39 protein-coding genes are annotated in these 46,461 nt (G+C 71.2%); 12 read left to right on the top strand and 27 right to left on the bottom strand.

Annotated features, from left to right (window positions below; translation table 11 throughout):
* The first annotated feature begins 254 nt into the window (after positions 1 to 254).
* Complete coding sequence (locus AB0O34_RS21045) at positions 255 to 1,199, top strand: ATP-dependent DNA ligase (protein WP_363917685.1); 945 nt, start codon at positions 255 to 257, stop codon at positions 1,197 to 1,199.
* 115 nt (positions 1,200 to 1,314) lie between these two features.
* Here the strand turns inward: AB0O34_RS21045 and AB0O34_RS21040 are convergent, their stop codons facing one another.
* Together AB0O34_RS21040 and AB0O34_RS21035 are read right to left on the bottom strand one after the other, a co-directional pair.
* Positions 1,315 to 3,327: a family 20 glycosylhydrolase gene (locus AB0O34_RS21040; protein ID WP_363917683.1), complete on the bottom strand. Its 2,013-nt coding sequence runs from the start codon at positions 3,325 to 3,327 to the stop codon at positions 1,315 to 1,317.
* Between the two features lie 222 nt (positions 3,328 to 3,549).
* A complete protein-coding gene (locus AB0O34_RS21035; protein ID WP_363917681.1) occupies positions 3,550 to 4,038 on the bottom strand; it encodes a MarR family winged helix-turn-helix transcriptional regulator in 489 nt (162 codons plus the stop codon).
* Between the two features lie 174 nt (positions 4,039 to 4,212).
* Between AB0O34_RS21035 and AB0O34_RS21030 the strand changes: the two genes are divergently transcribed.
* Positions 4,213 to 5,259, top strand: coding sequence for a 2-oxoglutarate and iron-dependent oxygenase domain-containing protein (locus tag AB0O34_RS21030; RefSeq protein WP_363917679.1), 1,047 nt, complete (start codon positions 4,213 to 4,215; stop codon positions 5,257 to 5,259).
* Between the two features lie 49 nt (positions 5,260 to 5,308).
* On the opposite strand, the gene AB0O34_RS21025 is transcribed toward AB0O34_RS21030, so the two are convergent.
* Both AB0O34_RS21025 and AB0O34_RS21020 read right to left on the bottom strand, forming a co-directional pair.
* Complete coding sequence (locus AB0O34_RS21025; RefSeq protein WP_363917677.1) at positions 5,309 to 6,766, bottom strand: ATP-binding protein; 1,458 nt, start codon at positions 6,764 to 6,766, stop codon at positions 5,309 to 5,311.
* Positions 6,763 to 8,421, bottom strand: a complete 1,659-nt coding sequence (locus AB0O34_RS21020) for an FAD-dependent oxidoreductase (RefSeq protein WP_363917675.1) — start codon at positions 8,419 to 8,421, stop codon at positions 6,763 to 6,765. The genes AB0O34_RS21025 and AB0O34_RS21020 overlap by 4 nt, the downstream gene beginning before the upstream one ends.
* 152 nt (positions 8,422 to 8,573) lie before the next feature.
* Here AB0O34_RS21020 and AB0O34_RS21015 point away from each other — a divergent pair, with 152 nt between their 5' ends.
* Positions 8,574 to 9,107: a hypothetical protein gene (locus tag AB0O34_RS21015; protein ID WP_363917673.1), complete on the top strand. Its 534-nt coding sequence runs from the start codon at positions 8,574 to 8,576 to the stop codon at positions 9,105 to 9,107.
* 9 nt (positions 9,108 to 9,116) lie between these two features.
* Positions 9,117 to 9,710 carry a hypothetical protein gene (locus AB0O34_RS21010; protein ID WP_363917671.1) on the top strand — a complete coding sequence of 198 codons (594 nt, stop codon included), beginning with the start codon at positions 9,117 to 9,119 and terminating at the stop codon, positions 9,708 to 9,710.
* Here AB0O34_RS21010 and ptsP read toward each other — a convergent pair whose 3' ends face one another.
* The 9 genes from ptsP to AB0O34_RS20965 form a co-directional block, all read right to left on the bottom strand.
* Positions 9,711 to 11,351 carry a phosphoenolpyruvate--protein phosphotransferase gene (ptsP, locus tag AB0O34_RS21005; RefSeq protein ID WP_363917669.1) on the bottom strand — a complete coding sequence of 547 codons (1,641 nt, stop codon included), beginning with the start codon at positions 11,349 to 11,351 and terminating at the stop codon, positions 9,711 to 9,713.
* On the bottom strand, positions 11,344 to 11,628 hold the full coding sequence (locus AB0O34_RS21000) for an HPr family phosphocarrier protein (RefSeq protein ID WP_363917667.1): 285 nt from the start codon (positions 11,626 to 11,628) through the stop codon (positions 11,344 to 11,346). The genes ptsP and AB0O34_RS21000 overlap by 8 nt, the downstream gene beginning before the upstream one ends.
* An 11-nt stretch (positions 11,629 to 11,639) precedes the next feature.
* The gene (locus AB0O34_RS20995; RefSeq protein ID WP_363917665.1) at positions 11,640 to 12,680 is read right to left on the bottom strand and encodes a zinc-dependent dehydrogenase; all 1,041 of its coding nucleotides are present in this window, start codon (positions 12,678 to 12,680) and stop codon (positions 11,640 to 11,642) included.
* Positions 12,677 to 13,183 carry a PTS sugar transporter subunit IIA gene (locus tag AB0O34_RS20990; protein ID WP_363917663.1) on the bottom strand — a complete coding sequence of 169 codons (507 nt, stop codon included), beginning with the start codon at positions 13,181 to 13,183 and terminating at the stop codon, positions 12,677 to 12,679. The genes AB0O34_RS20995 and AB0O34_RS20990 overlap by 4 nt, the downstream gene beginning before the upstream one ends.
* The gene (locus AB0O34_RS20985) at positions 13,176 to 13,484 is read right to left on the bottom strand and encodes a PTS lactose transporter subunit IIB (RefSeq protein ID WP_363917661.1); all 309 of its coding nucleotides are present in this window, start codon (positions 13,482 to 13,484) and stop codon (positions 13,176 to 13,178) included. The genes AB0O34_RS20990 and AB0O34_RS20985 overlap by 8 nt, the downstream gene beginning before the upstream one ends.
* Before the next feature lie 5 nt (positions 13,485 to 13,489).
* Entirely contained in the window at positions 13,490 to 14,734 is a 1,245-nt protein-coding gene (locus AB0O34_RS20980) for a PTS mannitol transporter subunit IICB (protein ID WP_363917659.1), read from the bottom strand.
* 61 nt (positions 14,735 to 14,795) lie between these two features.
* Positions 14,796 to 15,737, bottom strand: a complete 942-nt coding sequence (gene pfkB, locus AB0O34_RS20975) for a 1-phosphofructokinase (protein WP_363917657.1) — start codon at positions 15,735 to 15,737, stop codon at positions 14,796 to 14,798.
* Positions 15,734 to 16,495, bottom strand: coding sequence for a DeoR/GlpR family DNA-binding transcription regulator (locus AB0O34_RS20970; protein ID WP_363917655.1), 762 nt, complete (start codon positions 16,493 to 16,495; stop codon positions 15,734 to 15,736). Before AB0O34_RS20970 ends, pfkB begins: the two co-directional genes overlap by 4 nt.
* 285 nt (positions 16,496 to 16,780) lie before the next feature.
* Complete coding sequence (locus AB0O34_RS20965; protein ID WP_363917653.1) at positions 16,781 to 17,416, bottom strand: hypothetical protein; 636 nt, start codon at positions 17,414 to 17,416, stop codon at positions 16,781 to 16,783.
* Positions 17,417 to 17,579: 163 nt separating this feature from the next.
* Between AB0O34_RS20965 and AB0O34_RS20960 the strand changes: the two genes are divergently transcribed.
* Positions 17,580 to 18,704 carry a BadF/BadG/BcrA/BcrD ATPase family protein gene (locus tag AB0O34_RS20960; protein ID WP_363917651.1) on the top strand — a complete coding sequence of 375 codons (1,125 nt, stop codon included), beginning with the start codon at positions 17,580 to 17,582 and terminating at the stop codon, positions 18,702 to 18,704.
* Positions 18,705 to 18,763: 59 nt separating this feature from the next.
* Here AB0O34_RS20960 and AB0O34_RS20955 read toward each other — a convergent pair whose 3' ends face one another.
* Entirely contained in the window at positions 18,764 to 20,341 is a 1,578-nt protein-coding gene (locus tag AB0O34_RS20955; RefSeq protein ID WP_363917649.1) for a family 10 glycosylhydrolase, read from the bottom strand.
* Between the two features lie 303 nt (positions 20,342 to 20,644).
* Here AB0O34_RS20955 and AB0O34_RS20950 point away from each other — a divergent pair, with 303 nt between their 5' ends.
* Together AB0O34_RS20950 and AB0O34_RS20945 are read left to right on the top strand one after the other, a co-directional pair.
* Complete coding sequence (locus tag AB0O34_RS20950; RefSeq protein WP_363917647.1) at positions 20,645 to 22,129, top strand: glycoside hydrolase family 3 N-terminal domain-containing protein; 1,485 nt, start codon at positions 20,645 to 20,647, stop codon at positions 22,127 to 22,129.
* A gap of 155 nt (positions 22,130 to 22,284) precedes the next feature.
* On the top strand, positions 22,285 to 23,190 hold the full coding sequence (locus tag AB0O34_RS20945) for a MurR/RpiR family transcriptional regulator (protein WP_363917645.1): 906 nt from the start codon (positions 22,285 to 22,287) through the stop codon (positions 23,188 to 23,190).
* Positions 23,191 to 23,200: 10 nt separating this feature from the next.
* Here AB0O34_RS20945 and AB0O34_RS20940 read toward each other — a convergent pair whose 3' ends face one another.
* The 10 genes from AB0O34_RS20940 to AB0O34_RS20895 all read right to left on the bottom strand — a co-directional run bounded on the left by AB0O34_RS20940 (position 23,201) and on the right by AB0O34_RS20895 (position 38,212).
* Positions 23,201 to 23,671: a hypothetical protein gene (locus AB0O34_RS20940; RefSeq protein ID WP_363917643.1), complete on the bottom strand. Its 471-nt coding sequence runs from the start codon at positions 23,669 to 23,671 to the stop codon at positions 23,201 to 23,203.
* 129 nt (positions 23,672 to 23,800) lie between these two features.
* Entirely contained in the window at positions 23,801 to 23,968 is a 168-nt protein-coding gene (locus AB0O34_RS20935; RefSeq protein ID WP_363917641.1) for a hypothetical protein, read from the bottom strand.
* A 104-nt stretch (positions 23,969 to 24,072) separates the two neighbouring features.
* Entirely contained in the window at positions 24,073 to 24,789 is a 717-nt protein-coding gene (locus AB0O34_RS20930; protein WP_363917639.1) for a hypothetical protein, read from the bottom strand.
* A 226-nt stretch (positions 24,790 to 25,015) separates the two neighbouring features.
* Positions 25,016 to 28,405, bottom strand: a complete 3,390-nt coding sequence (locus AB0O34_RS20925) for a discoidin domain-containing protein (protein ID WP_363917636.1) — start codon at positions 28,403 to 28,405, stop codon at positions 25,016 to 25,018.
* 164 nt (positions 28,406 to 28,569) lie between these two features.
* On the bottom strand, positions 28,570 to 29,613 hold the full coding sequence (locus tag AB0O34_RS20920) for a hypothetical protein (RefSeq protein WP_363917634.1): 1,044 nt from the start codon (positions 29,611 to 29,613) through the stop codon (positions 28,570 to 28,572).
* A 276-nt stretch (positions 29,614 to 29,889) separates the two neighbouring features.
* On the bottom strand, positions 29,890 to 33,183 hold the full coding sequence (locus tag AB0O34_RS20915; protein WP_363917631.1) for an ATP-binding protein: 3,294 nt from the start codon (positions 33,181 to 33,183) through the stop codon (positions 29,890 to 29,892).
* Positions 33,180 to 33,830, bottom strand: coding sequence for a hypothetical protein (locus AB0O34_RS20910; RefSeq protein WP_363917629.1), 651 nt, complete (start codon positions 33,828 to 33,830; stop codon positions 33,180 to 33,182). Before AB0O34_RS20910 ends, AB0O34_RS20915 begins: the two co-directional genes overlap by 4 nt.
* Positions 33,823 to 34,863, bottom strand: a complete 1,041-nt coding sequence (locus AB0O34_RS20905; protein WP_363917627.1) for a DUF559 domain-containing protein — start codon at positions 34,861 to 34,863, stop codon at positions 33,823 to 33,825. The genes AB0O34_RS20910 and AB0O34_RS20905 overlap by 8 nt, the downstream gene beginning before the upstream one ends.
* A 346-nt stretch (positions 34,864 to 35,209) precedes the next feature.
* Positions 35,210 to 36,595 (bottom strand): cellulose binding domain-containing protein, encoded by a 1,386-nt coding sequence (locus tag AB0O34_RS20900; RefSeq protein WP_363917625.1) that lies wholly within the window; start codon positions 36,593 to 36,595, stop codon positions 35,210 to 35,212.
* A 123-nt stretch (positions 36,596 to 36,718) separates the two neighbouring features.
* On the bottom strand, positions 36,719 to 38,212 hold the full coding sequence (locus tag AB0O34_RS20895; protein ID WP_363917623.1) for an SDR family oxidoreductase: 1,494 nt from the start codon (positions 38,210 to 38,212) through the stop codon (positions 36,719 to 36,721).
* A gap of 170 nt (positions 38,213 to 38,382) precedes the next feature.
* On the opposite strand from AB0O34_RS20895, the gene AB0O34_RS20890 reads away from it, so the two are divergent.
* From AB0O34_RS20890 to AB0O34_RS20880, 3 genes are all read left to right on the top strand, one after another.
* A complete protein-coding gene (locus AB0O34_RS20890; protein WP_363917621.1) occupies positions 38,383 to 38,790 on the top strand; it encodes a nitroreductase family deazaflavin-dependent oxidoreductase in 408 nt (135 codons plus the stop codon).
* Positions 38,791 to 38,994: 204 nt separating this feature from the next.
* Positions 38,995 to 39,720, top strand: a complete 726-nt coding sequence (locus AB0O34_RS20885; protein WP_363917619.1) for a rhomboid family intramembrane serine protease — start codon at positions 38,995 to 38,997, stop codon at positions 39,718 to 39,720.
* 67 nt (positions 39,721 to 39,787) lie between these two features.
* Positions 39,788 to 40,060: a DUF4031 domain-containing protein gene (locus AB0O34_RS20880; protein ID WP_363917617.1), complete on the top strand. Its 273-nt coding sequence runs from the start codon at positions 39,788 to 39,790 to the stop codon at positions 40,058 to 40,060.
* 62 nt (positions 40,061 to 40,122) lie between these two features.
* Here AB0O34_RS20880 and AB0O34_RS20875 read toward each other — a convergent pair whose 3' ends face one another.
* Entirely contained in the window at positions 40,123 to 40,818 is a 696-nt protein-coding gene (locus AB0O34_RS20875; RefSeq protein ID WP_363917615.1) for a metal-dependent phosphohydrolase, read from the bottom strand.
* Positions 40,819 to 41,010: 192 nt separating this feature from the next.
* Entirely contained in the window at positions 41,011 to 41,661 is a 651-nt protein-coding gene (locus AB0O34_RS20870) for a hypothetical protein (protein ID WP_363917613.1), read from the bottom strand.
* A gap of 172 nt (positions 41,662 to 41,833) precedes the next feature.
* On the opposite strand from AB0O34_RS20870, the gene AB0O34_RS20865 reads away from it, so the two are divergent.
* On the top strand, positions 41,834 to 44,326 hold the full coding sequence (locus AB0O34_RS20865; protein WP_363917687.1) for a DUF3516 domain-containing protein: 2,493 nt from the start codon (positions 41,834 to 41,836) through the stop codon (positions 44,324 to 44,326).
* A gap of 18 nt (positions 44,327 to 44,344) precedes the next feature.
* Here the strand turns inward: AB0O34_RS20865 and dusB are convergent, their stop codons facing one another.
* Positions 44,345 to 45,457 (bottom strand): tRNA dihydrouridine synthase DusB, encoded by a 1,113-nt coding sequence (gene dusB / locus AB0O34_RS20860; RefSeq protein WP_363917611.1) that lies wholly within the window; start codon positions 45,455 to 45,457, stop codon positions 44,345 to 44,347.
* Positions 45,458 to 45,589: 132 nt separating this feature from the next.
* On the opposite strand from dusB, the gene AB0O34_RS20855 reads away from it, so the two are divergent.
* A complete protein-coding gene (locus AB0O34_RS20855) occupies positions 45,590 to 46,246 on the top strand; it encodes an ACT domain-containing protein (protein ID WP_363917609.1) in 657 nt (218 codons plus the stop codon).
* The last annotated feature ends 215 nt before the right edge of the window (positions 46,247 to 46,461 follow it).

Genomic DNA, 46,461 nt, shown 5'->3' with positions numbered 1-46,461 from the left:
AGAGCGCTACCTTGACACGGTAGAGGCCACTGGTTCAATCCCAGTATCGCCCACCACCGGATCCCCAGGTCATCGGCCTGGGGATTCTGCTTTGGCGCGATGGTCTCTGACAGCTCTGTCGTTTCCCGGGAAATCACGAGTCGGCGCGCTCCGGCCGCGTGATCGAGCTGGAGACCACCTTCGCCTGGTGACCGGTGCGGCGGCGGGCAAGGCCGTTGTTGACCTCACGCCCACGCGTGGGCATCGTGGGGCGGGTGACCAGCGATGAGACGCGGGACGGAGTGCCGCTGACCAATCTCGGCCAGCCGCTGTTCGACGGTGCGAACGCGACGAAGCGAGATCTGGTCGACTACCTGGACGCGGTTCGCGACCGCATCATCCCGGTCCTGCGCGACCGGGCACTGTCGGTGATGCGCATACGGCCGGGCCAGCCCGCGTTCATGCAGAAGAACGTGCCCAAGTACACCCCCTCCTGGGTGCGGACGGTCACCGTGTGGGCGGAGGCCTCGCACCGGGAGGTGTCCTACGCCCTGTGCGACGACCGCCGTACCCTGCTGTGGTTCGCCAACCAGAGGGCGGTGGAGTACCACCCGGCGCTGTACCGCGGGGACCATGCCACCCATCTCGTGCTCGACCTCGACCCGCCGGAGGACAACGCGTTCCCGCTGGCCGTAGGGGCCGCTGGGCTGGTCCGCCAGGCCCTGGACGACGCCGGGCTGGCCGGCGCGGTGAAGACCAGCGGCGCCAAGGGCCTGCACGTGTTCGTGCCCGTGGTGCAGGGGATCTCACCTGAGGACCTGGCCGCGGCCACCCGCGCCCTGGCCGTCCGCGCCGAACGCGTCGACCCCGCGCTCGCCACCACGGCGTTCATCCGCGAGGACCGCGAGGGCAAGGTTTTCCTCGACTCCACCCGGGCCGGCGGGGCCACGGTGGTGGCCGCCTACAGCCCGCGCATCCGGCCGGACGCGCCGGTCTCCTTCCCCGTGACGTGGGAGGACCTCGACCGGGTCACCCCGGCCGACTTCACCATCCGCACCGCGGCGGGGCTGCTGGGCGACGGCGATCCCTGGGCCGAGCTCATGCCGGAGCCTCAGCGGCTACCCGCAGACCTGGTCGAGGAGGGGCACACGATCCCGGTGGCCCGCGTCCAGGCGATGCACGAGGGCAAGCGCCGCGCCCGCGCCCGGCGCGGCGAGTGACCACCGGCGGGCCCGTCCGTAGTCCACCGACCTACGCAAAGTAGCCAGGAGTAGGCCAGGCCGGCGCGGCTGCGCGACCGGGTGCCGGCCGAGGCGGGCGGCGACCCGCTCTGTCCTACGGTTGCAGCTCCAGGTAGTCGACGTTGGGGCCGCCGGCGGAGGTGGTGGCCGTCGCGCGGACGGTGTTGGTCCCGGCGGTGAGGTTCACGGTGAGCGTCCTGGTCTGCCAGGTGGTCCAGGCGCCCGTCCCGGCGAAGGACACCCCGCCTGCGGCAAGGGCGCCGTTGACCGCGACGTCCATCGGCCGGTTGGTCGTCGTGCCGTTGGCGTAGCGCAGCCGGAGCGTCACCGGCCCCGCGGTCGCCGCGGTGACGGTCCACTGCACATAGGCACCGCCGGCGTTGTCGTAGTTGACGAAACCGGTGCCGGAGTACCCGGCGTGGTTGGACTCGACGACGGCACGGGAGATCGTCGCGTTCTCCGCCTCGTACCTGCCGCTCGGCGCGCCACCGCTCCACGGCACCTGCGGAGAACGGTAGAAGTCGATGCCCATGACGGTCCAGCGCGGGGCCTGGGCGCCGAGGCGCAGGCGGAAGGCGTCCCAGCCGTGCGTCGACCAGGGCGACCAGCCGAGCTCGGCGATGGCCGGCAGGCGGGGGAACGCCATGTACTCCAGGTCGTCCTCGGTGACGATCGTCTCGGTCCACATGGGCGCCTCGACGCCGAGCACGGCCGAGGCCGGCACCCCGCTCAGGTAGGAGCCGGGATTCCACTCGTAGGCGGTCTGCACCTCTATGTAGCCCGCCCAGTTCAGCCCGAGCGTGGTCTGCGAGGTGTACTTCATGTCGAGGTACGCCTTGTTCGCCGGGGACATGACGACCTTCGCGCCCAGCGACACCGCGTTGGTGACCAGCGCGTCGGAGGTGGTCAGACCCCAGTACTGCACGACACGCCCAGGCGAGTGCTGAACCGCCGAGGCCCCCATCTGGTGCCAGCCCATGACGGTCTTGCCCGTGCCGGTCACCAGGGGCTGGACGCGGTTCATGAACGTCGCGTACTGCGCGGCCGAGGTCGCGCTCGCCTCGTCCCCGCCGATGTGGAGGTACGGGCCGGGGGTCATCGCCGCCAGCTCGGCCAGCACGCCGCCGACGAACGTGTAGGTGTTCTCCTTGGACGTGCAGAGCGAGCTGAACCCGACGTTGGTCCCCGTGTAGAGCGGTGGCGCGACGCCGTCGCAGTTCAGCTCGGCGTACGAGGCGAGCGCGGCGTTGGTGTGCCCCGGCATGTCGATCTCCGGGACGATCGTGACGTACCGCTGCGCCGCGTACGCGACGATGTCCTGGTACTGCGCCTTGGTGTAGTAGCCGCCCGCGCCGCCGCCGACCTGGGTGCCGCCTCCGTAGGTGGCGAGGCGCGGCCAGGCGTCGACGACGATGCGCCAGCCCTGGTCGTCCGACAGGTGCAGGTGCAGGTAGTTCACCTTGTAGAGCGCGATCCTGTCGATGTACTGCTTGACCGTCGCCGGGGGGTGGAAGTGCCGCGCGACGTCGAGCATCGCGCCCCGGTAGGCGAACCTCGGGGAGTCGACGATGCGCCCGCCCGGCACCGTCCAGGGAACCGAGCGGACCGCGGGGCTCTCGATCTCGGCGGGCAGGAGCTGGCGTAGCGTCTGCACCCCGTTGAAGAGCCCGTTGGCGGTCTGCGCCCGGATCACCACCGCGCCGGAGGTGACGTCCAGCTGGTACCCCTGCGAGCCCACGCTGGGATCGGCCCCAGCGAGCAGGAGCGAGATGCCGGAGGTGGGGGTACCCGACGCCGGGGACACCGGCAGCGCGTACCCGGTCGAGGGGCGCAGGACGCCGGCCAGGTAGGCGCCGACGTCGGCGGCGGGAGCCGAACCGGACTGCGTGAAGATCCCCGCTCCGGACGGCAGCGTGTACGTCGTGCCGGCGGCGGGCTGCACCGAGGCCGGGGCCGGGATGACGTCGCTCATGGAGGCGGCCTCGGCGGGCGGCGCCCCGGCGACCGCCACCAGACCGGCCCCCGCCGCGAGCAGAGCGACCCCCGCGAGCATGCCCCACCTGGAGCGCCAACGAAGAACCATGCCGGGCGAGACGGAGAGGCTCACAACGTCCTCCGCAGGCGAAAGAGGCGAATTAAATAGTAAGCCTTACTTACAGAAGCGACCCCGTCAAGGAGTGTTCCAGGCTCCACCACGCACTGGTTCACGGGACGCCTCACGCGGCGAACTCGTTCGCGTCCTCGACCGGGGCGGCCACGCGCCCCGCGCCCTTGGGCCGGCGCAGCGCCGTGAAGGCGACGACGAGGGCGGCGGCGATTGTGTTCCGACCTACTTTGCCGGGTGGCGCGCCCTCCTGACCACCTGGGGACTGTCCGCCGGGGTGGCGAGATGCCCGGTGACCAGGCGGTTCAGGGCGCGCAGGAAGATCTCGCGCTCCTCCTCGGGGAGCGCGCCCAGCGTCTCCTCGTGAACGCGGTCGACGATCTCCTGGCTCCGCACGGCGACCCGGGCGCCCTTTTCGGTGACCGCGATGATGCGGGCCCGCCGGTCCTTGCCGGAGGGGCGGCGCTCGGCGAGGCCGGCCTCCTCCAGGGCGTCGACCGTCACCACCATCGTGGTCTTGTCCATGTCGCCGATCTCCGCGAGCTGGATCTGCGTGCGCTCCTCCTCAAGGGCGTGGACCAGCACGCAGTGCATGCGCGCCGTCAGCCCGATCTCGGCGAGCGCCGCCGCCATGCGGGTGCGCAGGACATGGCCGGTGTGGTCGAGCAGGAACGACAGGTCCGGTTTCGTGCGGGCGGGCGCCATGGCGGTCATGCCCGCCAGCATAACAATTCGATCCGTGACGGATTATCCAGCAGATGACGCATCGGCCGTGGCGCCGTCCTCGGGCGGCTTCGCTGAGAAGATGTGAGCGTTGCCGGCTCCCGGTGTGACCGCTTCGCGGGGGTGCGGCACCCTGGGCGTCGGGGCATGGTGGAGGAGGTCGGCGTGAGCGAGGCACTGCCCGTCATCGACGTGACGGCTCTGATGGGCCGGGGCACGGCCCCGGCCCGGTCGGGAGCGGGCACGGCCCCGGCCGGTGATCCCGGCGGGAGGGGCGGCACGTCCGCCGAGCGGGCCGCGGCGGAGATCGGGGACGCCTGCCGGGAGAGCGGCTTCTTCTACCTGACCGGACACGGCGTGCCCGACCGGCTCCTCCAGGAGCTGGACTCCGCCGCGCGCCGGTTCTTCGCCCTGCCGCTCGACCGGAAGATGGAGATCTCGATGGAGAAGGGCGGCCGGGCGTGGCGGGGGTTCTTCCCCGTCGGCGCGGAGCTCACCTCGGGACGGCCTGACCTGAAGGAAGGGATCTACTTCAGCACCGAGTCGGCGGCGGACGACCCGCGCCCGCTGCACGGCCGCAACCTGTTCCCCGAGCAGGTGCCCGAGCTGGGCCGGGCCGTCTCGGCGTACCTCGGCGAGCTCACCGAGGTCGCCCAGGGCGTGATGCGCGGCATCGCCCTGAGCCTCGGCCTGGCGGAGGACTACTTCGCCACCGGCTACACCGCCGACCCGACCATCCTTTTCCGGATATTTCACTACCCGCCCGTCCCGCCGGAGGCGGACGGCTGGGGGGTCGGCGAGCACACCGACTACGGCCTGCTGACCCTCCTCCTACAGGACGGCAACGGCGGCCTGCAGGTGCACGGCAGGAACGGATGGATCGACGCCCCGCCGATCCCCGGCACGTTCGTGTGCAACATCGGCGACATGCTCGACAAGCTGACCGGCTCCCACTACCGGTCGACGCCCCACCGGGTCCGCAACCTCAGCGGGCGAAGCCGCCTGTCGTTCCCGTTCTTCTTCGACCCCGGCTGGGACGCCGAGGTGCCGCCGCTCCCCGCGCTGCCGTTCAGGGAGGGAGGCCGTCCCCGCTGGGACGGCCAGGACCTGCGCGCCTTCACGGGAACCTACGGCGACTACCTCACCGCCAAGGTCGCCAAGGTCTTCCCCCGGCTGACGTCCGAGGTCCTGGACGGTTCGGACCCGGCCTGAGCGGGCGGGCGGAAAACCCGAGGCGCAGGCCGGAGCCCTGGACGTGGACCTAGGCGGGTGTGATCGGCAGGAGCACGCGGAACCGGGTGTCGCCCGGTGAGGACTCCACCCGGATGTCCCCATGGTGCTTCTTGACAATGATCCGGTAGGAGATGTCCAGCCCGAGCCCGGTGCCCTCGCCGACCGCCTTGGTGGTGAAGAACGGCTCGAAGATGCGCGGCCGGATCTCGGCGGGGATGCCCGGCCCGGTGTCGGCGATCTCGACGAAGATGCGGTCGGCCTCGTGCCCGGTGCGCAGGGTGAGGGTGCCGCCCTCGGGACGCATCGCCGCGAAGGCGTTGTCGATCAGGTTGGTCCACACCTGGTTCAGCTCGGCGGCGTACGCGGGGACCAGCGGCACGGTGCGGTCGTACTCCTTGACCGTGCGCACCCCCTTGGGGGTCTTGGCCTGCATCATCGTCAGCGTGGCGTCGAGCAGGTCGTGCACGTCGACGGTCTGGTACGGGGCCCGGTCGAGCTGGGAGTACTGCTTGGCCGCCGAGACCAGCGCGGAGACGCGGGTGACGGCGTCGTCGATCTCCCCCATCAGCAGCTCGGTCTCGATCGTGTAGGTGAGCCACCGCACGGCCGCCTCGAGGTTCTCCCCGCCCACAGCGCCGGTGATCTGCTCCAGCCACCGCACGTCGATGCCGCCGGCCACCAGCGTGGGAGCGAGCTCCCACCCGCCGGTGACGTCGTGGTCGTCGAGCCAGTCGCCGAGCTCGTCCTCGGCGTCGGCGGTGGCCATGGCCGACAGGGGCGGAGCGCTCGCGGCCCGCTTGACCGCGTCCTCCTGCAGCTCGACCAGGTCGTGCAGCCTGGTGCCGTCGAGCCGCCCGTCGGCGATCATGGCGAGCTTGTGGCGCATGCCGGCGACCCGCTCGCGCAGCACGGCGGTGGCCCGTACGGCGGCCGCGGCGGGGTTGTTCAGCTCGTGGGTCAGCCCGGCCGACAGCGAGCCGAGCGCGAGCAGCCGCTCGCGCTCCCCGACGATCGTCTGGTTGGCGCGCATGCCGAAGAACATGCCCTCCAGCAGGTGCGTCGCCATCGGGAACCACTCGCGCAGCGACTTGGCGAGGACCGTGGCGGGCAGCGCGAACAGCTCGACGTCGCTGATCGCGTGCAGGCTGCTGGAGTAGCTCTGGCCGACCTCGTCCCCGAGGTAGGCCTGCATGGCGCCCGCGTACACGCCCCGCTGCTCGGTGCGGGTGACCTCGACCTCGTCACCCCGGATGCGCCGGGTCATCGCGACCGTGCCGCTGAGCAGCTGGTAGAAGCAGGTGGCCGGCTCGCCTTCCTGGAAGACCGTGGTGCCCCCGCGCCAGCGCTCCACCCGCCCGTGCTCGACGAACCTCGCGAGCTGGGAGTCGTCGAGCGACTCGAACAGGAACAGCGTGCGCAGCTCGTCGGCGGTCAAGCGATCGCCGCCCGTGTCACCGCGCCCGGCGGTATCGGCCGGCTCGGTCATTGGGCCTCCAGGTAACGGTGGATCAGCGAGACGGCCATCGCGCCCTCGCCCACGGCGGACGCTACACGCTTGACCGAATCGGCCCGCACGTCGCCCGCGGCGAAGACGCCCGGCATGCTCGACTCCAGATGGTAGGGGTCGCGGGGAAGCGACCACCCCGGCGGCCGCTGCCCGTCGGCGAGCAGGTCGGGCCCGGTGAGCACGAAACCCCGCTCGTCGCGGACGACCGCCTTGTCGAGCCACTCGGTGCGCGGCTCGGCGCCGATGAAGATGAACAGCCACGAGGTGTCGACCGTGCGCACCTGCCCGGAGCGCGGGTCGCACAGCGACAGGCGTTCGAGGTGGCCGTCGCCCTCGGCGGACACCACCTGGCTGTGCGGGTGGACCTCGATGTTCTCGTTGTCCTGGATCTGGTCGATCAGGTACTGCGACATCGACTGCCGGAGGTCCCCGCCCCGGATGAGAATGTGCACGCGCCGGGCGTAACGGGAGAAGTGCACGGCCGCCTGCCCGGCGGAGTTGGCCCCTCCGACGATGTAGACCTCCTCGCCGGCGCAGCTCGGGGCCTCGGTGGACGCCGAGCCGTAGAAGACGCCGCGGCCGGTGAGCTCGGCCAGGCCCGGCGCCTCCAGCATGCGGTAGGAGACCCCGGTGGCGAGCACGACCGTGTGGGCGGCGACGACGCTGCCGTCGCCGAAGCGGAGCAGCCTGGTCGACCCCCCGGACTCCAGGGCGACGACCTCACGGGTGGTGAGGATCTCGGCACCGAACTTCTGTGCCTGCCGGCGGGCGCGGTCGGTCAGCTGCGCGCCCGACACCCCGTCGGGGAAGCCGAGGTAGTTCTCGATGCGGCTGCTCTGCCCGGCCTGCCCGCCGGTCGCGCGCTGCTCCAGCAGCACGGTGCGCAGCCCCTCCGACGCGCCGTACACCGCCGCGCCCAGGCCGGCCGGGCCCGCGCCGACGACGACCAGGTCATAGAAGTCCTCGGCCGGGGTGGTGGTCAGCCCGACGTGGGCGGCGAGGTCGGTCTCGGTGGGCTTGACCAGCGACGTGCCGTCCGGCGTGACCACCAGCGGGACGTCGTCCACGGTCAGGCCCGCCGCCGACAGCAGGCGGCCGCCCTCGGCCTCGTCGGCCAGCATCCAGCGGTACGGGACGAGGTTGCGGGCGAGGAAGTCGCGGACCGCGAACGAGGGGGCCGACCAGCGGTGCCCGACGACGCGGGTCTCGGTGATCGTCTCGTCGGGCGCGGCGAGCCAGGCGTCGAGCATCGAGTCGACCACCGGGTAAAGCTTCTCCTCCGGCGGGTTCCAGGGCTTCAGCAGGTAGTGGTCGAGGTCGACGATGTTGATCGCGTCGATGGCCGCGTCGGTGTCGGCGTACGCGGTGAGCAGGACGCGGCGGGCTCGCGGGAAGATGTCCATCGCGGCCTCGAGGAACTGGATGCCGTTCATCTGCGGCATCCGGTAGTCGGCGAGCAGCACGGCGACCTGCTCACCACGCAGCTTGATCTCGCGCAGCGCGTCCAGGGCGGCCGCGCCTGAGTCGGCGCGCACGACACGGTAGCGGTCACCGTAACGGCGCCGGACATCTCGGGCCACTGACCGGGAGACGGCCGGGTCGTCGTCAACGGTCAGAATTGCCGGGTTTGCCATGGAATCAATGAAATCATGCCCCCGGGTAAAGGCGGCCATACGCGGGGGACGACGGAGGATTACGGCGAGAGACTTGTCAATGGACAAAGGGGGGGCCCGGATTCCCAGTCCACGGCAAGCCGGATCCAAGAGAAGCGCGCGAGGATCGCGCCATGACGCATCCGACGACATCCGGCTGGGCGATCGGGAGGGGCCGCACCCCCGGTCTCATGGGCATGTACATCCTCTTCGTCTGCTGGGTGGTCCTGGGGCTCGTGCCGGTGCTGTTCTCGAGCCACGACCTGGAGCTGGCGCTGGGCAGGACCGGGGCGCCCGGCCGCCTCACCGTCGTCTCCTGCCGGGCCCTCGGCGAGGGCCGCCACGACTGCAGGGGCAGGTTCGTCCCCGACGACGACTCCCTGCGTACGACCGTCGTGCGGGCGGCGCCCGAGTCCGAGGTGGGCCAGTCCTTCCGCGGACGGCTCGACGTGGAGACCGACCACGTGGTCCGTACGGGCACCGCAGGGGTGCTGGCCCAGTTCGCGCTCATCGGCCTCACCCCGCTGGTCTACGCGGGGCTGCCGTACTCGGTGATGTTCGCGCTGGGCGTCAGGCGGGGGCGCAGGACGACGGGGGTCGCCGGCCTGGTCGTCGCCTGCGCGTCCCTGGTGCTGGCCGTGGCCGGGATGGTCGCCGCCTACGCCTGAGGCGCCGCGTTGTCGGTAGAGTCACAGGCGATGTCCACGCACACGATCACCACGCAGTGGGACGAGATCCCCGACGACGCCGACGATCTGGCCCTGGTCGAGGGAGGCGCGTTCCGCACGTTCCGCTGCGCGTGCGGCACCCCGCTGCCCAACCGGGTGGCCGCCGAGCTGCACGCCAGCGAGACCAACCAGTGCACCGCCTGCCTCGGGTCCGCCGACGAGGAGCTCGTCCCCGGCTTCGTACGGCGCTGCCCGGCCTGTGCCGCCACGGGCCGGCGCAACGTGCAGCTCGTGTGGGAGGTCGCCCACAGCGAGGCCGAGCAGGTGATCACGCTCGGGCTCGTGCGCGGCCTGGTCGACGGCTTCACCGGCCCGTTCAGGCTGTCGGAGGTCGCGGACGCGACCCGCATGGCCCTCGGTCTGCCGGTCGGCCGCCTCCCGGTCGGGCCCCGCGTGCGCGATCTGCTGCGCGAGCTGGAGGCGGCCGGCGAGCTGGTCATGCTCTCGGCCCCCGACGAGCTCCTGCGGGGCCCTTCAGTGGTCCTTTACAAGGACCCCCAGTGGCAGCGGGTCCCCGAGACCTCCGCCCAGGGCCTCACCTGATCACGCCTCGCTGACCGCCGCCCTGGCCCGGACGGGGTCCCCGGCCGCGAGCGCGAGCCGCGCGTGCTCCTCGCACGCGGCCATCGAGTGGCGGCCCAGCGCCTCGCGTACGCCCGGCACGCTCGGGGCGGCCATCGACAGGCTGCCGACCCCGAGCCCCACCAGCACCGTGGCGAGGAGCGGGTCGGCGGCGGCCTCGCCGCACACGCCCACGGGCTTGGAGGCCTCCCGTCCCGCCTCGCCGCACATGGCGATCAGCCGGAGCAGGGCGGGCTGCCAGGGGTCGAGGAGGTCGGCGAGGTCCCCATGCTGCCGGTCGGCGGCGAAGGCGTACTGCCCGAGGTCGTTGGTGCCGATGCTGAGGAAGTCGACCTCCTCCAGCAGGCGCCGGGCGTGCAGCGCGGCGGCGGGCACCTCGACCATCACCCCGACGTGGCGAAGTCCGCGCGCGCGGGCCCGCTCGGCGAAGCCGGCCGCCTCTCCCACGGTGCTGACCATGGGCGCCATCACCCAGGCCTCGGCGCCGCTCGCGCGACCGGCCTCGGCGATGGCGTCGAGTTGGACGTCGAGGATCTCGGGCTGGATCCTGCTGGTGCGCAGCCCCCGCACGCCGAGAGCCGGGTTGGACTCGTCGGGGAGGCGCAGGAATGGCAGGGGCTTGTCCGAGCCCGCGTCAAGGGTCCTGATCACCACCCGCCGTCCCGGCATCGCCTGGAGCACCGCCGTGTAGGCGGCGACCTGCTCCTCGTAGGAGGGGGCGGCACGGCGGTCCAGGAACAGGAACTCCGTGCGGAACAGGCCGACCCCCTCGGCGTCGCCGTGCCCGAGGTCGTGCGCCGAGCCGATGTTGAGCAGCAGCGGCACCGGATGCCCGTCGGCGGTCCGCCCTGGGCCGTGGCCGGTGGCCCGGCGGTCGCGCGCCGCCACGGCCTCGCACTGGATCCCGGCGGCGACCTCCTCCCCCACGCCGACCTCGACTTCGCCGCTCGCCCCGTCGACGGAGATCCACGTCCCGTCGCCGATGTCCGCGGCGGCGCGGCACGCCACCACGGCGGGCAGGCCGAAGGTCCGGGCGAGGATGGCGGTGTGGCTGGTCGGGCCGCCCTTCTCGGTGACGAGCGCGAGCACGGTGCCGGTGTCGAGGTTCGCGGTGTCGGCGGGCGCGAGGTCGTCGGCGATCAGGATGTACGGGTGGCCGGGGTCGGGCACGCCGGGCATGGGCAGGCCCAGTACGGCCGCGACGGCGCGGTTGCGGATGTCGTCCAGGTCGCCCGCGCGCTCGGCGAAGTAGCCGCCCGCCGCGATGAGCGCCTCACGGTGGTGCGCGCACGCGGCGTCGACGGCGTGCGCGGCGCCGAGCCCCGACCCGACCCCCTCCTCGACGGACTCGCGCAGGGATGGGTCGGCCGCCATGAGGCTCTGCGCCTCCAGGATCGCCCGCGCGTCCAGGTTCGACGCCTTGGCGGCGTACCCCTCCAGGTACTCCGCGACGGCGTCCAGCGCCCCGGTCGCGAGCCCGATCTCGCGCGCCGCGTCGGTGACCGGCGCCGCGGGCGGCAGCACCGGGGGCCTGGCCATGCGGTGCGCCCGGCCCGCCGCGCGCCCGGGACTGACCCCGAGCCCTCGCACGATCTCAGGCATCGGCCGGCTCCTCCGCGTCCAGGTCGCGCGACAGCAGCTCGGCCAGGGCCGAAAGGGCCTCCTCCGCCCCTGGCCCGTCGGCCTGCAGGGTCACCTCCGTGCCCTGCCGCGCGCCCAGGGCCAGCACCCCGAGCATGCTGGTGGCGGGCACGGACGGCTTGTCGCCGGCCCGGACGCGCACGGCGACGCCCTGCCGGGCCGCCGCCTGGACGAAGATCTTCGCGGGCCTGGCGTGCAGGCCGCTGCGGGAGGCGATGGTGACGGTCTTCTCTGGCATGGCCGGCTTCCTTAGGGTTCGACGGTGACCTTGATCGCCGTGCCTCGGCTGACGATGTCGATGCCTTCCAGGACCTCCGCGAGGGGGATCCGGTGGGTGATGAGGTCGCTGACCGGGACGGCCCCGGTGGCGATCAGGTCGAGCGCCCTGGCGTTGTGCAGGGGGCTCGACCCGTTGGCGCCGACGATGGTCAGCTCGCGGTAGTGCACGAGGTTGGAGTCGAGCGCGATGATCGGGTCGTCCTTGGGCAGGCCGCCGAAGAAGCTGATCCGGCCCTGGCGCGCGGCCATCTGGAGCGCCTGCTGCTGGGCGGCGCCGGACGCGGCGGCCGTGATGACCACGTCGGCGCCCCGGCCGCCGGTCAGCTTGAGCACCTCGTCGACGACGTCGGCGTCCCGGCCGCTGATCACCGCGTCCGGTCGTACGCGCTCGGCGGCCATGGCGAGCCTGTCGGGGTTCAGGTCGGCCAGGAAGACCCGCCCGGCCCCGCGCGACCGGGCGAGCCGCACGTGCAGGCAGCCGATGGGACCGGCCCCGAGGATGACCACGTCGTCCCCGTCCCCGACGCGGGCCAGCTCCTGCCCGTTGAGCACGCAGGCGAGCGGCTCGGCGACCGAGGCCTCGGCGAAACCGACGCCGTCGGGGATCCGGTTGAGGCCGTCGACGGCCAGAACCTTGGCGGGCACGATGGTGTACTCGGCGAAGCCGCCGTCGTAGTGGTAGCCCATCGACTCCTGGTTGGGGCAGACGGTCATCCTGCCGCGCAGGCACTCCTCGCAGCCGCCGCACGGGATCGCGGCGATGACCTGGACCCGGTCGCCCGCCGCCCAGCCCGCGACCCCCTCCCCCACCTCGGCGATCTCGCCGGCGATCTCGTGGCCCATGACGCGTGGCGGGCGGATGTGGTGGTGGCCGTGCTTGAAGATCTTGACGTCGGTGCCGCAGGTGGAGCAGTTGCGGACGCGGATCTTGACCTCTCCGGGCCCCGGCGAGGGCTCGGGCGCGTCCTCCACGCGGATGTCACCGGGGGCGTGGAAGCGGGCGACCTTCACTCGGGCGTTTCCTCTCTCAGGGGCGGCCCGCTCACCGGGAGCGGGGTCGCGTCGTCTTCTTCTGTCACAGGCCGCAGGAGCCTGACCACGTCATCGACCTCGGTGGCCTCACGCAGGGCCTTCGCGCGCTCGGGATCCAGCAGGATCTGCGCCAGCTCGGACAGCAGCTCCACGTGGCCGTCGCCCCGGGCGGCGATGCCGATGCACAGCTCGACGGGGAATCCGTCCCAGTCGACGCCGCCGGGGAAGCGCACGACGCTGATGGCGTCGTGGTGGACGGCGTCCTTGCCCGCGAGCGTGCCGTGCGGGATCGCGACGCCCTCTCCGACATAGGTCGAGATGGACCGCTCACGGTCGATCATCGTGCCGATGTAGGACTCGTCGACGGCGCCCACGTCGAGCAGCGCCTGGCCGCACTGCCGGATCGCGTCGTCGCGCGATCCGGCCTCGGCCCGGAGCCGTATGGCCCTCGGGTCCAGCGGCAGCGGCGCCGCGTCAGGCATCGACCGTGCCGCCGTTCTTCATCGTGCCGACGAGCTTGGTCACGGCCGGGTCGCCGATGAAGAGCTGGAACGGCACGAGCACGGTGCCCGGAGCGGAGGCCCTCGCCCGCTCGGCCAGCCCCGCGTGGCAGACGATGACGTCGGCGTCGGCGGGGATCGAGTTGACCGGCGTGTGCTCCACCACGACCGGGAGCCCCTTCAGGGACTTGCGGAGCTGGGTGGCGAGCATGACGCTGCTGCCCATGCCCGCGTCGCAGGCGACGATGATCTTCTTGACGTCCTTGCTGTCGATACTCGGCATCTTGGTCACACCTCTCTGATGACGGGCTGGGCGTGCTTGTCGCCGTCCAGGCCGGGCGCGGGGTCGAGCGCGGTGGTCTGGCCCGGCCGCTCGGCGGAGGCGCCGGGCGCGGCGGCCAGGTCCGGCCGCCCGGCGGAGGCGTCCGGCGCGGTGGCGGGCTCGTCCCCGGTGGCGGGCTCGTCCCCGGTGGCGGGCTCGTCGCCGTTGGCACGGCCGAAGCCGAGCAGCGCCGAGGCGACGGCGAAGGAGACCGCGGTGGCGACGAGGACCCCGGCGAGGACGCCGAAGTAGCCACCCCTGGGCGTGACGGCCATGTAGGCGAAGATGCTACCCGGCGCGGGGGTGGCGACCAGGCCGGCGCCCGTGATCATGAAGACCCCGATGCCGGACGCGCCGCCCGCGATCACCGCGAGGATGAGCCGCGGCTTCATGAGCACATACGGGAAGTAGATCTCGTGGATGCCGCCGAGGAAGTGGATGATCATCGCGGCGGGAGTGCTCGGCCGCAGCAGGCGCGGGCCGAAGAACAGGTAGGCGAGGAGCAGGCCCAGACCGGGGCCGGGGTTGGACTCCAGCATGAACAGGATGGACTTGCCGGACTTGACCGCCTCCGCGACGCCGAGCGGGCCGAGGACGCCGTGGTTGATCGCGTTGTTGAGGAAAAGCACCTTGGCCGGCTCGATGAGCACCGAGGCGAGCGGGAGCAGCCCGTGGCCGACCAGCCACGAGACGGCGTGGCCGGCCGCGGTGGTGACCGCCTCGACGACCGGGCCGATGCCCCACATGCCGAGGACGGCCATCCCCGCGCCCACGATGCCGGCGCTGAAGTTGTCCACCAGCATCTCGAACCCGGCCTTGGTCCGCTCTTGGATGAAGCCGTCGACCTGCTTGATGACGAAGGCGGCGAGCGGCCCGATGATCATGGCGCCGAGGAACATCGGGACGTCGGCCCCGACCACGACGCCCATCGTGGCGACCGCGCCCACGACGGCGCCGCGCTGGCCGTGCACCATGCGCCCGCCGGTGTACCCGATCAGGATGGGGAGCAGGGTGCTGATCATCGGGCCGACCAGCTCCGCGAGTGCCTTGTTGGGCAGCCAGCCGGTCGGGATGAACAGGGCGGTGATCAGGCCCCAGGCGATGAACGCGCCGATGTTGGGCATGATCATGCCGGCGAGGTGACCGCCGAAGCGCTGGATGGTCGCCTTGACACCGGTTCCATGAACCGTGGGGGTATAGCTGTCGGCCATGTGTGGTTGCTCCTTCCGGGGCGGCCGGCGTGAGGCCGGCGGGGGGGTGGAAAAGCGCCGTCTAGTCCCCGGACGTCAACGGCTTGGCTGGATCGGGTTCGAGGATGCGGACGCCGCCCCTGTCGATGTCGGCGGGCGACGGCATCCGGCTGCCCGGTAGTGACACCGCGGCCGACGCCCAGGCCAGGGCCTCGACGAGGGCCGCCTCGCCGCGGGCTCCCCCGGCCAGGAACCCCGCGAGCATGGCGTCGCCCGCGCCGACGGTGCTGCGCGGCTCGCGCACCGGGCACTGGCCGTACCAGGCCCGGCCGTCCTCGACGAGGACCGCGCCGTCGGGGCCGAGGCTCGCGAGGACGGACCTCGCGCCGAGGGCCAGCAGCTTGCCCGCCGCGTCGATCGCGTCCCCCAGCGACGCGATGGACGTGCCGGTGGCCTCGGCGAGCTCCTCACGGTTGGGCTTGACCAGGGCGGGCGCCGAGGCGAGCGCCGACACCAGCGCGGGACCGCTGGTGTCGACCGCGACGTTGATGCCCGCCCGCGTGAACCGCCGGCACAGGCGGGCGTACATGTCGACCGGGACGCCCGGCGGGAGGCTTCCGGAGGCGACCACCCAGTCGGCCGACTCGGCGGCGCTGAGCACCGCGTCGGCGACGGCGTCCAGCTCGTCGGCCGAGAGCGCCGTGCCGGGTTCGTTGATCTTGGTGATGGTGCCGTCGGGTTCGGCGAGCGCGACGTTGGACCGCGTGGGCCCGGCTACCGGCACGGTGATCATCTGGATGCCCTCCTCGGAGAGCAGGCTGACGAGCTGACGCCCCTCGGCGCCTCCGTAGGGGACGATCGCGCACGACCTGACCTGGTTGGCCAGCAGCGCCCGGCACACGTTGACCCCCTTGCCGCCGGGGTCGAGGTGGGCGGTGGCGGCGCGCATGACCGTGCCCCGCGCGAGGGTCGCGATCTCTATCGTGCGATCGAGGCTCGGGTTGAGCGTCAGGGTGAGGATCACGCCCGTACCACCTCAGGACCGGCTTGCACCACGTCGGACACCGTCGCGGGGTCGATGCCGGTGTCGGTGATGACCATGTCGATCTCCGACATCGACGCGAACCGCGCGAGGTAGGTGTCGCCGAACTTGGTGTGGTCGGCGAGCAGCACGCTGCGCTTGGCGGCCTTGATCATCGCTCGCTTTATGGCCGCCTCCGCGGGGTCGGGCGTCGTGAGGCCCCTGGCCACCGAGCAGCCGTTCGCCGCCATGAAGGCCACGTCCACGTTGAGCCGGGAGAGCGGGCGCAGCGCCCAGTCGTCGACGGTGGCGAGCGTGCGCCCCCGTACCCGGCCGCCGAGCATGATCACGTTCAGGTTCGCACGAGTGGCCAGCACGGTGGCGAGGGGCGGGGAGTTGACGATCACGGTGAGCTCCCGGTCGGCGGGCAGGACCTGCACCAGCCGGCCGGTCGTGGTGCCCGCGTCGATGATGATCGCGCCGTCCTCCGGCAGCTCCGCCACCGCGGCCTTGGCGATGCGCTCCTTCTCGGCCGTCATGACCTCGTCACGGGTGGCCAGCGCCGGCTCGAAGCCCAGCCGCTCGACCGGGATGGCGCCGCCGTGCACGCGGCGCAACACGCCCGCACGCTCAAGAACAGTCAGGTCGCGGCGGATGGTCTCGGTGGTGACCGAGAACTCCTCGCCCAGCGTCACCACGTCCACCCTGCCGATGGCCCGTGCCCGACGCAGGATCTCCTGCTGCCGCTCCTCGGCGTACATCGTGTTGATTCACCGCCGTTTCCAGTTGGTTTCGTCTTTGTTTATACCCAGCCTTGTTGAGACGTCAAGGATTTTCCGGCATCCGGCTCGTAGCCTCCGCGAAAGTAGGCGTAGACCTACGAAACAGACGGTGAAGCCCACGGCAGGAGGAACGATGACGAGATCTGCGTGACGGGAGCCTCCGGCAAGCTCGGCCAGGCCGTCGTGGCGGACCTGCTCGACCACGGCCGCTAGGCTTCACGCCGCGGCACTCCCGGCGCGACCACATGTGACCGCCTGACGCCCTCAGACCCGGGAAAGCGCCAGCGTGAGCAGGGCTGTGCCTCCCCCGGCGACGGCCCCGGCGGCGACCTGGGCGATCGTGTGGTGCGCCAGCCGTACGCGGGCCCAGCACACGACCGCGACGACCACCGCCCCGGCGGCCAGCGTCGGCACCGCCGGCAGGACGCGGGCGAGCACCAGCACGGTGCCGGCCGACACCGCCGCGTGGAAGGAGATCTTCCACCGCAGGGTCACCGGGACGGTCACCGCGAGGCCCGCCAGCATCGCGGCGACCGTCGCCACCAGCAGGCGCGGGGCCCCGAGGCCCGCCAGCAGCATGAGCGCCGCGAGCACGGCCGCGACCGCCACCAGCAGCGGGATGGTCCTGCGCGACCGGTCCACGATGTGCCGCGAGTCGAGCCGTCCCGAACGGACGCCCATGGCGATCACCAGCGCGGGGACGCCCCCGCACAGCAGCGACGCCAGCAGGCCCCACTGGAAGCCGGCCCAGCCGTCGGAGACCAGGCCCACCACCGGCGGGAGCCCGATGACGAGCACCTGCGGGGCGAAGATCTCGGTGACCCATCGGGCGACCCGGTCGGAGAGGCGGGAGGCCCCCCTTGCCCCTTCCTCGGCACTCGCCACACGCTGGCCACCCATCGGCACTCCCCCGTCGACACTTCCCGCAGCTACGCAGACTGCCATACCTGACTGACCAGGGGACGCCGCGACGCGATCTTCGCGCCACTCCCCCGCGCAAGGCTCGGTGGCGAGAATCTCCGGCCGCCTATAATTCCGAGGAGATCAGCGTCATGGGAGGGGTATGGGAAACGCCGAGCCCCTGGTCGTCGGCGTGGACGGCGGTGGCACGAGCACGCGCTGCCTGGTCGCCACCCTGAGCGGCGAGATCGTCGCCCGAGGCCGCGCGGGAGGGGCCAATCCGCGCTCCGCCCGCGACCCCGGCGGCAACCTCACGCGCGCACTCGGCGAGGCCCTGTTCCAGCTCGGCCCCGGCTTCCAGCCCAGCGACGTCGCGGGCGGCGTCTTCGGGCTCGCCGGCGCCAGCGCGGCGGGCCGCGAGCGCGCGCTCGCGATGGCCGCGAGCGCGTGGCACGCCGCCGCCCTGCCCGGCCTCCCCGTCGTGGTGCCGGACATCCTGGTGGCCTTCGCCGCCGCGACCCCCGGCCCCAGCGGCAGCGTGATGATCGCGGGTACGGGCGCGGTGGCGGCCCGCGTCGCCGACCGGCTGATCGTCCGGCGGTGCGACGGCTACGGGTGGCTGCTCGGGGACGAGGGCTCGGGGGTGTGGATCGGGCGGGAGGCGGTCCGGTCGGCGCTCGCGGCCCTCGACGGCCGTGGCCCGCAGACCGCGCTCACCGGCCGCGTCCTCCCCGCCCTCACCGGAAACCGGCCCGATAGCGGCGCCGCCCTCGGGTGGGACCGGCCCGGTAGCGGCGCCGCCCCCGCGGGGGACCGGCCCGAATCCGGCGCCGCCCTCCTGGGGAACCCGCCTGGTTCCGGTGCCGCCTCTCTGACGGGAGAGGCGCTCGCCCAGGCCATCGTCGCCGCCGTGTACGACGGCGAGCCCGCGCGGCTGGGGACGCTCAGCCCCCTGGTGGAGTCGGCCGCCCGCGAGGGTGACCGGGTGGCCATCACCATCCTGGACGACGCCGCCCGCCTGCTCGTCCGCACCCTCGACACCGTGAGCGCCGGCGCCGGGCTTCCCGTGGTGCTCGCCGGGTCGTTGCTGACGAGGCCCACCCTGGTGGCCGAGCGGGTCAGGGAGGCGCTGACCGGCCGTACGGTCGTGGTGGCCGAGGACGGCGCGGCGGGGGCCGCCGCCCTCGCCGTGCGCGTCGCCGCCGGGTCCGCTGGAGGTCTGCGGGCGGCACGCGACACCGAGACCGAAGCGGCGCACCGGCGGCTTCTGGCGGCCGGTGCGGCCTGACCCGGGCCCTCAGCTCACCCAGCGGCTTCTCGCGGCCGGGTGGGGCCTGACCCCGGCCCTCAGCTCACCCAGAGGGTTGGCCGGCTCTGGCGGTTGGCCGCGTCGACGGCGGTGACGCGGTAGCGCGAGCCGGGCTTCCACGCCGGATCGGTGAACCGGGCACGGCGCCCGCCGGGCACGACCGCCAGCAGGTGCCCGGTGTGGTCCGCGTCGTGCCGGTAGACCGCGTACAGGCGGGGCACGGCACGGCTCTCGGAGGCGAAGGTGAGCTCGGCGCTCCTGCTCGTACGGCGGGCGCCGGTGACGACGGGCGGCCGGGGCGGGGCGCCCGCGGCCAGGCGCGGCAGCACCGGGCCGAGTGCCGGTCGCGCGTAGTGGTCGGCCTTGAGCCTGGTGATCGCCCCGAGCCGGTCGGCGCGCACGTCGCCGGAGTTGTAGTAGACGTCGCCGCCGATGCCCGGATGGTCGCCGTTGAGGGTGAGGTGCCGCGAGAGCTCCGCGGGGTCCTGCCAGGCGGCGGGCTGCCCGGCGGCCCCGGCGTTGTAGACCGACTGCCCGATCCACAGCTGGGTGCCGGTACCGGCCACCGCCTTCGCCCACCAGGAGGCGAGCACCGCGTAGTCGGCGACCGGCAGGCCGATGTTCCAGTAGAGCTGCGGCACGACGTAGTCGAGCCAGCCCTTCCTCACCCAGCCCCGGCTGTCGGCGTGCTGGTCGTCGTACGACTGGGAACCCGAGGTGGCCGAGCCGAGGGGGTCGGTGGCCGCGTTGCGCCAGATCCCGAAGGGGCTGATCCCCCACTGGGCCTCGGGCTTCTCCTCGTGGACGCGCCGCCCCATCTCGTGGATCAGCAGGTCGACGTTGTGCCGCCGCCACGCCGCCCGGTCGGCGAACCCCTTGCCGTGGCGGGCGTAGGCGTCGGCGTCGTCGAACTCCTGGCCGTCGACCGGGTAGGGGTAGAAGTAGTCGTCGAAGTGCACGCCGTCGATGTCGTACCTGGTGACCGCGTCCATGATCGCGTCCTGGACGAACGCGCGGACCTCAGGCAGCCCGGGGTTGTAGTAGAGCCCGCCCGCGTAGGCCACGCCCCAGCCCGGATTGCGGCGCAGGGGATGATCGGGCACCAGCTGCGCGGGGTCGGGCTGCCGGGAGACCCGGTAGGGGTTGAACCACGCGTGGAAGGCCAGCCCGCGCTCGTGCGCCGCCTCGACCATGAAGGCCAGCGGGTCGTACCCGGGGTCGCGCCCCTGGACGCCCGTGAGGTACTGCGACCAGGGCTCGTGCGGCGAGGGCCAGAAGGCGTCGGCCGTGGGCCGCACCTGCACGAACACCGCGTTGAGCCGGCTCGACACGGCGAGGTCGAGCCAGGAGGTGAACTCGCTCTTCTGCTGCGCGACCGGCAGGCCCGTGCGCGACGGCCAGTTGGTGTTGTCCACCGACGCGATCCACATGCCGCGCATCTGCCTCGGCGAGGACAGTACGGCCGCCTCCCCGGGGCCGCCATGGGATCGGGCGGCGCCGGTGTCCGGCGCCTGCCCTCGGGCGAGCGGGGCGAGCGCGGCCGCGGCCAGGCCGCCCAGTACGGCCCTGCGGCTCAGCGGGCGGCCGTTCACGCGGCCGCCGGACGGCCCGGCCACGCCGGTCTCCCGGCGGCCCCGGCGGTGAGGCCCCGGTACCGGCCATGGCCTGGGTGCCGGCTGCGGCCTCCGGCGCGAAGATGACAGATGATTTCCATTGGATCAATGACTTTGAAGAAAGTCGTCATCAGGCCGTGACCTAACCGGGAGCGAGTGAAGGAAAGCTTCATAGAAGATATCCGCAATGGCGCAGGATGCCACATTGGCCTCAAAACCGCGCAAAACCATCCATAGCACTCAAGTCAGATGGCCCTCGAAGGGGAAGATCGAAAGGGCCGCCGCCGACACGAGCGGAAGTCACGAATGCCGCACAGTCCCGATCTCGACCGCCTCGCCGCCACGGTGCTCCAGCCGGGGTTCGAGGGGACCGCCCCGCCCGGCTGGCTGCTCAGGCAGCTCGCCGGCGGCCTCGGCGGGGTGGTCCTGTTCGCCCGCAACATCTCCGGCGACACCGCCGGTCTCGTACGGCGGCTCCGCGAGGAGAACCCCCAGGTCGTCGTCGCCGTGGACGAGGAGGGCGGCACCGTCACCCGCATGGAGGCCGCCACCGGCAGCTCCTGGCCAGGGAACGCCGCCCTCGGCCTCGTCGACGACCCCGGCCGCACCGAGCGCACCGGCAGGGAGATCGGGCGCCTCCTGGACGCGACCGGCATCACGCTCGACTACGCCCCGGACGTGGACGTCAACGCCGATCCGGACAACCCGGTGATCGGCATACGGTCCTTCGGCGCCGATCCGCGGCTGGTGGCCCGGCACGCCGCCGCCTGGATCACCGGGCTGCAGAGCGCGGGGGTCGCCGCCTGCGCCAAGCACTTCCCCGGGCACGGCGACACCGTGACCGACTCCCACCTGGCCCTGCCCGCCGTCAACGCCTCGCGCGAGCTGCTGGAGCGGCGCGACCTGCCGCCCTTTCGCGCGGCCGTCGCGGCGGGGGTCCAGGCCATCATGTGCGGCCACCTCATGGTGCCGTCGCTCGATCCCGAGCTGCCCGCCACCCTCAGCCGCCGCGTGCTCACCGGGCTGCTGCGCGAGGAGCTGGGCTTCGAGGGCGTGCTGGTGACCGACGCGATCGAGATGCGGGCCGTGGCCGCACTGATGCCCCAGCCGGAGATCGCCGTACGGGCGCTCGCGGCGGGGGCCGACGCGATCTGCGTGGGCGCCTCCTCCCCCGGCGGGGAGAACGTCACCGAGCTGCGCGAGGCGATCGTCCGGGCCGTACACGAGGGCGTCCTGGACGAGGCGCGGCTGGCCGAGGCGGCGGGCCGCGTGCGCGCGCTGGCGGCCTGGCACGAGCGCGAGCGGCCCGCGGAGCGCGCGGCGGCGACCGAGCTCGACGCCGAGCACGGCGTCTCCCTGCTCGGGCTGGACACCGCCCGCCGGGCGCTCCGCGCGACCCCCGGCGGCACGCTCGAACGCCCGGTCCTCACCCGGCCGCCGCTGGTGATCGAGATGTCCGCACGGCCCCACCAGGCGATCGGCGGCGCCGTGACGTACGGGCCCGGCGAGGCCCTCGCGGCGCTGCTGCCCGGCACCGCCCGCACGATCCTGACCCCCGCCCAGCACGATCTCCCCGAGCTGGGCGAGTCGCCGCTGGTGGTGGTCACGCACGACGCGCACCGGCACGCGTGGATGGCGCGGGGCCTGGTGGAGATCCTCCGCCGGCGCCCCGACGCCATCGTGATCGAGATGGGCCTGCCCGGCCGTCCCGTGGGGGCCGTCTACCTGGCCACCGGCGGCAACTCCCGGGTCTCCGCGCTCGCCGCGGCCGAGTGGCTCACCGGGCGCTGAACGCCGGCGCGCAAGTGCCGCGATCGTGCCGCACCGTGCCGCGTTTCCTCCCCGGCCTGAAGGCCGGGGTCTCCACGCTGAAAGGATTCGATGAGGATCCGCGGGTTCCGTACGACCAGGATTGAGTAATCTGTCGGTAACAGCAAAGGAACTGAATGATCGACCCGCAACGCTCCACCCCCGAGAACCTGGTCGCCCGGGTGCGGGCCGTGCTTCCCTCGCTCACGCCGTCCGCGCAGATAATCGCCCGGCTCATCCTCGACGACCCGGCGACCGTCGCCCGAAGCACCATCACCGAGCTCAGCGCCGCCTCGGCGACCAGCGAGGCGACCATCGTGCGCACCGCGCGGGTGCTCGGCTTCTCCGGGTACGCCCAGCTGCGGCTCGCGCTCGCGGCCGCCGCGGCCACCCGCCAGGGACCCGACCGCCTCGTCCCCGGCGACCTGGCCCCCGACGACCCGCTCTCCGACGTGATCGCCAAGGTCACGCAGGCCGAGGCCGAGGCCATAGAGGACACCGCCGCGCAGCTGTCCCCCGAGCGGCTCGGCGAGGTGGTGGACGCCATCACCGGGGCCCGCCGCATCGACGTCTACGGCGTCGCCGCCTCCGGTCTGGTGGCGGCCGACATGTCGCAGAAGCTGCTGCGCATCGGCCTGTCCGCCCACGCGTTCACCGACGCGCACCTGGCCCTGACCAGCGCGGTGCTGCTGAGGGCCGGCGACGTCGCGGTGGGCGTGAGCTGCACGGGCGAGACCCCCGACGTGCTCGAGCCGATGCGCCGGGCGCACAAGGCCGGGGCGACCACCGTGGCGATCACCAACAACCCCCGGTCGGCGCTCGCCGAGGTCTGCGACCACGTCCTGATCTCGGCCGGAATGGAGAGCGCGTTCCGGCCGGGCGCGCTGGCCAGCAGGATCAGCCAGCTCCTGATCGTCGACTATGTCTTCGTGGGCGTCGCGCAGCGCACGTCCGAGGTGTCCAACGGGGCCCTGCGCGCGACCCGCGACGCCATCGAGCACTTCGTCACCGAGTCCCGCCCCCGCGGCAGGAAGCCGTCGTAGCGCTTGGGGGTCAGCGATGCCAGCGGCAGCGTGCCGGACGCCTCCCGGGCCGGGAGGCGGTCTCGCGGCCGCAGCACTCCTCGATGACGAGGCTGAGGCCGATGCCGACCAGCCACACGTCCTTGGCCAGGCCCACGCCCTCCTGGGTCGGGCGGATGCTTCCAGGCCGCCTCATACCGGGAGTCCTCAGGTAGACCCCGACCAGACCGCAGGCGAAGCCGGTGAGCGCCGCGCCCGCGACGGCCGAGGGGACCACCGGCAGGAGCAGCGCCGCCCCGAGGGCCATCTCGGCCACCGACAGCGCTCGCGTGAACCGCTCCGGGTCCAGTCGCCTGAGGAACGGGTAGGCGCCGGCGGCCATGCCGTGCACCCCCATAGCCGTCTGCTCGTCCGCGTCGTACTTCGTGAGGCCGGAGTTCAGGATGTACGCGCCTGTGGTGATCCGCAGGGGGAGCTGATGAAGCTGTACGAGAAACCGCATGGTTCCTCCGTTACCTCTGAGGCGATCGGTCGACCGACCCCTACCCCGTCAGCCGTGGCTCCTACCAGCGCGTACGCCCGTTCGCACGCGGCGCTGGCCGTCTGGGCGGGCGGCGCCGCCCCCGGCCGGTCAGCCGGCGTCCCGCGAACGGAGGATCTTGGAGAGGAACGTGACCGCGAGGATGACCACCCCGATGATCAGCGCCCACTTGACGAGGCCGGCGACCAGGCTCAGCAGCGCGCCGAGGAGGAAGAAACCGACGATGACGGCTACGACGAGGAGAAGAATGCGTCCCATGGCTTCAAGCTAGGCCCCCGACGGGCCCGGCGACATACGCGCAGATCGAGTTCAGGGACGAGTCAGGGTCGGCACTCAGGGTCGCGTGGGGGGTGGGCCGGGGGTCACAGCACCGCGCAGCCGATCCCGACGGGAACCCGTGCCGACCAGCGGCCCGAGATCACGTCGTAGGCCTGGGCGTAGCCGTTGGCGGGCTTGCCCGCGGCAGAGCAGTCGAAGACGCCGGTCTTCTTGCCGAAGCTGCCACCCGCGAAGCCGCTGTGCGCGGAGGCGTTGATGGTGCCGCTCCAGAACAGGCGGCCGGTGTTGTAGCGCAGGTAGAGCTTCACCTGGCCGAAGTTGTAGTGGTCGCCGCTGATCTTGATGCGGGCGATGTCGTCCACCGAGGTCGAGGTCGAGGTGCCGTCCCCGTTGTCGGTCGGGGGAACGGTGTACCGGTTGATCCACAGGCGGGCGGAGACCTTGCGGTTCGCGGCCTGGGCGTTGTCGGCGGCGGCCTGCGAGCGGACCGAGGGGACCACGCAGACGTCGTCGCCGCTGAAGGCCTCGCGCCACACGTAGCCGGTGACGCAGGTGTGCGCGCCGAAGGCGCCTGAGGTCCAGCGGCCGGCGGCGGCGGAGTTGTCCGAACGCGTCTGGGTGCGGGTGGCGGAGCTGACGCAGACGTGGTCGGAGGGGCGGGCCTCGCGCCACACGTAGCCTTCGCGGCAGGTGTCGGGGCCGAAGTCGCCGGTGGCCGCGGAGGCGGACGTCGACGGCAGGGTGATGACGGACAGGCCGGCCACGGTGACGACGGCGAGGCCAAGCAGGGTGCGCTTCATCTTTGTCTCCTGAGTGTGAGTGTCGTTCCCGGTCCTGTTCGCTTGGCCCCGGGGGGTCTTTACACACTCAGTGATACCGGCCTCCACCTGCAGGTTCATTGAGGCGCGCTTGACGCTCATCACTGCAAGGGACGTGCAAGGGCTTCAAGCGCCTCGATGGGCTCTCGGGCGCTCATGAACGCCGAGGAGGCCGTACGCCGGGACGTACGGCCTCCGGTGGTGTGACTCAGGTGCCGTAGACCTGCATCTCGTACAGCGAGTACCCGTAGGACGTGCCGCGCGCCGTGCCGTTCACGCGCACGTACCGGCCCGAACCCGACAGCCCCGTCAGGTCGTCGACGCCGCCGTCGCCGGTGGTCGTGGTGTACGCGTTCGTCCAGGTGGTGCCGTCGGCCGACACCTGGACCTGGTACGACTTGCCGTACGCCGCCTCCCAGTACAGCTTGACGCGCGTGATCGACCGCGTGGCGCCGAGGTCCACGCGCAGCCATTCGGGGTCGTGGGCCTCCGCCGACGCCCACCGGGTCGAGGTGGTGTCGCCGTCGAAGGCCTTGGCCGCGCCATAGGCCGAGCTCTCGGTCGAGGAGGCCGTGGCGGGCCTGCCCTGCGAAAGCAGCGTCTCTGTAGTCGCCCCTGAAGTGGTGGCGCCGACGGTGGCCGAGGCGGCGGAGGTGTTGCCCGCGGCGTCCCTGGCCCTCACCGTGAACGTGTACGACGTGGCCGGTGACAAACCGGTCACCTTCGCCGCCGTACCACCGGCCGACGCCACCACAGAGGTCCCGTTGTACACGTCGTACCCGGTCACCCCCACGTTGTCGGTCGAGGCGTCCCATGCCAGCGACACGCTCGACGACGTCACCCCCGTCGAGCGCGGGTTTCCCGGAACCGACGGCGGGGTGGTGTCGGGGCTCCCGGGCCCACCGGCCGCGACGGTCTGGGTGGGGACGTTCCAGCCCGAGACCCGGACGCTCGGCGCGGAGCCGTTCAGGTCGGCGGTCCGGTAGGTGGCCGTCAGCGTCCTGGACTCCCCGGGCCAGAGGCTGACCGCGTTGTCGGTCCACTGGACCGGCAGCACCGGCCTGCCCGCCTGGTCCACCACGTGGGCGTCCAGGTAGAAGGCGGGGATCTTGCCGGTGCCGGTGTTCCTGAGCGTCACCGTGGTCGTGGTGGCGCCGGAGGCCGGGCTCTCGGTGGAGGACGCCGAGGCGCTCAGCGGCGACTGGGCCATGCCCGCCAGCCCGGTCAGGTCGGCGTAGCCGGTCGTGGGCACGTAGTACCAGTCGTTGTTGGCCCAGTCGATCACGTCGGCCTTGGTGGAGAGCCAGTAGACGTTCCGGTCCACCTCGCCGCCGGCGTCGCTGAGCGTGAGCCGTACCAGATAGCTCGTGGACAGGCCGCTGATCGACGGGACGGTCACCGCCGTGACCTTGCCGCCGTCGCCGGGTGCCGTGACCGTCGCGGTGTTGCTGTACTTGCCGGTGCCGTCGAGGTTGAAGACGTCGGTCCTGACCGTCAGCCCGGATGCCGCCGCGTGGTTCTGGTTCACCACCACGACGCTCCTGTTGTCATAGGAGTACTGCACGTGCAGCGGCTTGTTGGCCTCCCTGGCGCCGTAGTACGAGCCGCCCTGGTCGAGGTAGGTGTCGAAGAGCTGCCAGTGCAGCGAGCTCCAGCCGCTGTTCAGCATCCAGTAGATGACCCCGGTCGAGGGGTTGGAGGCGTCGGTGAAGTTGCGCCGGTAAGCCTCGTACTGCGCCCTGATGTTCTCGTACTGCTGGAGCTGCGCCTTGCGGACGTAGTCGTCCAGGCTGGTGGAGGTGCCGTACCTGCCGTTGATCGCGTTGTCGAAGAGCTTGAGGTTGTTGAACGTGCTGGACGGCGAGCGGTGGTACTGCGCGGCGGTCGCGCTCTGCCACAGCGTGTTCAGCTCGCTGGACGACATCATGCGCTTCAGCGAGTCGGCGGTGGGGACGTCGGGGCCCGCGCTGGTCTCCGAGTTGAAGCCGAACGCGCCGCCCTCCTGCTTGGTGAACCAGTAGTTCGGCGGCACCCAGTCGTACGGCCCGGTCATCTTCATGCCGGACGAGCCGAGCGTGGGCGAGGACTTGTCGGAGGCCGCGGCGACGATCGGGGTCTTCCAGTCGGCGGCGTTCAGCGCGGCGAGGTAGTCGGTCTCCTGCCGCGCGTTCGGCGCGAAGTCGCTGCCGATGAGGAACGTGAAGACGCTCGGGTGGTCGCGCAGCCGCACGGCCTCCGCCGTCATCGAGTCCTTGGCGATCGTGTAGTCGGCTGAAGTCCAGGTGTCGCCCGGCTCGCCGCCGTTGGTCTGGCCCTCCCACTTGTCGCAGCACTCCCAGCCCGCCATGACCAGGATGCCCATCTGGTCGGTGAGGTCGAACAGCTGGTCGGTCTCCAGGTGGCCTTCGAGCCGGATCGTGTTCAGGCCCAGGTCGCGGACATAGCGGAGCTTGTCCTGCGCGTACGTCGGGTCCCAGCGCAGGAACAGGTCCGGCGACCAGCCGCCGCCCCGGATGAGCAGCGGCCTGCCGTTGATCTTGTAAAGGCGGTGCCCGCTGCCGTCGAGCGACGAGGTCACCGTGCGGATGCCGAAGCGGGTGTGGGCGGTGTCGCTCACGGCGCCACCGGCCGTCGCGGTCAGGTCGAGGTCGTAGAGAGGTTGCCCGCCCATGCCGTACGGCCACCACACCTGGGGGTTGGTGATCGACTGAGTGAACGTCAGGGTCTTGGTCTGGTTCGCCGCGAGGTCGACGTCCTGCGCCAGGTTGAGCGAGCCGACGGTCCCGGCCACGGTGGCGTGCACGACGCTGCCGGAGTCGTTCCTGGCGTCGACCTTGACGGTGAGGTCGGCACGGTCGAGCGCCGAGGTCAGGCCGGTCACCACATGGGCGTCGCGCAGCGAAACGGCGGCGCTGCGGCGGACGAGGACATCGCGGAAGATGCCCATGTTCTTGTCCGGAGGTGTCTGGACCCAGTCGATCCAGCCCGTGGTCAGGTGCTTGTTGGGGTCGTTCGGGTTGACCTTGAAGGCGACCGAGTTGACGCCGGAGCGCACCAGCGAGGTGACGTCGAGCTCGTGGCGGGTGTAGGCGCCGGCCACCTGGGCGCTGGTCGCGACCTGCGTCCCGTTGACCCACACGTCGGCGCTGGAGATGACGCCCGTGACGTCCAGGAAGGTCTTCAGCCCGGTCTCACCGCCGAGGGTGAAGTCCGACCGGTACCACCAGGGGACCGTGAAGTCGGCGGCCGGGATGTTCTTCATGTTGGTCGAGTAGAACGGGTCGGGGTACTTGCCGTTCTTCAGCAGGCCGGCCAGGACCGTGGAACGCTGCCCCACCGGATACCATCCGGACGCCGCGTAGCCGGGTGTGGAGATCGCGGCGGCCGAGTCGGTCACTTTGGACGATGACTGGATCTTGTATCCGTCCAGGGCCGAGGGGGCGACGGCTGAAGCCGAAGGGGTGACGCCCGCCGCCGCGACACCGGCGGCGGAAGCCGATCCCGCCAGCGCGGGAATCCCTCCCCCCGCGGTCGTCGCCAGCACGAGCGCGGCGACCAGCCGCGTTCTTACCCAGGTACGCCTGTCAAATCTGACCATCGGTATCTCCGGGGCGCGTTTAGTTAAGGAGCCTGCCTAACTATGCCCTGGATTTTGACCCCACCCGGAAGATCAGTCAAGGCTCCGCAGCCAACGATCGGGCACGCGAAGCCCGAAGGCGTAAGGGTTTCCGGCGACTTCCGGACGGAAGCCACCGGCGCCTCTCACACGGGAACGGCGAACACGACCCGGCGGCCCTTGAACTCGGTCACGCTCCACAGCTGGTTCTTCTCGCCCCAGCAGGTCAGATCCTCCGGGCCGACGGGGAACTTCTTGACCTGGGCGGGTTGCCCGGCGGGGACGACCAGCAGCGAGCCGTTCTTGGTGGAGGACGCCGCCTGGCTGAGGTACCAGCGCCCCTTGTACGACAGCCCGCCCTGGATCTTGGCCGCCGGAAGCGTGAAGGCGTCGGCCGCGTTCGCCAGGCCGTCGGCCCCGGCGACGAGCGTGCCGTCCGGCGCGAGCGGCCAGCGCGCCACGCGCCCGATCCTGCCCGGCTCGCCGGCCGGGTCGACGTACTCCCCCGAGACCAGCATGTGCGGGGTGAGGCTCCTGTCGACGGCGGCGAAGGAGTACCGGGCGGCCCCGGCGGCGCTCCAGGCGTCCACCTGCGGCATCACGTACCGGTAGCCGAAGGCGTGGTACTTCCCGCCCTTCAGGCCGATCTTGTCGTCGTCGCCGCCGACCTCGTAGATGCGCCGGGTGTCGAACACCCGGATCCCCCGCGCGGTGTCGACGACGTACAGCAGATTCCCGTACCACGCGATGCCGCCCGCGTGGATGTTGATCGCGCTGTAGGAGGTGCCCTTGGGCTCGACGAGCAGCACGTGCCGGTACTTCAGGGTCTTCGCGCTGAGGAACGAGACCCGCACACCGCGCTCGGTCGCCACTCCGTCCGGTTTCCAGTACCAGGTGACGGCGAACGCCTGGACGTCCGCGAGCCCCGCCTCGGAGCTGGCGGCCACTCCCTGCGGGTACCAGTCGGTGGTGTCGTTGTCACCGGACTCGAAGCAGTACCAGTCGGCCGGGCGCGGCGACATCGACCCGAACGCCGTCGTGCTCCCCCTGTGGGTGGCGGTGCGGTTGGCCTGGGCGAGCACGGTCTTCAGGTCACGAGCGGGCAGCGCCTTGGCCAGCGCCTCGACCGCCTGCGGCAGGTCGCGGGTGTTCCGCCGGAGCTGGAACGGCCCGGGATCCGTCCCGGTCATGAGGCTAGGGCTCATGGGGGTGCCCCCGTCGTACGTCAGGAGCGGGAACGCGTCGTCACGCCACCTGCCCGCGCCCCACCCAACCGATGATCAATCCCGCCAGTCTCCCGCAGGATCGACATATCCGTCTACGTAATGACCCACCAGGCATATACGACACGGACCGCGCCCCCGGCCCCAACCGGTAGGACCGTCCATCGGCCGTTGTTTCAAATCGGTCCGTGTTCCGGACCTACCGCTTGCTCCGGGTCTGCCCGCGGTAGGCCCGGACTGGTGTCACGCGGGCCCGGCCTCCATAGACCTTCTGGCCCTGCCGATGACCTCCTCCGTGGTCAGCGGGCTCTTGGGATGATGGCTCAGGCACAGGGGAGCCTGCATCTTCTCGAACCTCGCTCCCTCCACCGCCGCGTAGAACTGCCCGGTGCTCAGCCGCCCGATGTCGGTGATGTGGCTGCCCTTGGCCTGGGCCATCTCCCTCGCGGCGTCGATCTGCGTCGGGCTGTTCAGCAGGCCGAAGAACTGGGTCGCGGAGTTCCCCGGAATGCGGTTGTGCAGCCCTCTCGGAGCCTGCGTCGCGAAAACCAGCCCAAGCCCGTACTTTCGAGCCTGGGACGCCAGCGCCAGCGTGCTGTGCGTACAGGCGGTCATCGCCCCGGACGGTGCGAACGTCTGCGCCTCGTCCATCACGAACAGTCCCCCCAGCGGGCGGTCGCCGGCCGGATTCTTCTTGATCCAGGCGAACAGCGCCATCTGCAGCTGGTTGACGAAGCTCTGCCGCTGGTCGTCCGACGGCAGGCCGACGAGACTGATCACCGACACGCGGGCCCGCTTCCCCTCGGGCGGGGTCAACAGGATGCCCGGGTCCATCGGCACACCGGCACCACCGAAAAGCGGATCGTTCACCATGGCCGCGGTGAGGTTCTGCGCGATGTCGGCCGCGAGCTTCTCCGCGTAGAGAAGCTCGCTCACCCCGTCCGGCAACGCTGCCAGGACGTCGATGAGGCCCCGAAGACTCGTCGGGCCCCGGCGTCCGTAGTACCGCAGCGTCTCTCGCAGGACGGCCAGTCCCTGATGGACCTTGTTGGTGTTGCCCACGAGCTTGGCGCGGGGAGCGATGGACGCGACGGCGGCGTCTACCGCCTCCCGGAACTCGTCGGGATCATCTGAGACGCCGCTGAAGTCGGGCAACGGCTGGAAGCTGAGCGGACGCCCTCCGTCCCGCAGCGGTGTCCAGACCACGACGTCGGTGTTCGCCAGGTAGTCCTTGGCCTTCCCCGCGTCACCCATGCCCCAGTGCGGCGGCTCCTGCGGCCACCCGTCCCCAAGACGCGCGAGGTCGTTGTTGGGATCGAGCACTATGGACGAGACCCCCTGGAGCGCGCACTCCTCGACCAGACGCCGGATCAGCACGGTCTTACCCGACCCCGACCCAGCGAAGATCGCGGTGTGCTTGCGAAGCGCCTCCAGCTCCACGCTGACGGGCCTGTCGCCGGTGATCGTCGTACCGATCGTGATGGACGGCGCCCGACCCATGATCGTCTTCTTCGCCGGGGGTGATGCCGGGAACGATGCCTCGTCACGGCGCCCCGTGGGAACGCTCCAGGCGTTACCCGCCGGCTCCTCAGCTGTAGAGCTGGAGGCCCCATTCCCGGCCGTTGTCGTGGGGTGCCCGGCGTCCGCCGATGTCATGGACGACCCCGTGAACCGGACGACGTCCTCGGCACTTCCGGGAGGAGTGTCCCCGTTGTCACCCAGGGTCTCTTTGAACAGCTTGATGTCGCCGGCAGGCTTTCGCTCCACGAGCCAGGCATGCAGGTTCGGGGGATTCTCAGCCAGCAGATCCCGCAGCGCGACGAGTACCTTCAGATCGTCGTCGTCGCCGACGGAAAGTACCCTGCCACCGGCCTTCTCAAACGCTGTGACAGCCTCTTGCGTACGATCGCCGTGCGACCATTCTTTGTTCCGCAGCACGAACAACCGTCGTTTCGGCACCTCGGCATCCAACCCAGCGGCCACGCACGCGGTGCGCAGACGGTTGAGCGCAGCCCTCGCGTTGTCGGCATTGATCGCGCGAAAGCACCAGTGCACCTCGTCCTGGACAGATTCGTCCAGGGTGCGGCGAAGGCGAGCATGCAGGGGTGGCTTGGAGCTGGGTGGCGCGTCCTGGCTGAATTCGTGCTCGGCTTCGCCCTGCCCGGCGATCCAGGCGGTGAGCCCCGCTGACAGGAGCTCGGGCATGACGACGTCCTCGGTTGTGAAGTCCAAGACCGTCGTGACATCCGCCGCGTCCCTCAGTTCCGCGAACCTCGTCTCCAGGACGGCCAGCTCACGCGAGGGCGCGCTCGATCCTCCAGTGATACAGGACCCGCCGTTGATGACGATCTGATCGGTCAGGCGCTCCATCTCCCTGACCTCGCCAGTGGCCAAGCATGCCTGAACATGGCTATCGATCTTGATCAGGAGCTGCCGTGGGGTGAAGTCCGGTGCGTCTTCGAACGCGGACGGTTTGACCGGCCACGTCGGGTAGGGCGGGCGGAAGCCAGCCTTACGGAACCGCTCTGCGAACCTCTTCTCGACCAAGTTGAGGCCGATCTTGGAATCAGGGATCGTCATGAGCGGGAGCGCCTGCCGGAACCGGTCGCGAACGGTGTCGGTCGCGGCCTCCTCGATCAGCACCCATGACACCGGGATGCACGAGACCACGGTGAGCGTGCGGTGAGTGTGCTCCCGCAATGACATGAGTCCACCCGCGATCTGTTCGATCACAAGGGCTTGCCGCCAGTCCTGCCGGGCATCCTGGCTCGTGGTGAGGGATGCCTGCTGGATGAGCGGATCGATCTGGTCCACGGCGATGACGGACGGCCCTGTGAACGCGAGGAGCCGGGAGATGTCCCGGACGATCTCCTGCGGTGACTTGCGGCTGCGCCGCATCCCCCACTGAGCCCGCTCGCCCGGTTCTTCCTCCGGCTGCGAGGACAGGTAGGTGCTTCCCACGTCCTGCGCCCGCAGATCATCAGAGGCTCGCAGGACCAGTGCTCTGGCGGTGTCCTGCGCGTCAGCGCCCACCCGACTGTCGAACCGGCGCAGCCCTTCCACGAATGAGTCGAGAGCTCCCCTCGTGAGCGGGGCCCTGCCGATCAGCTCCCGTCGCGCCAGTCGCGGCACACCCACGAGCGACGACAGGCGTCTCAGGAACATCCTGAGCTGGCTCTCGCCGTCCATCTCCCGCGCCAGGCTGTCCAGCATCGAGACGACGACGCTGTCCCAGAAGTCCCTTGCATCAAGCAGACCCACCAGGAAGAAGTAGCCGCCGCAGTCCCTCTGGACCTTCTCTCGCACCCAGCCGAGCATGTGCGTCTTCCCAGTACCCCGTTGACCCTGGAGGATCACCCCGATGGGGCTGGCCTCCACACTGTCGCCCGCCTCCTCCAGCCCGTCGAGGATGGTCTGGGCTGTACGGCGGTGCAAGCCGTCGACGTGGAACTGCGAGGGACGCCATACATCGCCGGGTCCCTCCACATAGTTGAATCTGAGCGCCTCCAGAGCGCACCGCTCCTCGTCGGTCATCATGCTCCGATCCACAGGACGTGCTTCTCCTGGTCGCCGATGGTCACCGCCGCCTCACGGTCCTCCGCGGTGAGCATCTTCTGATTCGATTCAGGGACGATGTTCACGTCCGAAAGGCGGTTCATCGCCCTTAGGGCATCGTCAATCACCGCTCTCGGCAGGTCCGACAGAAGCGGTCGAAGCCGGGTGATGCTCACATATGTGCCCGGTCGCGCGGCGAGCTCGGCGTAGGCGGCGCGGATTCGCTTCTCAACATCGGGATCGGCGGATGACACGGGAGTCTGGCTCTCCATCGCTCCGAAGATGTTGGCCAGCCGGCTGTCGGTGCTCTCCATGAACTCGTGAAGACCGCCCAGCACTCCGGACAGCGCGGCGTACACGACATAGGGCACCCTGCTGCCGGGAGCCGGGATGCCGTGTTTGAGTTCCTTACCCAGGTGCCCCCAGCCCGCGTCGGTCAATATGTGAGCGTACGCGCGCCCCTGCTTCCTGGTGTCCACCAGCTTAAGAGCGTTCAAGTGCAGGCGTTCTTTGCCGGTGAGCGTCACGCCGTAACGCTCCTGAAGCTCGGTGTTCGAGACCTCGCCCGCCTCCCGCATCAGTATCAGGAGGAAGGCGGTTTCGGGGAGTGACAGTTTTTCGTCAGACACGTTGTGATCCTTCGAATGTTGGGGTGCGGCGGCCGTGGAGGAAACGCCTCACCTGGCCGGCGACGGCTTCTGTATCGGTTAAGACCTGGTCATTCGTGAAGCGCAGGACGGCGTAGCCGTCGAGTTGGAGTTGCACGTCGCGGTGCCGGTCGGCCGCGAACTTGAGCGAGGCCCGGTGTTCGTGGCCGTCGATCTCGACCACGACCCGCTCCTCCTGCCACAGCAGGTCGACCCGGATGGGGTTGGCCAGAGCGTGCGACTGGTAGGTCTGGTTCCACGCCCGTCCGCGCGCCCATGAGCACGACGCCAGCGCCGCCTCAAGGGCCCGTTCCGCCTTGCTGGCCGGGTGGGGTATTCCGGCGACGGCCGGGTACCTGAGGGGACCGCCGCCCTCCGGCAGCGGCGGCGCCTCCCGGCCAAGGCCGTCCGCCTCACCGGGCACGCGTAGCGTCATCGCCTCCACGCGATCGACGGTGGCCAGCGGCGGGCCCGTCAGCCAGACGCCGAACCCTCCCCGGTCGGCCAGCCACTCGCACCCGGCGACGAACACCTCTTCCTCGAAGGGCGTGAGACCCTCGGGGACCTGCATGAGGATCGCGGCCTCACGCCGGCCGAAGCTGGACGCGAGCACCCGCGCGAGACCGGCGGCCCGCGCCTCGGCACCGAACCGGGTCGCCCGCGCCTCGGCACCGAACCGGGTGGCCTCGGGGCCCGACCGGGTGGTCCCGCGCGGCGGGGCCGCCAATGACAGTTCGGCCAGGTCGGCTAGAAATGGTCCGAAGTGGTGGCTGGTGGAGGCCAGTCGCATGGCGAGGGCACGCGCGGCGCGCACCCCCGCGCCGCCGGGACCGTCGATGCCTTCCGCGCCTGGGAGCCAGGTGGGGAACAGGTCGATGGCGGCGTTTTCCAGTTCGCGCAGGACCGTGGAGACCATTTCGGCCACCGAACGTGCCGCGTCCGGGAAGTACGTGAGGATCGCGGGCGCGCCGTCAGGGGGTGGTTCCACCGACAATGCGGTGACGTCGGCATTCACCCCTGAAAGCCGCACTACGCGACCTATCGGCAAGTCCACCCACGACAGCGCCACGCTTTTCCCTCGGATTCCAGCCGTTCCCGTTGGCCTGCCGAGGTTATAGGGAAAGCACCGCCAAGCGCACCATTTTTCCCAAGAGTTGTTAATTTGCACGGCTTTCACCTGGGCAGCAGCGACAAGGACCCCTCAGACGCCCGAATGCGGTAATCGGTTTACCTGCCCGTTGGACCGATACACCGGGTAAGCAATAAAGGGATGAATACCAGAAAGTGGTAACAGTCCGTGCCTTGAATGCAGCAAGGGCCGGGTACGGCAATGCCGTACCCGGCCCCACAGGTGAGGAGGATCAGCCGAGCGAGCAGGCGGATCCGTTCAACGTGTACGCCGTCGGCGAGGCATCGCTGGAGCCCCAGGTGCCCTGGAAGCCGAACGAGGTGTTACCGCCGGGCGGGATCGACCCGTTGTGCGCGACGTTCTTGGCGGTCACGGCGGCGCCGCTCTGCGTCACGGTGGCGTTCCAGGCGCTGGTCACCCTCTGGTCGCCGGGGAAGGAGAAGGCGAGGGTCCAGCCGTTCACCGCGCTGGTGCCGGTGTTGGTGACGGTCAAGTTGGCCGTGAACCCGCCCGCCCACTCGTTCTTGACGTACGCGACCTTGCAGGCCCCGCCGCCCCCGCCGCCCGAGGCGGTGGTCACCGTGACGGTGTTGGAGGCAGGTGAGGTGTTGCCGGCGGCGTCGCGTGCCCGTACCGAGAAGGAGTACGACGTCGAGGCCGACAGCCCGGTGGCGTTGTAGGACGTGCCGCTCGCCGTGCCCACCACGGTGCTGCCCCGGTAGACGTCGTACCCGGTCACGCCCACGTTGTCGGTGGACGGGCTCCACGACAGGCTGACGCTGCTGGAGGTCACGTTGGAGGCCGCCAGGTTCGAGGGAGCGCTGGGCGCGGTCGTGTCGCCGCCGCCGGAACCGCCGATGCTGTAGGAGAAGTTGTTCACCGCGAGCCCCGTGCCGCCGACCCAGGGCTCGAACCCGGCCTGCACGCTGGTGATGTACCACGAGCTCTGCGCGTACCGCCGGCTCAGCATGTCGTTGTAGAACGCGCTGACCGGGAAGCTGATCGAGCTGGTCGGCGAGGTGCGCACGTACGAGACGACGTTCCAGCCGCTGTTGCCGTACCACACGTCCCACGTGCCGCCGGCGAGGTTGACGGTGGCGACCCGGGAGCCGACCGGCTGGACCGACCCGGTGTGGTTGAGCCAGACCATCAGCTCTGCGCCGGTGTTCTGCCCGTCCGTGCGTGCCGTCGGGTCGAACCAGATGTCGTACGACGCGTCGTACACCCCCGACGAGGGGTACGTCATGCTGACGCTGGTCTGGATGCCGGAGAACCTGCTGTCCGACACGCGCAGCGGCAGCCCGCTGCCGGCGGTGCAGTTCGCGTAGTGGCAGCCGGCGTAGACCGCGGGGTAGGAGCCGGGGGCGCCGTTCTGCGGCTTGTTGTGGCTCGCCTGGGTGACGGTGAACCCGGTCGAGGTGACGTTGATGCACTGCTGGGTGTCGTCGCCCCAGTTGTTGTTGATCACCGCGTACTTGCCGCCCGCGATCGTCGTCGCGCCGTACTTCTCGCAGATCACGGTGTCCGCCCTGGCCGGGCCGGTGACCACCACCGTCATGAGGATCGAGCCCGCGGCGGCGAGGACGGCCGTCAGGGCTCGCAGTGCTCGACGTTTCATCTTGACTCCGGGGGGATGAAGTGGTGGGAGCGCTCCCATTCACCCGTGACCCTAGGACGGGCTCACGGCCCCGGAACAGCGGCCGTTAGGAGGTCGGGCTCTCCCCCACCACCTGAACAGGCATTACACCCGGTCCCGCGGTGAAACTTTCACCTCCCGCGCCGCCTGGGCGACCGCGGCCCTGCCCACGTTGCCGGGCATCCCGCCGAAGATGAACCCGTGGAACGGGTACACGCCCCACCAGTACAGGTGGCCGAGCAGGCCCCGCGGGTGGAAGATCGCCCGCTGGCCGTACACCGTCCTGCCGTTCTCCCGCCGGCAGGTGAGCTCCAGCCAGGCGAGGCCGGGCAGCCGCATCTCGGCCCGCAGCCGGAGCAGGTGGCCCGGCTCGATCGCCTCCACGCGCCAGAAGTCGAGCGCGTCGCCGACGCGGAGCTTGAAGGGGTCGCGCCTGCCCCTGCGCAGCCCCACCCCGCCGAAGGCGCGGTCGAGCAGGCCCCGGATCCGCCAGGCGAGCGGGAGGGAGTACCACCCGGTGTCGCCCCCGATGCCCTCGATCACCCGCCAGAGCGCCTCGGGCGGCGCGTCGACCACCTCGGTGCGCTCGTCGACGTACAGGCTGCCGCCCGCCCAGTCGGGGTCGGTGGGCAGCGGGTCGCTCGGCGCGCCGGGGGTCGAGGCCGACGACCAGCGGGTGGCGACGTCGGCGTCCTTGATGCGGCGCAGGGCAAGCCGCACCGCGTCGCGGAACCCGATCAGCCCTTGGGGCGGATCGGGGATGTACCTGGCGATGTCGTGGTCCCGGCAGACCGCCTCGTTGCGCAGCGACTCCACCAGCGGCCGCGCCACCCCGGCGGGGACGGGCGTGACCAGGCCCACCCAGTGGCTGGACAGGCTGGGCGTGAGCAGCGGCACGGGGATGATGAGCCGGGGAGGCAGCCCGGCCACGGCGGCGTAGCCCTGCATCATCTCGGCGTAGGTCAGGACGCTCGGCCCGCCGATGTCGAACCCGCGGTTCGTCCCCTCGGGGATGTCGACCGCGTTCAAGAGGTAGCGGAGCACGTCCCTGATCGCGATGGGCTGGGTGCGGGTGCGCACCCAGCGCGGCGTCGTCATGACCGGGAGCCGTTCGGTGAGATACCGCAGCATCTCGAAGGAGACCGACCCGGAACCGATGATCACCGAGGCCCTGAACGCCACCGTCGGCACCCCGGAGCCGAGAAGGATCCGCTCCACCTCCGCACGCGACCTCATGTGGGGTGAGGGCCGCTCCGCGGGGGTCAGGCCGCCGAGGTAGACGATGCGGCGCACCCCGGCGTCCCTCGCCGCCGCGGCGAACGTCGAGGCCGCCCGCCGGTCGCGCTCGGCGAAGTCACGGCCGGCGGCCATGGTGTGGATCAGGTAGTAGGCGATGTCCACGCCTTCGAGCGCCGCGCGGGTCTCCCGCTCGCGGGTCGCGTCCGCCTCGGCGGCCTCCACCCGGTCGCGCCACACCTGGCCGCGCAGGCGGTCCGCCGAGCGGACCATGCAGCGCACGTCGTGGCCGGCGTCCAGCAACTCGGGAACCAGCCTCCCGCCGATGTAGCCGGTCGCGCCGGTCACCAGACACCGGGTCATCTGACCACCCCCGCTGATTGCCTTCGTACCCAGTGCCCTACCCGGTTGCGTCCGTCCCGCCTTCGCCCGCCTGCTCACCCGGTTCACCGACGGCATGGCCCGGGAGCCGGATTAGCGGGGCTGGTTAGGGTAGGCCACCGGAAGTACAGGTCGATTCGGAAGGTGAACCGATGCTTTACGGCAAAGAGCACGTGGACAGATATCGCGCGACCGATGGCAAGGAGGGTCACGAATGGAACGGCACGACCGTCCTGCTGCTGACCACCACGGGGCGCAACAGCGGGCAAGAGCACACCAACCCGCTGATCTACCAGAAGCACGGTGACGACTACGTCATCGTGGCCTCCAAGGGCGGCGACCCGAAGGCGCCCGACTGGTACCAGAACCTCCAGGCGAACCCGGACGTGGACGTCCAGGTCGAGGGTGACAAGTTCCGCGCGCGTGCCCGCACGGCGACGCCCGAGGAGAAGCCCGAGGTCTGGCGGCTGATGACGGCCACCTGGCCGCAGTACGACGAGTACCAGACCAAGACCGACCGCGAGATCCCGGTCGTGATCCTCGAACGCGTCGGGAGCTGAGGGGCACCGCCGGACGCGCCCACCGTTGAGCCGCTCGCGCGCGCCAGGCCTGACAGCGCTCAGCCCTGGCGCGTCGCGCTCTCTCCTGTGACCGGCCCCGATCACCGGTGGCCCTCCTGGCGTGAAGTTTGCGAAGATACCTGCGGCGGCCCTCCCGGCCGTACCGCCGGCAGGCGTTCCGGCGCGCGCCGTCAGGAGGCAGGGGTGGGCACCGAAAACCGGAAGGCCGAGATCATGGTCGCCGAGGCCCAGAAGGCGTTCTGGGTCATGGTCGGCTTCCTCGCCTTCATCTGGGTCGTGCAGATCGCCAACTGGGCCTCGGGCTACTCCCTCAGCCAGTCCTTCGGCATCGCCGCGCGCGATCCGTCGCGGCTGCCCGGCATCGTCTCGGCGCCCTTCCTGCACTGGAGCTGGGCGCACATCGAGGGCAACTCGGGGCCGCTGTTCGTCTTCGGCTTCCTCGCCGCCTACCGGGGGGTGATGAAGTTCCTCGGCGTCACCGCGCTGATCGCCGTGGCGAGCGGCCTCGGCGTGTGGTTCATCTCCAGCCCGCTCACCGTCACGGCGGGCGCCAGCGGCGTGGTCTTCGGCTACTTCGGCTACATCCTGGTACGGGGCATCTTCGACCGGCACCGCATCGACATCGTCGTGGGGCTGGTCATGGCGCTGTGCTTCGCCTACCAGTTCACCGGGCTGCTGCCGAGCGACGAGTTCAGCTGGCAGGGGCACCTGTTCGGCTTCGTCGGCGGCATCCTCGGCGGCTGGCTGTTCCGCGACCGGCGCCCGCGCGCCGCGGCGGCCACGCAGGGCGCCCCCGCCGCCAGGCCGGTCGGCGGCTCCCCCGCCAGGGGCCTGGAGCGGCCACCGGCCACCAGCGGCGATCCCTCCCGGGCCGCGCTGATGAAAGAGCTCGACGACCTGGGTCTCTGACCGGCCTCACGCATCCTGCCCCGTGGTCAGCGCGCGTCGTACACCTGAGTGTCAGTATCGTCCCTGTGTGACCGTCCTCATCGATCCGCCCAACTGGCCGGGGCCGCGTGGCCTGCTCTGGTCTCACCTGGTCAGCGACTCCTCGCTGGAGGAGCTGCACGCCTTCGCGGGGCGGCTCGGCGTGCCCGGCAGGGCGTTCGACCGCGACCACTACGACGTGCCGGAGACGGTGTACGCGCGGGCGGTCGAGCTGGGAGCCGAGCCGGTGGACTCCAGGACGCTGGTCAGGCGCCTGACCGACGCGGGCCTCCGGAGGCGCCGCCGCCGCACGGCCTGCTGACGCCGGTCACGGCCTATTGACGCCGATCACGGCCTCGTGAGCCGGTCACGGCCTCGGCGGGTTCACGCCAGAGCGGCCAGCTCGGCCCGTACGTTCTCGCGGGCCGAGGACTCCCACAGGTCGCGCGCCACCGAGGTGCGGTACAGCGAGGGCATCGCGAGGAGGCTCTCCAGCACCCGCGACCTGCCCGCCCGGAACGCCTCGTCGGGCACGTGCCGGTACTCCTCCCGCACGGCGTGGGCATAGGCGTCGTACCCGGGCCCGGCCAGCACCGCGAGGTCGGCGTCGCAGAGCACCTCGCCGTCGCGGTCGCCCGGCGCCGGGTCGTGGGTGGCCGTCAGCCGTACGAGCCTGGCCACCTCGCCGACCAGCCCTATACCTCCCCCGGGAGACCATCGGTCACCGCTGCCGGCAGGCCGCCCGGCGCCGCTCGCTGGAGGGTGCTCGGGCCGGGCCGTTCCCGGCAGCGGCAGCAGGCGGGGAAGGCGGGACTGGGCGAGCTGGGCGCTGCGTTCCTCGTCGCGGCCGGGCCTGCCGTCGTACACCGCGTCGTGGAACCAAGCGGCCAGCCGCACCGCCACCGGGTCGGCGGCGAGCACGGCGATCGGCTCGATGGCGGCGAGCACCGCCCGCAGGTGGTCGAGCGTGTGGTAGCGCCGGTGCGGCTCCGACCACCGCCCGATCAGCTCGGCCCCGACGGCCAGAGCCGCCGGGGAGCCGCCCGCGAGCCCCGACCACTCGACCGCGAGATCACGCATGCCGCCCATCGTGTCACGCGTCCGCCCGCCCCGAAGCGTCCGTTCACCCCAAAGCGTCCGCCCGCCCCGAAGCGTCCGTTCACCCCAAAGCCTCCGCCGGCCCCAAAGCGTCCGTCCGCCCGAAGGCACCCGAATGGTTCTCCGGAACGCGCCCGAAGGCGTTCGTCCGGCCGCGTGCGTCCGGGAAGGCGATCAGTCGGCGATGTAGGAGATCGAGCGCACCTCGTACCCGCGCGCCTTGCTGCCGCGCGTGTGCATGAACATGGCGCCGCCCTCGTAGGAGTAGGCGCAGGACTTCCCGCCGTTTTCGGGGTTGCATCCCTGGAAGATGTAGCCGACCCCGCCGAACTTGACGCGGAACAGCGTCTTCACCGCGCCCGTGGAGGCGATCTCCAGGCCGCGGTTCCTGTCCCCCGCCTTCCAGGCCCCGTAGAGGTACTTCGCGGCCTTGTCGGCGGTGGTGAGATGCCGTGACTCGTACACCTTGGCGACGGTGTCGCCCGAGACGATCATCCGGATGCCGTTGAGGGCGCCGGGCACGCGGACGCTGGTGTGGACGAACCGGCATGTGGTGCCGGTGCAGCCGTCGAACCGGTCCGGCGCCCGGTAGGCGTACGCGAACAGCGTCTTCACCGCCGCCGGGGTCGCCACGGCCGCCGCCGCGCTCCTGTCGTGCCCCAGCCAGGCCCTGAACAGCCTCTTCGCGACGCTCGCCGGGGCCAGTACCGCCTCCGTCGCCTTCACGGCCGTGGCGGCCCCCGCCGCCGTGCCCGCCTCGGCGGGCACGGGCAGGACCAGCATTCCCGCCGCCGCCAGGACCACGGCCGCCTTCGATCCACGCATCGCCACTCCCTTTACCCCTGGAGCCTGTCCCGGCTCCCGCAGGAAGACGCGGTGACGGGCACCGGGGTTCACAGGATTCACCGGGCGAGGGGGCCGTTCGCCTCCCTGTAAGCCGCCTGAGGACCCTCGTCTGACCGCGCTTTGGACCGACCATGGCGCGGCTTTCGGCAGTATTGACGGTGTGACCCTCCTCGAGCACCTTCCCCAGGACACCGGCCCCGACGCCCTCTTCGAGGCCTTCGTGGAATGGAACTCCCAGCGCGGGCTCACGTTGTACCCCGCGCAGGAGGAGGCGCTCATCGAGATCCTCTACGGCAACAACGTGATCCTCGCCACGCCGACGGGGTCCGGCAAGAGCCTGGTCGCGGCGGGCGCCCACTTCGCCGCGCTCGCCGCCGGCAAGCGCACCTTCTACACCGCGCCCATCAAGGCCCTGGTGTCGGAGAAGTTCTTCGACCTGTGCGCGGTCTTCGGCACCGAGAACGTCGGCATGATGACCGGCGACGCCGCCGTCAACGCCTCGGCGCCGATCATCTGCTGCACGGCGGAGATCCTCGCCAACATCGCCCTGCGCGACGGCAGGGACGCCGACATCGGCCAGGTCGTGATGGACGAGTTCCACTTCTACGCCGAGCCCGACCGTGGCTGGGCCTGGCAGGTGCCGCTGCTGGAGCTGCCGCAGGTGCAGTTCGTCCTGATGTCGGCGACGCTCGGCGACATGACGCGGTTCGAGACCGACCTGACGCGGCGCACCGGGCGCGAGACCGCCGTGGTCCGCTCGGCGACGCGCCCCGTCCCGCTCTACTACAGCTACCGCACCACCCCGCTGCACGAGACGCTGGAGGAGCTCCTCTCCACCCAGTCGGCGCCGGTCTACGTGGTCCACTTCACCCAGGCGTCGGCCATGGAGCGGGCCCAGGCCCTGATGAGCGTCAACATGTCGACAAAGGCGGAAAAAGAGGCAATCGCCTCGCTCATCGGTCGTTTCCGGTTCACCACGAAGTTCGGACGGGCGCTCTCCCGGCTCGTACGGCACGGCATCGGCGTCCACCACGCGGGAATGCTGCCGAAGTACCGGCGGCTCGTGGAGCGCCTCGCCCAGGCCGGGCTCCTGAAGGTCATCTGCGGCACCGACACCCTCGGCGTCGGCGTCAACGTGCCGATCCGCACGGTGCTGTTCACGGCGCTCAGCAAGTACGACGGCAACCGCGTCCGCCTGCTGCGCGCCCGCGAGTTCCACCAGATCGCCGGGCGCGCGGGCCGGGCGGGCTTCGACACCCTCGGCTACGTCGTCTGCCAGGCCCCCGACCACGTCGTGGAGAACGAGAAGGCCCTGGCCAAGGCCGGGGACGACCCCAAGAAGCGCCGCAGGGTCGTGCGCAAGAAGGCCCCCGAGGGCTTCGTGAGCTGGGGCGAGGAGACCTTCGAGCGCCTCCAGAAGGCCGAGCCCGAGCCGCTGAGCTCGCGGTTCAAGGTCAGCAACGCCATGCTCCTGGCCGTCATCAACCGTCCCGGCGACTGCTTCGCGGCGATGAAGAGCCTGCTCACCGACAACCACGAGGAGCGCAGGGCCCAGCGCCGGCACATCAGCCACGCGATCGCGATCTACCGCTCACTGCTGGCGGGCGGGGTGGTCGAGAAGCTGAGCGAGCCCGACGAATACGGCCGCATGGCCCGCCTCACCGTCGACCTCCAGCAGGACTTCGCGCTCAACCAGGTGCTGTCGACGTTCGCCCTGGCGGCCTTCGACCTGCTGGACGCCGCGTCGGTGACGTACCCGCTGGACATCGTCTCGATCGTCGAGTCCACGCTGGACGACCCCCGCCAGATCCTGCACTCCCAGCTGAACAAGGCGCGCGGCGAGGCCGTGGCGCAGATGAAGGCCGACGGCATCGAGTACGAGGAGCGCATGGAGCTCCTCACCGAGATCACCTATCCCATGCCGCTCCAGGAGCTGCTGTTCGGTGCGTACGAGACGTACAGGCGCGGGCACCCGTGGGTGGGCGACTACGCCGTCAGCCCCAAGTCGGTCGTGCGCGAGATGTACGAGCGGGCGATGACGTTCACCGAGTACGTGCAGTTCTACGAGCTGGCGAGGTCCGAGGGCACGGTGCTGCGCTACCTCGCCGACGCCTACCGCACGCTGAGCCGCACCGTCCCCGACCACATGAAGACCGAGGACCTGCAAGATCTCATCGAGTGGCTCGGCGAGCTGGTCCGCCAGGTGGACTCCAGCCTGCTCGACGAGTGGGAGCAGCTGCAGAACCCCGGCGACGAGCTGGAGCGGCCGAGCCTGGAGGAGAACACCAGGCCGGTAACCGGCAACCGGCGGGCCTTCCGGGTCCTCGTGCGCAACGCCATGTTCCGCATGGTCGAGCTGGCCGCCCTGGAGCGCTACGACGAGCTGCGCGAGCTGGCCGACATCGACTGGGAGAGCGCGCTCGACGCGTACTTCGAGGAGCACGACGAGATCCGCACCGGCCCGGACGCGCGCGGCCCGGCCCTGCTGCTCATCGAGGAGGAGAAGGAGCTCTGGCGGGTCAGGCAGGTGCTGCACGACCCCGCGGAGGACCACGACTGGGGCATCAGCGCCCAGGTCGACCTCGCCGCCTCCGACGAGGAGGGCCGCGCCGTCGTCCACGTCACCGCGGTCGACCGCCTCTGACCCGGGAGGGGCAGGGCCTCAGCCGCCCGAGGAGTCGAGCTCGGCCCCTTCGGGGACCACGATGTCGTAGGGGTCGTCGAGCCAGCCGGCGGGCAGGTGGACCCGCTCGCGGGCGTTGGACTTGCCGCGCGGCCCGTCGGCGGCCTCCCCCGGCCACGGCTGGTCCGGCGGCAGGAGGGCCAGGCGCTCGCCGAGCTCTGCCAGGGACCCGGCGGTGGCGAGCTCGCGGCGGGCCTCAGCGCCGACGGTGAAGCCCTTGAGGTACCAGCCGATGTGCTTGCGGAAGTCCAGGACGCCGTGGGTCTCGCTGCCGAAGCACTCGACGAGCAGCTCGGCGTGCCGCCTCATGGTCGCGGCCACCTCGCCCAGCGTCGGCCTGACACGCTCGTCCCGGCCCTCGAAGGCGTTGTCGAGGTCGCGGAAGAGCCAGGGACGGCCGAGGCACCCACGGCCCACCACGACCCCGTCACAGCCCGTGCGCTCCATCATGCGGAGCGCGTCGCCGGCGCTCCAGATGTCCCCGTTGCCGAGCACGGGGATCTCCGGGACCGCGTCCTTCAGGCGGGCGATGGACTCCCAGTCGGCCTCGCCGCCGTAGTGCTGCACCGCCGTACGGCCGTGCAGGGCGATGGCGCTCAGCCCCTCCTCGACGGCGATGCGGCCCGCGTCGAGGTAAGTCAGGTGATCGTCGTCGATGCCCTTGCGCATCTTCATCGTGACCGGCAGCGTGCCTGCGTTGGCCACGGCCTCGCGCAGGATGCGCCGGAGCAGGTCGCGCTTGTACGGCAGCGCCGACCCGCCGCCCCGCCTGGTGACCTTGGGCACCGGGCAGCCGAAGTTGAGGTCGACGTGGTCGGCCAGGCCCTCCTCGGCGATGATCTGGACGGCCCTGCCCACGATGGCGGGGTCGACGCCGTAGAGCTGGATGCTCCTTGGCCGCTCCCCCGGCTCGAAGCGGATCATCGCGAACGTCTTGGCGTTGCGCTCGACCAGGGCCCGCGTCGTGATCATCTCGGAGACGTACAGGCCACCGCCCTGCTCACGGCAGAGCGCGCGGAAGGCGGCGTTGGTGACTCCCGCCATCGGCGCGAGGACCACCGGGGGCCAGACCTCGATCGCACCTATCTTCACCTGCCCATTTGTACCTCACAACGGGGCAGGTCGCGTGAATCGCCTGGTCCGGCCCCTGCCGCTTGGACCGGAGGGAGCATGGACGGATAGATTGGGACCGGGTGCTGTCGCACGTGACACCGGAGGCGCTGGATGCTCCTGAGACTGCGTATCTCACTTCCTGACCGCCCGGGTTCCCTGGGCCAGGTGACACGCGTCCTCGGGATCGCGGGTGCCGACATCATCCAGCTCGTCGTGCTGGAGCGCGGCGAGGGCCGGGCCGTGGACGACCTCACGGTCTTCTGGCCCGACTCGGCCCCGCGCGCCACCCTCGTCCAGGGGCTCGAAACCGTTCCAGAGATCATCGTCGAAGGGGTGTGGGGCACCCGCGAGGCCCCGGGCACCTACCCCGAGCTGGAGATCCTGAAGTACATCACCACGGCCGGAGACCGTGCCCTGGCCACGCTGATCGACTCCATGCCCGTGCTGTTCAGCGCCGACTGGGCCGCCGCCGCCACGGAGAAGACCCCCAGGGCCGTCGTCCACTCCAGCTGGCGGGCCCCGACCGACGTGCCGTTCCCCTCCGTCACGCCTCCCCGGCCCGAGGCGCACACCCTGCCCTCCGGCCTTCACATCGTCGCGGCGCCCCTGCCGCCGCTCGCGCTCACGTTCCTGCTGGCCAGGGCCGACGGGCCGCCGTTCCACCGCATCGAGGTCCACCGGCTCACCCGGATCCTGGAGATCTTCCTCACCCTGCCGGCCGTCGAGCGCAGCGTGGCCCGCACCTTCCGCGGCTCGGCCACCCACTAGAGGTCCGCGTACGGCCCGGCGGGCGGGGCTTGCGTGCCGATCGACCGGCGGGTGAGGGCAGGGGCTCCCGTGCCGATCGCCCGGCCGGTTAGGCACAGGCGGGGAAAACCCGCTAGAGTTCCGTGACGTCGCCGCGGGAGGGCAACCGCCCTGCGGAAGACATGCGGACGTGGCTCAGCTGGTAGAGCATCACCTTGCCAAGGTGAGGGTCGCGG

This window comes from Sphaerisporangium sp. NPDC088356, from assembly GCF_040685555.1.
Lineage (GTDB): Bacteria > Actinomycetota > Actinomycetes > Streptosporangiales > Streptosporangiaceae > Sphaerisporangium.
This window is presented reverse-complemented; position numbering and strand designations above follow the sequence as displayed.

Bases quoted from the DNA above. Each gene is read 5' to 3' on its own strand.
- AB0O34_RS21035 (WP_363917681.1), bottom strand. From the start codon at position 4,038: ATGACCGCCATGGCGCCCGCCCGCACGAAACCGGACCTGTCGTTCCTG.
- AB0O34_RS21025 (WP_363917677.1), bottom strand. From the start codon at position 6,766: ATGACCGAGCCGGCCGATACCGCCGGGCGCGGTGACACGGGCGGCGAT.
- AB0O34_RS21020 (WP_363917675.1), bottom strand. From the start codon at position 8,421: ATGGCAAACCCGGCAATTCTGACCGTTGACGACGACCCGGCCGTCTCC.
- AB0O34_RS21015 (WP_363917673.1), top strand. From the start codon at position 8,574: ATGACGCATCCGACGACATCCGGCTGGGCGATCGGGAGGGGCCGCACC.
- ptsP (WP_363917669.1), bottom strand. From the start codon at position 11,351: ATGCCTGAGATCGTGCGAGGGCTCGGGGTCAGTCCCGGGCGCGCGGCG.
- AB0O34_RS21000 (WP_363917667.1), bottom strand. From the start codon at position 11,628: ATGCCAGAGAAGACCGTCACCATCGCCTCCCGCAGCGGCCTGCACGCC.
- AB0O34_RS20990 (WP_363917663.1), bottom strand. From the start codon at position 13,183: ATGCCTGACGCGGCGCCGCTGCCGCTGGACCCGAGGGCCATACGGCTC.
- AB0O34_RS20985 (WP_363917661.1), bottom strand. From the start codon at position 13,484: ATGCCGAGTATCGACAGCAAGGACGTCAAGAAGATCATCGTCGCCTGC.
- AB0O34_RS20980 (WP_363917659.1), bottom strand. From the start codon at position 14,734: ATGGCCGACAGCTATACCCCCACGGTTCATGGAACCGGTGTCAAGGCG.
- AB0O34_RS20970 (WP_363917655.1), bottom strand. From the start codon at position 16,495: ATGTACGCCGAGGAGCGGCAGCAGGAGATCCTGCGTCGGGCACGGGCC.
- AB0O34_RS20965 (WP_363917653.1), bottom strand. From the start codon at position 17,416: ATGGGTGGCCAGCGTGTGGCGAGTGCCGAGGAAGGGGCAAGGGGGGCC.
- AB0O34_RS20960 (WP_363917651.1), top strand. From the start codon at position 17,580: ATGGGAAACGCCGAGCCCCTGGTCGTCGGCGTGGACGGCGGTGGCACG.
- AB0O34_RS20950 (WP_363917647.1), top strand. From the start codon at position 20,645: ATGCCGCACAGTCCCGATCTCGACCGCCTCGCCGCCACGGTGCTCCAG.
- AB0O34_RS20945 (WP_363917645.1), top strand. From the start codon at position 22,285: ATGATCGACCCGCAACGCTCCACCCCCGAGAACCTGGTCGCCCGGGTG.
- AB0O34_RS20940 (WP_363917643.1), bottom strand. From the start codon at position 23,671: ATGCGGTTTCTCGTACAGCTTCATCAGCTCCCCCTGCGGATCACCACA.
- AB0O34_RS20935 (WP_363917641.1), bottom strand. From the start codon at position 23,968: ATGGGACGCATTCTTCTCCTCGTCGTAGCCGTCATCGTCGGTTTCTTC.
- AB0O34_RS20930 (WP_363917639.1), bottom strand. From the start codon at position 24,789: ATGAAGCGCACCCTGCTTGGCCTCGCCGTCGTCACCGTGGCCGGCCTG.
- AB0O34_RS20925 (WP_363917636.1), bottom strand. From the start codon at position 28,405: ATGGTCAGATTTGACAGGCGTACCTGGGTAAGAACGCGGCTGGTCGCC.
- AB0O34_RS20920 (WP_363917634.1), bottom strand. From the start codon at position 29,613: ATGACCGGGACGGATCCCGGGCCGTTCCAGCTCCGGCGGAACACCCGC.
- AB0O34_RS20915 (WP_363917631.1), bottom strand. From the start codon at position 33,183: ATGATGACCGACGAGGAGCGGTGCGCTCTGGAGGCGCTCAGATTCAAC.
- AB0O34_RS20900 (WP_363917625.1), bottom strand. From the start codon at position 36,595: ATGAAACGTCGAGCACTGCGAGCCCTGACGGCCGTCCTCGCCGCCGCG.
- AB0O34_RS20895 (WP_363917623.1), bottom strand. From the start codon at position 38,212: ATGACCCGGTGTCTGGTGACCGGCGCGACCGGCTACATCGGCGGGAGG.
- AB0O34_RS20890 (WP_363917621.1), top strand. From the start codon at position 38,383: ATGCTTTACGGCAAAGAGCACGTGGACAGATATCGCGCGACCGATGGC.
- AB0O34_RS20875 (WP_363917615.1), bottom strand. From the start codon at position 40,818: ATGCGTGATCTCGCGGTCGAGTGGTCGGGGCTCGCGGGCGGCTCCCCG.
- AB0O34_RS20870 (WP_363917613.1), bottom strand. From the start codon at position 41,661: ATGCGTGGATCGAAGGCGGCCGTGGTCCTGGCGGCGGCGGGAATGCTG.
- AB0O34_RS20855 (WP_363917609.1), top strand. From the start codon at position 45,590: ATGCTCCTGAGACTGCGTATCTCACTTCCTGACCGCCCGGGTTCCCTG.